This window comes from Buttiauxella sp. A111 (assembly GCF_014189855.1).
Lineage (GTDB): Bacteria > Pseudomonadota > Gammaproteobacteria > Enterobacterales > Enterobacteriaceae > Buttiauxella > Buttiauxella selenatireducens.
The window spans coordinates 517,334-573,726 of sequence record NZ_BJFN01000004.1; the positions used below are offsets into that span (position 1 = coordinate 517,334).

Annotated in this window: 62 protein-coding genes (2 of these 62 running past the window's edge); 19 read left to right on the top strand and 43 right to left on the bottom strand. The window is 50.4% G+C overall.

The window, feature by feature from the left end:
- Window positions 1-247, top strand: the end of a protein-coding gene (locus BSPA111_RS14705; RefSeq protein WP_183271991.1) for a L,D-transpeptidase family protein. It extends 674 nt beyond the left edge of the window; only the last 247 of its 921 coding nucleotides appear in the window; the start codon falls outside the window, past its left edge; its stop codon occupies window positions 245-247.
- A gap of 90 nt (window positions 248-337) precedes the next feature.
- On the opposite strand, the gene bhsA is transcribed toward BSPA111_RS14705, so the two are convergent.
- Window positions 338-595, bottom strand: a complete 258-nt coding sequence (bhsA, locus tag BSPA111_RS14710; RefSeq protein ID WP_183271885.1) for a multiple stress resistance protein BhsA — start codon at window positions 593-595, stop codon at window positions 338-340.
- A 248-nt stretch (window positions 596-843) separates the two neighbouring features.
- On the opposite strand from bhsA, the gene BSPA111_RS14715 reads away from it, so the two are divergent.
- Window positions 844-1,476, top strand: coding sequence for a TetR/AcrR family transcriptional regulator (locus tag BSPA111_RS14715; RefSeq protein WP_183271886.1), 633 nt, complete (start codon window positions 844-846; stop codon window positions 1,474-1,476).
- Window positions 1,477-1,528: 52 nt separating this feature from the next.
- Here BSPA111_RS14715 and BSPA111_RS14720 read toward each other — a convergent pair whose 3' ends face one another.
- Window positions 1,529-2,422, bottom strand: coding sequence for a siderophore-interacting protein (locus BSPA111_RS14720; protein ID WP_183271887.1), 894 nt, complete (start codon window positions 2,420-2,422; stop codon window positions 1,529-1,531).
- Window positions 2,423-2,616: 194 nt separating this feature from the next.
- Here BSPA111_RS14720 and iutA point away from each other — a divergent pair, with 194 nt between their 5' ends.
- Window positions 2,617-4,806 carry a ferric aerobactin receptor IutA gene (gene iutA, locus BSPA111_RS14725; RefSeq protein ID WP_183271992.1) on the top strand — a complete coding sequence of 730 codons (2,190 nt, stop codon included), beginning with the start codon at window positions 2,617-2,619 and terminating at the stop codon, window positions 4,804-4,806.
- Window positions 4,807-4,934: 128 nt separating this feature from the next.
- Complete coding sequence (locus BSPA111_RS14730) at window positions 4,935-5,963, top strand: Gfo/Idh/MocA family oxidoreductase (protein WP_183271888.1); 1,029 nt, start codon at window positions 4,935-4,937, stop codon at window positions 5,961-5,963.
- 43 nt (window positions 5,964-6,006) lie between these two features.
- Here BSPA111_RS14730 and BSPA111_RS14735 read toward each other — a convergent pair whose 3' ends face one another.
- The 22 genes from BSPA111_RS14735 to yceD all read right to left on the bottom strand — a co-directional run bounded on the left by BSPA111_RS14735 (window position 6,007) and on the right by yceD (window position 24,642).
- Window positions 6,007-6,543 (bottom strand): glycine zipper 2TM domain-containing protein, encoded by a 537-nt coding sequence (locus tag BSPA111_RS14735; protein ID WP_183271889.1) that lies wholly within the window; start codon window positions 6,541-6,543, stop codon window positions 6,007-6,009.
- A 216-nt stretch (window positions 6,544-6,759) separates the two neighbouring features.
- Window positions 6,760-8,064 carry an NAD(P)/FAD-dependent oxidoreductase gene (locus BSPA111_RS14740; protein ID WP_183271890.1) on the bottom strand — a complete coding sequence of 435 codons (1,305 nt, stop codon included), beginning with the start codon at window positions 8,062-8,064 and terminating at the stop codon, window positions 6,760-6,762.
- Window positions 8,065-8,290: 226 nt separating this feature from the next.
- Window positions 8,291-8,833 carry an alpha/beta hydrolase YcfP gene (gene ycfP / locus BSPA111_RS14745; RefSeq protein WP_183271891.1) on the bottom strand — a complete coding sequence of 181 codons (543 nt, stop codon included), beginning with the start codon at window positions 8,831-8,833 and terminating at the stop codon, window positions 8,291-8,293.
- 42 nt (window positions 8,834-8,875) lie between these two features.
- The gene (nagZ, locus tag BSPA111_RS14750) at window positions 8,876-9,901 is read right to left on the bottom strand and encodes a beta-N-acetylhexosaminidase (RefSeq protein WP_183271892.1); all 1,026 of its coding nucleotides are present in this window, start codon (window positions 9,899-9,901) and stop codon (window positions 8,876-8,878) included.
- 15 nt (window positions 9,902-9,916) lie between these two features.
- Window positions 9,917-10,747: a thiamine kinase gene (gene thiK / locus BSPA111_RS14755; protein WP_183271893.1), complete on the bottom strand. Its 831-nt coding sequence runs from the start codon at window positions 10,745-10,747 to the stop codon at window positions 9,917-9,919.
- Entirely contained in the window at window positions 10,725-11,321 is a 597-nt protein-coding gene (gene lpoB / locus BSPA111_RS14760; protein WP_255459290.1) for a penicillin-binding protein activator LpoB, read from the bottom strand. Before lpoB ends, thiK begins: the two co-directional genes overlap by 23 nt.
- A gap of 37 nt (window positions 11,322-11,358) precedes the next feature.
- Window positions 11,359-11,751, bottom strand: coding sequence for a YcfL family protein (locus BSPA111_RS14765; protein ID WP_183271895.1), 393 nt, complete (start codon window positions 11,749-11,751; stop codon window positions 11,359-11,361).
- Window positions 11,752-11,755: 4 nt separating this feature from the next.
- Entirely contained in the window at window positions 11,756-12,112 is a 357-nt protein-coding gene (gene hinT / locus BSPA111_RS14770) for a purine nucleoside phosphoramidase (protein WP_183271896.1), read from the bottom strand.
- 148 nt (window positions 12,113-12,260) lie between these two features.
- Window positions 12,261-13,694, bottom strand: a complete 1,434-nt coding sequence (gene ptsG, locus BSPA111_RS14775) for a PTS glucose transporter subunit IIBC (RefSeq protein WP_183271897.1) — start codon at window positions 13,692-13,694, stop codon at window positions 12,261-12,263.
- A 301-nt stretch (window positions 13,695-13,995) separates the two neighbouring features.
- Window positions 13,996-14,790, bottom strand: coding sequence for a metal-dependent hydrolase (locus BSPA111_RS14780; RefSeq protein WP_183271898.1), 795 nt, complete (start codon window positions 14,788-14,790; stop codon window positions 13,996-13,998).
- 10 nt (window positions 14,791-14,800) lie between these two features.
- Entirely contained in the window at window positions 14,801-15,808 is a 1,008-nt protein-coding gene (holB, locus tag BSPA111_RS14785) for a DNA polymerase III subunit delta' (RefSeq protein ID WP_183271899.1), read from the bottom strand.
- A complete protein-coding gene (gene tmk / locus BSPA111_RS14790) occupies window positions 15,808-16,446 on the bottom strand; it encodes a dTMP kinase (protein WP_183271900.1) in 639 nt (212 codons plus the stop codon). Before tmk ends, holB begins: the two co-directional genes overlap by 1 nt.
- Window positions 16,436-17,458, bottom strand: coding sequence for a cell division protein YceG (yceG, locus tag BSPA111_RS14795; RefSeq protein WP_183271901.1), 1,023 nt, complete (start codon window positions 17,456-17,458; stop codon window positions 16,436-16,438). Before yceG ends, tmk begins: the two co-directional genes overlap by 11 nt.
- A 10-nt stretch (window positions 17,459-17,468) precedes the next feature.
- Entirely contained in the window at window positions 17,469-18,269 is an 801-nt protein-coding gene (gene pabC / locus BSPA111_RS14800) for an aminodeoxychorismate lyase (protein ID WP_183271902.1), read from the bottom strand.
- A 237-nt stretch (window positions 18,270-18,506) separates the two neighbouring features.
- The gene (gene fabF, locus BSPA111_RS14805; RefSeq protein ID WP_183271903.1) at window positions 18,507-19,748 is read right to left on the bottom strand and encodes a beta-ketoacyl-ACP synthase II; all 1,242 of its coding nucleotides are present in this window, start codon (window positions 19,746-19,748) and stop codon (window positions 18,507-18,509) included.
- An 88-nt stretch (window positions 19,749-19,836) separates the two neighbouring features.
- Window positions 19,837-20,073 carry an acyl carrier protein gene (acpP, locus tag BSPA111_RS14810; RefSeq protein ID WP_034456161.1) on the bottom strand — a complete coding sequence of 79 codons (237 nt, stop codon included), beginning with the start codon at window positions 20,071-20,073 and terminating at the stop codon, window positions 19,837-19,839.
- A 155-nt stretch (window positions 20,074-20,228) separates the two neighbouring features.
- Window positions 20,229-20,963, bottom strand: coding sequence for a 3-oxoacyl-ACP reductase FabG (gene fabG, locus BSPA111_RS14815; protein ID WP_183271904.1), 735 nt, complete (start codon window positions 20,961-20,963; stop codon window positions 20,229-20,231).
- 14 nt (window positions 20,964-20,977) lie between these two features.
- Window positions 20,978-21,907, bottom strand: coding sequence for an ACP S-malonyltransferase (fabD, locus tag BSPA111_RS14820; protein ID WP_183271905.1), 930 nt, complete (start codon window positions 21,905-21,907; stop codon window positions 20,978-20,980).
- A gap of 17 nt (window positions 21,908-21,924) precedes the next feature.
- Window positions 21,925-22,878, bottom strand: a complete 954-nt coding sequence (locus BSPA111_RS14825; protein ID WP_183271906.1) for a beta-ketoacyl-ACP synthase III — start codon at window positions 22,876-22,878, stop codon at window positions 21,925-21,927.
- 9 nt (window positions 22,879-22,887) lie between these two features.
- Window positions 22,888-23,922, bottom strand: coding sequence for a phosphate acyltransferase PlsX (plsX, locus tag BSPA111_RS14830; RefSeq protein ID WP_183271907.1), 1,035 nt, complete (start codon window positions 23,920-23,922; stop codon window positions 22,888-22,890).
- Between the two features lie 11 nt (window positions 23,923-23,933).
- Window positions 23,934-24,104 (bottom strand): 50S ribosomal protein L32, encoded by a 171-nt coding sequence (gene rpmF / locus BSPA111_RS14835; RefSeq protein ID WP_038473647.1) that lies wholly within the window; start codon window positions 24,102-24,104, stop codon window positions 23,934-23,936.
- Window positions 24,105-24,120: 16 nt separating this feature from the next.
- On the bottom strand, window positions 24,121-24,642 hold the full coding sequence (gene yceD, locus BSPA111_RS14840) for a 23S rRNA accumulation protein YceD (RefSeq protein ID WP_183271908.1): 522 nt from the start codon (window positions 24,640-24,642) through the stop codon (window positions 24,121-24,123).
- A gap of 141 nt (window positions 24,643-24,783) precedes the next feature.
- Here yceD and BSPA111_RS14845 point away from each other — a divergent pair, with 141 nt between their 5' ends.
- A complete protein-coding gene (locus tag BSPA111_RS14845) occupies window positions 24,784-25,368 on the top strand; it encodes a nucleoside triphosphate pyrophosphatase (RefSeq protein ID WP_183271909.1) in 585 nt (194 codons plus the stop codon).
- Between the two features lie 46 nt (window positions 25,369-25,414).
- Here BSPA111_RS14845 and rluC read toward each other — a convergent pair whose 3' ends face one another.
- A complete protein-coding gene (gene rluC, locus BSPA111_RS14850) occupies window positions 25,415-26,368 on the bottom strand; it encodes a 23S rRNA pseudouridine(955/2504/2580) synthase RluC (RefSeq protein WP_183271993.1) in 954 nt (317 codons plus the stop codon).
- Between the two features lie 571 nt (window positions 26,369-26,939).
- On the opposite strand from rluC, the gene rne reads away from it, so the two are divergent.
- Window positions 26,940-30,230, top strand: a complete 3,291-nt coding sequence (gene rne / locus BSPA111_RS14855) for a ribonuclease E (RefSeq protein ID WP_183271910.1) — start codon at window positions 26,940-26,942, stop codon at window positions 30,228-30,230.
- A gap of 161 nt (window positions 30,231-30,391) precedes the next feature.
- On the opposite strand, the gene flgL is transcribed toward rne, so the two are convergent.
- The 11 genes from flgL to flgB form a co-directional block, all read right to left on the bottom strand.
- The gene (flgL, locus tag BSPA111_RS14860; RefSeq protein WP_183271911.1) at window positions 30,392-31,354 is read right to left on the bottom strand and encodes a flagellar hook-associated protein FlgL; all 963 of its coding nucleotides are present in this window, start codon (window positions 31,352-31,354) and stop codon (window positions 30,392-30,394) included.
- Between the two features lie 17 nt (window positions 31,355-31,371).
- On the bottom strand, window positions 31,372-33,036 hold the full coding sequence (gene flgK, locus BSPA111_RS14865; protein WP_183271912.1) for a flagellar hook-associated protein FlgK: 1,665 nt from the start codon (window positions 33,034-33,036) through the stop codon (window positions 31,372-31,374).
- A gap of 196 nt (window positions 33,037-33,232) precedes the next feature.
- Complete coding sequence (gene flgJ, locus BSPA111_RS14870) at window positions 33,233-34,174, bottom strand: flagellar assembly peptidoglycan hydrolase FlgJ (RefSeq protein WP_183271913.1); 942 nt, start codon at window positions 34,172-34,174, stop codon at window positions 33,233-33,235.
- A complete protein-coding gene (locus BSPA111_RS14875) occupies window positions 34,174-35,268 on the bottom strand; it encodes a flagellar basal body P-ring protein FlgI (RefSeq protein WP_183271914.1) in 1,095 nt (364 codons plus the stop codon). Before BSPA111_RS14875 ends, flgJ begins: the two co-directional genes overlap by 1 nt.
- 12 nt (window positions 35,269-35,280) lie before the next feature.
- Window positions 35,281-35,976, bottom strand: a complete 696-nt coding sequence (flgH, locus tag BSPA111_RS14880) for a flagellar basal body L-ring protein FlgH (RefSeq protein ID WP_183271994.1) — start codon at window positions 35,974-35,976, stop codon at window positions 35,281-35,283.
- A 63-nt stretch (window positions 35,977-36,039) separates the two neighbouring features.
- Complete coding sequence (gene flgG / locus BSPA111_RS14885; protein ID WP_064517889.1) at window positions 36,040-36,822, bottom strand: flagellar basal-body rod protein FlgG; 783 nt, start codon at window positions 36,820-36,822, stop codon at window positions 36,040-36,042.
- A 31-nt stretch (window positions 36,823-36,853) separates the two neighbouring features.
- Window positions 36,854-37,609: a flagellar basal body rod protein FlgF gene (locus BSPA111_RS14890; protein WP_183271915.1), complete on the bottom strand. Its 756-nt coding sequence runs from the start codon at window positions 37,607-37,609 to the stop codon at window positions 36,854-36,856.
- Between the two features lie 19 nt (window positions 37,610-37,628).
- Window positions 37,629-38,837 carry a flagellar hook protein FlgE gene (gene flgE / locus BSPA111_RS14895; protein ID WP_183271916.1) on the bottom strand — a complete coding sequence of 403 codons (1,209 nt, stop codon included), beginning with the start codon at window positions 38,835-38,837 and terminating at the stop codon, window positions 37,629-37,631.
- 27 nt (window positions 38,838-38,864) lie between these two features.
- Window positions 38,865-39,542, bottom strand: a complete 678-nt coding sequence (gene flgD, locus BSPA111_RS14900; RefSeq protein ID WP_183271917.1) for a flagellar hook assembly protein FlgD — start codon at window positions 39,540-39,542, stop codon at window positions 38,865-38,867.
- Window positions 39,543-39,553: 11 nt separating this feature from the next.
- On the bottom strand, window positions 39,554-39,958 hold the full coding sequence (gene flgC / locus BSPA111_RS14905) for a flagellar basal body rod protein FlgC (protein WP_183271918.1): 405 nt from the start codon (window positions 39,956-39,958) through the stop codon (window positions 39,554-39,556).
- Window positions 39,959-39,961: 3 nt separating this feature from the next.
- Window positions 39,962-40,378, bottom strand: a complete 417-nt coding sequence (gene flgB / locus BSPA111_RS14910; RefSeq protein WP_064547847.1) for a flagellar basal body rod protein FlgB — start codon at window positions 40,376-40,378, stop codon at window positions 39,962-39,964.
- Between the two features lie 152 nt (window positions 40,379-40,530).
- On the opposite strand from flgB, the gene flgA reads away from it, so the two are divergent.
- From flgA to flgN, 3 genes are all read left to right on the top strand, one after another.
- Window positions 40,531-41,190 carry a flagellar basal body P-ring formation chaperone FlgA gene (flgA, locus tag BSPA111_RS14915; RefSeq protein ID WP_183271919.1) on the top strand — a complete coding sequence of 220 codons (660 nt, stop codon included), beginning with the start codon at window positions 40,531-40,533 and terminating at the stop codon, window positions 41,188-41,190.
- A 97-nt stretch (window positions 41,191-41,287) separates the two neighbouring features.
- On the top strand, window positions 41,288-41,581 hold the full coding sequence (gene flgM / locus BSPA111_RS14920; protein WP_183271920.1) for a flagellar biosynthesis anti-sigma factor FlgM: 294 nt from the start codon (window positions 41,288-41,290) through the stop codon (window positions 41,579-41,581).
- 4 nt (window positions 41,582-41,585) lie between these two features.
- Entirely contained in the window at window positions 41,586-42,008 is a 423-nt protein-coding gene (gene flgN / locus BSPA111_RS14925; RefSeq protein WP_183271921.1) for a flagella biosynthesis chaperone FlgN, read from the top strand.
- A 215-nt stretch (window positions 42,009-42,223) separates the two neighbouring features.
- Here flgN and BSPA111_RS14930 read toward each other — a convergent pair whose 3' ends face one another.
- From BSPA111_RS14930 to rimJ, 5 genes are all read right to left on the bottom strand, one after another.
- On the bottom strand, window positions 42,224-42,712 hold the full coding sequence (locus tag BSPA111_RS14930; protein WP_183271995.1) for a cold shock domain-containing protein: 489 nt from the start codon (window positions 42,710-42,712) through the stop codon (window positions 42,224-42,226).
- A 111-nt stretch (window positions 42,713-42,823) separates the two neighbouring features.
- The gene (murJ, locus tag BSPA111_RS14935) at window positions 42,824-44,359 is read right to left on the bottom strand and encodes a murein biosynthesis integral membrane protein MurJ (RefSeq protein WP_183271922.1); all 1,536 of its coding nucleotides are present in this window, start codon (window positions 44,357-44,359) and stop codon (window positions 42,824-42,826) included.
- Between the two features lie 116 nt (window positions 44,360-44,475).
- On the bottom strand, window positions 44,476-45,399 hold the full coding sequence (locus tag BSPA111_RS14940) for a Gfo/Idh/MocA family protein (RefSeq protein WP_183271923.1): 924 nt from the start codon (window positions 45,397-45,399) through the stop codon (window positions 44,476-44,478).
- 3 nt (window positions 45,400-45,402) lie between these two features.
- The gene (locus BSPA111_RS14945; RefSeq protein WP_183271924.1) at window positions 45,403-46,053 is read right to left on the bottom strand and encodes a YceH family protein; all 651 of its coding nucleotides are present in this window, start codon (window positions 46,051-46,053) and stop codon (window positions 45,403-45,405) included.
- A 9-nt stretch (window positions 46,054-46,062) separates the two neighbouring features.
- Window positions 46,063-46,647, bottom strand: a complete 585-nt coding sequence (gene rimJ, locus BSPA111_RS14950) for a ribosomal protein S5-alanine N-acetyltransferase (protein WP_183271996.1) — start codon at window positions 46,645-46,647, stop codon at window positions 46,063-46,065.
- 241 nt (window positions 46,648-46,888) lie between these two features.
- On the opposite strand from rimJ, the gene mdtH reads away from it, so the two are divergent.
- Both mdtH and grxB read left to right on the top strand, forming a co-directional pair.
- Window positions 46,889-48,097, top strand: coding sequence for a multidrug efflux MFS transporter MdtH (gene mdtH, locus BSPA111_RS14955; protein ID WP_183271925.1), 1,209 nt, complete (start codon window positions 46,889-46,891; stop codon window positions 48,095-48,097).
- A 75-nt stretch (window positions 48,098-48,172) separates the two neighbouring features.
- Entirely contained in the window at window positions 48,173-48,820 is a 648-nt protein-coding gene (grxB, locus tag BSPA111_RS14960; protein ID WP_183271926.1) for a glutaredoxin 2, read from the top strand.
- Here the strand turns inward: grxB and BSPA111_RS14965 are convergent.
- Window positions 48,792-48,953, bottom strand: coding sequence for a hypothetical protein (locus BSPA111_RS14965; protein ID WP_183271927.1), 162 nt, complete (start codon window positions 48,951-48,953; stop codon window positions 48,792-48,794). The two genes, grxB and BSPA111_RS14965, sit on opposite strands and share 29 nt — an antisense overlap.
- 38 nt (window positions 48,954-48,991) lie before the next feature.
- On the opposite strand from BSPA111_RS14965, the gene BSPA111_RS14970 reads away from it, so the two are divergent.
- The 6 genes from BSPA111_RS14970 (at window position 48,992) to BSPA111_RS14995 (ending at window position 52,987) form a co-directional block, all read left to right on the top strand.
- Complete coding sequence (locus tag BSPA111_RS14970; protein ID WP_183271928.1) at window positions 48,992-49,552, top strand: lipoprotein; 561 nt, start codon at window positions 48,992-48,994, stop codon at window positions 49,550-49,552.
- Window positions 49,553-49,691: 139 nt separating this feature from the next.
- A complete protein-coding gene (pyrC, locus tag BSPA111_RS14975; RefSeq protein WP_183271929.1) occupies window positions 49,692-50,738 on the top strand; it encodes a dihydroorotase in 1,047 nt (348 codons plus the stop codon).
- Between the two features lie 72 nt (window positions 50,739-50,810).
- Window positions 50,811-51,056, top strand: a complete 246-nt coding sequence (gene dinI / locus BSPA111_RS14980) for a DNA damage-inducible protein I (RefSeq protein WP_183271930.1) — start codon at window positions 50,811-50,813, stop codon at window positions 51,054-51,056.
- Between the two features lie 349 nt (window positions 51,057-51,405).
- A complete protein-coding gene (gene bssS / locus BSPA111_RS14985; protein ID WP_064547911.1) occupies window positions 51,406-51,660 on the top strand; it encodes a biofilm formation regulator BssS in 255 nt (84 codons plus the stop codon).
- Window positions 51,661-51,747: 87 nt separating this feature from the next.
- Window positions 51,748-52,866 carry an N-methyl-L-tryptophan oxidase gene (gene solA / locus BSPA111_RS14990; protein ID WP_183271931.1) on the top strand — a complete coding sequence of 373 codons (1,119 nt, stop codon included), beginning with the start codon at window positions 51,748-51,750 and terminating at the stop codon, window positions 52,864-52,866.
- 7 nt (window positions 52,867-52,873) lie between these two features.
- On the top strand, window positions 52,874-52,987 hold the full coding sequence (locus BSPA111_RS14995; protein ID WP_183271932.1) for a YceO family protein: 114 nt from the start codon (window positions 52,874-52,876) through the stop codon (window positions 52,985-52,987).
- Between the two features lie 46 nt (window positions 52,988-53,033).
- Here BSPA111_RS14995 and BSPA111_RS15000 read toward each other — a convergent pair whose 3' ends face one another.
- Window positions 53,034-54,083 carry a rhodanese-related sulfurtransferase gene (locus BSPA111_RS15000; protein WP_183271933.1) on the bottom strand — a complete coding sequence of 350 codons (1,050 nt, stop codon included), beginning with the start codon at window positions 54,081-54,083 and terminating at the stop codon, window positions 53,034-53,036.
- A 229-nt stretch (window positions 54,084-54,312) separates the two neighbouring features.
- On the opposite strand from BSPA111_RS15000, the gene BSPA111_RS15005 reads away from it, so the two are divergent.
- Both BSPA111_RS15005 and mdtG read left to right on the top strand, forming a co-directional pair.
- Window positions 54,313-55,233: a Kdo(2)-lipid IV(A) acyltransferase gene (locus BSPA111_RS15005; protein ID WP_183271934.1), complete on the top strand. Its 921-nt coding sequence runs from the start codon at window positions 54,313-54,315 to the stop codon at window positions 55,231-55,233.
- Window positions 55,234-55,376: 143 nt separating this feature from the next.
- Window positions 55,377-56,393 carry the 5' portion of a multidrug efflux MFS transporter MdtG gene (gene mdtG, locus BSPA111_RS15010; protein WP_183271935.1) on the top strand. The gene runs 210 nt beyond the window's last position, so only the first 1,017 of its 1,227 coding nucleotides appear in the window; the start codon lies at window positions 55,377-55,379; its stop codon lies beyond the right edge, outside the window.

Genomic DNA, 56,393 nt, shown 5'->3' on the forward strand with positions numbered 1-56,393 from the left:
CATTATTAACACCGCGATCAAGACCTCCGTTGAACCGGACGGTACTCGTTTAGTTGAAGTGCATCAGCCGCTGTCAAAAGATATTAATGACGACCCTCAGGTGCTGCCGATTGTGCTTAACGAGCAGATGAAACAGTTCCAGTCCGCACCTGAAACTGACGCAACAGTAATGGAGCAAGCCATGCAGCATCGCTCAGGAATGCCAGTTGAAGTGAATGCTCATCCTGAAGCGAGCAATACTATTTAAGACGAAGTAATAATAGAAAAAAGGCCCTGTTATTTAACAGGGCCTTTTTTATTGAACGAGTTTGTAAAGCAACGCTCAGAGGGTAATAAATTATTTATAAATTACCGCAGTACCATGCAACGTGTTCGGACCGGTTACTGAAGTGATACGGAATGAACTTGCACCCATTTGGTCCGCTTTTTCAGCCAGTTGTGCTTCCAGAGAATCAAGGTTAGTCCCCGCGGTTGCCGTCACAGTACCGATTTTCTGTTGACCTGTTGGAGTGGCTTGAACTTCTACAGCGGCAAAGCTTGCAAAAGAGATTGAGCTTAATACAACGGCAGCGATGAGAGTTTTCACGTTTTTCATGTTATTTACCTTGAGCAGATGATTTGTAAGGTCGTAAAGTTATTTACTTAACGATCGATAACTAAATCATAAACGTGATCTGCGTCACACGTCAAATCAATTTAATAACGTTCATTAATTATTTTATAAAAACCCTATTTTTCATTAAGATAGGATTCATTTATTTTTACCCTAAAAGCCTCTGGCTACCGGGGTTTTTTATTTTTATAATGATCGTTCATTAAACAGACAAAGGTTAAACGGCATACATGTCATCTGATACAAGTTGCATTAAAAAAAGCCGTGGCCGTCCGAAGGTGTTTGACAGGGAAGCAGCACTCGACAAGGCCATGGCTTTGTTCTGGCAACACGGCTACGAAGCCACCTCCATGGCGCATTTGGTCGAAGCAACGGGCGCGAAAGCCCCTACGCTGTACGCCGAGTTCACGAATAAAGAGGGACTCTTCCGGGCGGTGCTGGATCGCTATATCGCGCGCTTTACGCAAATGCGTGAGGCATGTTTATTCTGCGAAGATCGGACGCTTGAAGAAGCGCTGGAAGATTATTTATCACTGATTGCAAAGTTATTTACGGAGAAAGACACACCAACAGGTTGTTTTATCATCTGTACTTCATCAGTGCTGGCGGCATCTTCGGAAGATATTGCCGCCGTGATAAAAACACGCCAGTCGATGCAGGAAGAAACTTTGGTGCGTTTTCTGAGTAAACGCCAGGAGAAAGGTGAAATCCCCTCCAGCAGCTGCGTGCGTAAGCTGGCTAAATACCTGTGCTGTATCATTCAGGGGATGTCGGTCAGCGCGCGTGAAAACGCCAGTTACGATGAGCTTTTACAGATAGTTAGCACCACGATGCGGCTGATGCCTGAACTGAAGAAAATCTAAACGGCACTGAGGCGGATAATTCAAACTCATCCGCCTTTTCAGAGGTCTGCTTTTACTTTTGCCGCCCTTTACTCCAGTAAGCCATAAAGTTGATAGCGTCGTGGTTAACGCCACATTCACCTATCAAATAGCGCCGCAGCATTTTCACGACCGTCGATTCCCCTGCAACCCAACCGTAAAACGCAGTGCTGCCAGTAGTGGCTTTGTCCCACAGCAATTCACCTTCCGCTTCTTCGTTGATCGCTTCAACAACTCCAGCCGTTTTAGGTACTTGCGCCTCAGCTCGGACCGCTTTTAGCAAACACTCTCCGTGGCTGGCTTTAGAGGGATTACGAGGCAACCAGTGAATACTGGCGAAGCTAAATTCGCTTAAATCAACACAATCACCCTGTTCTGGCACTTCAAAAAACGCCTGGATTTGCGGCGGATTTTGCTGCGTTGCCAGCAGTTCAAGAATACCTCGCGCCGCTGGCAGTGCGGTTTCATCGGCAATAATTAACGCCTGACGCAAGCCCGCAGGCGGCGTCCATTCGTAACCGCCGCTGTCTTGCGGGTAATCCGCATTTGGGGCAACGATTTGGATTTTATCCCCAGGCGTCGACGCAATAGCCCACGCGGATGCCGGGCCTTCCGTACCGTGACTGACAAATTCAACCGTCACTTCCTGACGCTCGCGGTCAACATGGCGCAAAGTATAGGTGCGCACAATTGGCCGCTTCTCTTTGGGCAATTCTTGCAGTAACTGATACCACTGCGCCTGTTCTGGTAAGGCCGGGAGTGAACCATCTTCTGACGGAAATAACATTTTGATCCGCTGGTCCGGCGAATCACATTTCATTTTGGCGACGTCTGGTCCGCCAAAAACCAGGCTCAGCAGTGAAGGTGAAACTTGCGATTTATTCACTAGCTGCACATCAAACAATCGATAGCCTTGCACCCCAGACATTTCGACTCCTTTGCCGTTCACGGCTTACACTCAAAAAAGTAAACCACAGAAATAATGTGATTATTCATAAGATTAATTTGAGAAATACTATCAATTGATATTGATAATGAGAACCGTTATCGGCAAAATTCTGCTCGTTCATATTTCAAAACATTTTTAAATGTTAATTATTTCCCATCCAAGGAATGATGATGATGCATAAAAACGCGCGCTGGGTGCTTAACCCGTTGCTCCTGGCGATGATGGCTCCGGCTTTCGCGCAGCAAACATCCGAAGAAGATATTTTGGTTTCTGCAAACCGTATGCACCGCACGGTGGCAGAAATGGCACAGACCACCTGGGTTATCGAAGGCGCTGATCTTGAACAGCAAATCCAGGGTGGTAAGGAGCTGAAAGATGCCCTTGCACAGCTTATCCCGGGCCTTGATGTTGGTAGCCAAAGCCGTACCAACTACGGCATGAACATGCGTGGCCGTTCTATCGTCGTATTAGTGGATGGTGTACGCCTGAACTCATCCCGAACCGATAGCCGCCAGCTAGATTCTATTGACCCGTTCAATATCGAGCATATTGAAGTCATCTCCGGCGCGACGTCCCTGTATGGTGGCGGGAGTACGGGTGGTCTGATTAACATCGTGACCAAAAAAGGCCAACCTGAAACCCAGATGGAATTTGAAACGGGTCTTAAATCAGGTTTTAACAGCAACAAAGATCACGATGAGCGCGTTGCCGGTGCCATTTCTGGTGGTAACGACCATGCTTCCGGGCGTCTTTCGGTGGCTTATCAAAAGTTTGGCGGTTGGTATGACGGCAATGGCGACCAGACCCTGCTCGATAATACGCAGACAGGTTTACAGTATTCCGACCGTCTGGATGTTATGGGAACGGGTACGTTAAATATTGATGAAACCCAGCAGCTTCAGTTGGTTACGCAGTATTACAAAAGCCAGGGTGATGATGATTACGGCCTGAATTTGGGGCAGAATTTTTCTGCGGTGACGGGCAACGGCAAAGCGTATGTCAGTGATGAGCTTAATTCAGACCGCATTCCTGGCACCGAGCGCCATCTCATTAGCCTGCAATATTCCAACAGCGATTTCCTCGGCCAGGAGCTGGTTGGGCAGATTTATTATCGTGATGAATCCCTGACGTTCTATCCGTTCCCTACCCTGACGCGTAATAAGGTCACCAGTTTCTCTGCATCTCAGCAGGATACCGATCAGTACGGTGCGAAACTGGCACTGACCAGCCAACCGCTAGACGGCTGGCAGATTACTTATGGTGTGGACGCCGATCACGAGAGCTTTACGTCGAACCAGATGTTCTTTGATTTGGCGAAAGCAAATGCCTCGGGTGGCCTGAATAACCAAAGTATTTATACCACCGGTCGCTACCCGGGCTACACCATCACTAACCTCGCCCCATTCTTGCAAACCAGCTATGACATCAACGACTTGTTTACCGTCAGCGGCGGCGTGCGCTACCAGTGGACTGAGAATAAAGTTGATGACTTTGTTGGGTTTACTCAGCAACAAGGCATTGCAAACGGTATCGCAAATTCTGCCGATGCTATTCCTGGCGGTAGCACCGATTATGACAATGCGTTGTTCAATGCTGGCCTGTTGATGCACATCACCGAGCGCCAACAAACGTGGTTCAACTTCTCGCAAGGTGTTGAACTACCAGACCCAGGCAAATACTACGGCAACGGCACTTACCGTCTGGTTAACGGCCATTACCAACTCCTTAATAGCGTTAACGTTGGGCAGTCTAAACTCCAGGGGATCAAGGTCGATTCTTACGAGTTAGGCTGGCGTTATACCGGTGATAGCCTGCGCAGCCAGATTGCGGCGTACTACTCGTTGTCCGATAAGTCTATCGCCATCAACCGTGCAGATATGACAATCAATGTTCAGGATGATAAGCGTCGTATTTACGGGGTTGAAGGCGCAGTGGATTACTTCATTCCAGATTCAAACTGGAGCACCGGTGTCAACTTCAACGTGCTGAAATCTGAAACCAAAGTTGACGGAAAATGGCAGAAATGGGATGTGATTTACGCAAGCCCGTCGAAAGCCACCGCATACGTTGGCTGGGCACCCGATCCGTGGAGCCTGCGAGTTCAAAGCCAGCAGACGTTTGATTTGACCGATGCTAGCGATAATAAGATCAATGGCTACAACACCATCGACTTTATTGGTAGCTATGCATTGCCAGTGGGCAAACTCAGCTTCAGCATCGAAAATTTGCTGGATAAAGATTACACCACCGTGTGGGGGCAGCGCGCACCGTTGCTGTACAGCCCAACTTACGGCAGCCCATCGCTGTATGAGTATAAAGGCCGTGGACGCACTTACGGTGTGAACTACTCGCTGCTGTTCTAAGAAAATCACGGCAGGCGGATAAAAAACCGCCTGCTTTTTACACTCAGGGACAAATCCGTGCTCGACCAAATCACAATAGTCATTTAAAACATAGGGACTCTAATTATTCACACGGTTAATAATTTACTATGTTGGCAGGCATTATAGGTTTAGGTTCGGTCATCGAAACCGCGTATCTTCCGGCGTTACACCGCATCTCCCCTCCTGCTCTCGAACTGTATGGTTACGACGCCGACGCCACTCGACAACCAGACGGTATCAGCCGCTGTGATTCTCTGGATGCGTTGCTGGCATTGCCACTTGATGTCGTGCTAATCACAACTTCCTCACTCCATCATTTACCGGTACTTGAGCGGGTACTGCAAAGCGAGGTCCCGGCGATTGTGGTTGAAAAGCCCGTTGCTGCCACGCTTGCACAACTCGAGAAGCTCGAAACATTACTTAAAGAGCCGCACATTGCTGCTCGTGTTCTGGCGTTAGATCACTGGATGGTTCGCACTCAAGCCTGCGATTACATTCGCAACATCAATGAAATAAGCCGGATTGAAGGTTTCTTACGTGAACCAAGCGGATTTAACGCAGCAGGGGAGCCTATCGCGCTGAACTTCGCCACCGGGGAAGCGGATACCCGCCTGTTGCGTCATCCTGACGGCGTGATTGTCGACATTGGGACTCACGTTCTCGCCATGATGCGCGAAACCGTTCACCAGGTCGGCGGGAATGACAGGCTAACGATTAAACTCAATTACGCCCATGATCGGCTGGGAAATGCGATAGCATCAGGCGATGTCACGACTGCTGAAGGTGAAGCACTGCTCACCGGCACAATAAGCGATATCCCGTTTACCCTGCATCTCAACAAATATGCCGGGCCCGCAGGCGGGCAAAAGGGGATGCGCATTTATCTTCATGACGGGCGAATCATCAATATCGATCGAGAAGGTGCGAATGAAGTGGTTGAGCTAATGACTGACGTCAGCACTGAGCGCAAACTTATTGCCGGGCCGCTTTATGATCGCTGTTTGAATGATGTGGTATTTGGCGAGAACAGAGTGTTTCTGCGCACGCCTGACGAGGTCCCGGCTTATACGCAACGGCGATTAACAGAAGTGACCGCACTACTGAAGCTGCAACAGCAGCTGCGTGGTAAGCATTAAAACCAAAAGCCCATCTTTCTGGATGGGCTTTTGGTGGTATTCGTTAAATTTTATTCAGAACTAACTGGCCGTTATTATCCAGAGGGATTTGCTCACCAGGGCTTTTATCCATGCGGATTTTACCCTGCTGATCGCCAATACGGTACGTGACATCATAACCGAGCATTTTCTCTGATTTGTCGTAAACCGTTTTGCATTTCTGCTCTGTGGTGGTGTAAGTGTCACGGTCTTGCATGTTGCCCTGAACCTGGTTACCTGCGTAACCACCGCCCAATGCTCCCACTACCGTGGCAACGTCTTTACCGCGTCCACCACCAAACTGATGGCCAATCACCCCACCAGCTACTGCACCCAGCGCTGAACCGATAATTCGATTCTCATCCTGTACCGGGCGACGATGAGTAACCGTGACGTTCTGGCACTCCTTACGCGGCGTTTTTACTGTTTCCTTGATAGGTGTCGCTGACACGACCTGCGCATACTTCGGTCCAGGCTCAAAAACGTTCATGCTGGCAACCGCCGCCACACCCAGTGCTGCGGCCACGCCGATACCTATACCCGCTAACATTGATTTATTCACAGGACATCCTCCTGACGTTGCTATTGCTAACAATTTTGCAACCACAAGCGGGATTAGACAAATCAGACAAAGGATGAAAAGTGCGGAATCGTTCGGTGAAAACAGGTGTTTGAGAGAATTCCTAAGCGTGGTAAACACATTTGTGAAATTTTATGCTGCACTGGCATAACAAAAAACCCGGCCAGAGCCGGGTTTGTCTTTCATGCTGAATGCTAATTAGTGCAGTTTTAAACGTGGACGAATCACACGGTTAATGCTGCCCACCAGCATCATCAGGCCGGTTTTAAAGTAACCGTGGAGTGCAACCTGGTGCATACGGTACAGCGAGATATAAACAAAACGCGCCATACGCCCTTCGACCATCATTGATCCGCGCATCAGGTTACCCATCAGGCTACCAACGGTGGAGAATTTAGACAGCGAGACCAGCGAACCGTGATCTTTATAGATATAGGCTTTAAGCGGCTTATCTTTCATCTGCGCGAGAATATTGTCCAGCACCAGCGATGCCATCTGGTGCGCAGCTTGCGCACGTGGTGGCACAAAACCACCTTCAGGACGCGCACATGAAGCGCAATCACCAATTGCGTAGATATCAGGATCGCGCGTGGTTTGCAGCGTTGGCTCAGTCACCAGTTGATTGATACGGTTAGTTTCAAGTCCACCAATATCTTTCATGAAATCTGGCGCTTTAATCCCTGCCGCCCAAACCATCAGGTCTGCAGCAATGTATTCTCCGTCTTTGGTATTCAGACCACCCGCATCAGCAGAAGTCACCATAGTCTGGGTAAGAACACGCACGCCCAATTTAGTTAACTCGCTGTGTGCCGCAGCAGAAATACGCGGTGGCAATGCAGGTAAAATACGTTCGCCCGCCTCAACCAACGTGACGTTTAACGCTTCGTTAGTCAGACCTTTATAGCCATAGCTGTGTAGCTGTTTCACTGCGTTGTGCAACTCAGCAGACAGCTCAACACCCGTCGCCCCGCCGCCTACGATCGCGATGTTAACTTTGCCGCTGGCCCCCAGGTTTGCAGAATACTTAAGGAACAGATTCAGCATTTCGGAATGGAATCGACGCGCCTGATGCGGGTTATCCAGGAAGATACAATTGTCTTTAACGCCTGGGGTATTGAAGTCGTTGGAGGTACTGCCCAGCGCCATCACCAGCGTGTCATAAGGAATTTTACGTTCAGGGACCAGCAGCTCGCCTTTATCATCACGCAATTCTGCAAGTGTCAGGGTTTTGCTTTCACGGTTAATATCGACCACTGAACCGAGCTGGAACTGGAAGTGATGATTACGTGCGTGCGCCAGGTAGCTCAGTGCATCCACACCTTCATCCAGCGAGCCGGTTGCCACTTCGTGCAACAGCGGTTTCCATAAATGGCTATGGTTACGATCGATAAGCGTAACTTTTGCTTTTTTACCACGGCCCAGTTTTTTACCTAACTGAGTAGCCAGTTCAAGTCCGCCAGCACCACCACCGACAATGACAATTTTTCTTAATGGTGTAGTCAAAGTGACCCCCTTAAAATATTAACCAATTGTTAATTAAAGGTTATGTAAATAGCATTTAATTAACAACAAGTTAGCTAAACAAACTCACTAATATGACCAAAGAATAACATGGATGGTGTATTGGTCATACCAAAATTGATGTGCATCAAATTTTTATGCCGAAAAGATAAACAAAAAGGGCCAGCACATGGCTGACCCTTTGGTTTTTGGTACTTAATACACCGGTTTAACCCAGCGTTTTGAACGCTTTTATCCGCTGCAAGTGCGGTGAGATATTTTTGAATTTATGGGTCTGTTCCTGATCCCACACAATCTCATAGTAATGATGCAGCAATGCGGCGGCACGCACATTATCCAGCGACTCATCATTTCGGGACAAAATCGCCAAGCAACGATCGCGATTTTTCTCGCGGAAATTTTGCACACACTTGGTCGCAATATCGGTGTATTCCTCAGGACGATCGATTTTCCCTTCCATGTTCTCTTGTGGGAACAAATTCGGGTTAAAGATGACCTGGCGAATATCACACAAGAAACCGATACGCTCAGCCCAGAAGCCTCCAAGCCCAACACCGCAAATCAGTGGTCGTTCATCGGCACTCAGTTGCAGCATCTTGTCGACTTCTTTGAGTAGATGCTGCATATCGTGTTTCGGATGCAGCGTGCTGTAACTGATAAGCCGTACGTCCGGATCGATAAACTGGAGTTGCAGCACCTTTTCATGGTTACCAGGACTATTAGAGTCGAAACCGTGTAAATAGATAATCATTGCATCCTCACCACACGAATTCAGGCCGTTTGGCCTGATGAGTTAAAGACCCGCCTTGAGGGCTTGCCACTGTTCATGCAGCGCCTCAAGTTGCTGGTTTGCTGCTTTCCAACGCGCTGTCGACATCAGCTCCTGGCGGGTAAATGAACCTTTATGATACAAACCTGTAACACGCTCTGCTTTGACCGGAGACAGGTTATCTAACACGCTGACCGCGCCATTACGATTATTGCAGACCAGGATCATATCGCAACCTGCATCCAGCGACGCCTGCCCGCGTTCAGCGTAGCTCCCCATAATCGCCGCACCTTCCATCGATAAATCGTCAGAGAAGATAACGCCATTAAAGCCGAGTTCCCCACGCAAAACCGTTTTCAGCCAGTGCGGAGAACCACTGGCTGGAAGCGGATCTACATCGGTATAGATAACATGCGCCGGCATAATTGCATCGAGTTTATTCTCAGTAATTAAACGGCGGAAAATCTGCATGTCGTGTTCACGAATAAGCGCCTGCGCACGGGGATCGCGAGGCGTTTCTTTATGTGAATCCGCAGTTACCGCGCCATGCCCCGGGAAGTGTTTACCCGTCGTTTTCATGCCAGCCGCGTGCATTCCATCAATAAAACAGGAGGCCATCGCCAGCGCTTTATGCGGATCTTCATGGTAGGAACGCTCACCGATGGCGGCACTGATATGGCCAACATCCAGCACGGGTGCAAAGCTGATGTCGATATCCATGGCAATCATTTCACTTGCCATCAACCAACCCGCTTCCCTGGCCAGTTCGCCGCCCAGCTCCAGACCGTGTATCGCGGCAAAAGATTGTGCTGCCGGTAAACGGGTAAACCCTTCACGAAAACGTTGAACGCGCCCACCTTCCTGGTCAACGGCAACCACCAGACGATGGCGAGAAGCCTCACGGATTTGGCGCACCAGTTCACGTAACTGCTCAGGATCGTGATAGTTGCGGGTAAACAGAATCAGCCCACCGACCAGTGGGTGCTTGAGAATTTCACGTTCTTCGGCATCCAGCTCAAAGCCTGCCACATCCAACATTACCGGGCCCACATCTACCTCTCTTAATTAATCATTCCTTTGCAGACGGCACCACGCTTCGTCAGCAAGGGTTAAAAATGTTCTGTCTTGAGTTTGTTGCCAACGACATTCATACCATGATGCCATCAGCAGGATAACCCACGGCCGCCAGCGCCTGACCTGTCGGCTTAATTCATCTACCTGAATATGGCTCATTTGCGCGTAAGTGCGAATCAAAGACTCGCTATCAATATTATTGCCCGTAACGATGGCCGCAAGCTCCAGCGCCACGTCCCCATCGCCGGCATACTCCCAGTCGATGAGTTGGATACTTTGTTCCTGATACACCAGATTACCGGCATGAATGTCCATGTGCAGCGCAGCAAGACGCAGCGGTTTAGGCTCGCCCTGTTTTTTCATCTTTTTAAGCAACCGCAGCCAGGCCAAACTCCTTCGCTCCCGGGCAGCCATTTGCCAATAGCGCTCAAGTAACGGCAACAGATTGATTCGCCAGCCGAAACAGGGTTGATGGTGCAAATCATACAACAAGGAAGTGAGTGAATGCAGTGAGGGCAGCTCCGATTTTACTTCGCCGTTCAACCATTCGACGATTAACCACCCTTCAGCCAGGCAAACAGGGCGTGACCCGATTCCCCGAGAAATCCGAGTTAGCGCGCGATATTGCCGTGCAAGCGAAACACCCGGCATCGACGTTTCAAGCTGTTGTCGCGCAACATACTCCCGCGTTCCAATTGAAAAATAGACACTCCCACCGCTCAATCCCTCCAGCGGTGAAAAGCAACCGGCGGCCTGAGCCGCCGGAAGATACTTTTCAATGACACGTTGCAGTGACGAATTAATGGGTTTGTTGTACTGCACCGCTTCCTGACCAAATAATTTCGCCCGTCTGAACCAGCATCAACTGCATTTTCAGCGTCGGTGCATTCACGTTGCCACTGGCATTGCTGTACAGCACATATTGCGCGCCAACATTACGGGCAATGCCAATCGCTTTACTACGAGAGCCGAGACTATCTTGTGGAGATAATCCCAATTGCTGTTTTGCCAGTGAAAGCTGTTGGGCTGAAACAAGGGTGAATTTGCTGTTGTTCGCCAACGCACCGCGCAACGCTTCTGTCGCTTGACTGGTTTGCAGCGAGCCATTGGTGTGATTGTTCACGCTATCGACCAGCAGAACGCCACCTGCAGTCACGCCATCGGCCTGTAACATTTTGCCGACCATCGGCTGCATCGCACTGCCCCAATCGTAACTACGCACTTTTGGTGTGGCAGGAATTGTTGGTTGTGGCTGTTCAATTGGGCCAGGTTGAGTCGGCACTGTCGGCACCGTTGGAACAGTCGGTGGCGGCTCAACTGGCTGTTGCGGAACAGGTTTCACTTCTTCCACAGGAGCCGGAGCTTCACCACGATTAATACACCCGGACAAAATCATCGCCGCAGCGATAATTACCAGGTAACGATGGATTCCCTTAATCAAAATTCACCCCTTGTAAAGAGAGATAAAGACGAACTTTACGTGCGTCTGGATAACTGGCTATTGATGACACCGAAACACTAGATTTTGCAGGTATCGTAATCGTGCGAGGTTGCTCGAGAGGATGAATCTCCAGCCCTTTTACGTCATACCAATAAAAACGATAGCTGATGATGACCGGTTTAGACTGTTCATTATACAGTTGGCTGCGCGAAACAGTGGCACCGTTATCAGTTGAAATATCTGGTTTTTCGGCACTGATCCCCGCTGCAAGCACCGACGCTTCCATCACCAACGTTTGCCCATCGCTTACGGGAATGGCTGGTTTTGAACTGCATCCCACCATAAAAATGATGGCCAGTAGCATTAACAGCGAGCGAGTTTTCATCAACTTATCCTTTATGCGCCAGCATCGGCCCTAGTACACGGCCACCCAGCAGGTGCATGTGGATATGGTAAACTTCCTGCCCACCGTGGCGATTGCAGTTCATAATCAGACGGTAGCCGTCTTCTGCAATCCCTTCTTCCTCAGCAATTTTTGCAGCTACAGTCACCATGCGACCTAACGCCAGTTCATGCTCGGCGGTAACGTGATTAACCGTCGGGATCAGGATATTAGGAATAATAAGGATATGGGTCGGAGCCTGTGGTGAAATGTCACGGAATGCAGTGACTAACTCATCTTGATAAACGATATCAGCCGGAATCTCGCGGCGAATGATTTTACTGAAAATTGTTTCTTCGGCCATGACGTTACCTTTTTCATGAGTGGCGTGCTTTATGCGGCATAGCGTAAGAGTATGAGCGAGTTACACCTGCTCTTTCAACCTTAACCTGCGAATTATAGACGTAAAAAAGGGAGGCCAATGGCCTCCCTTAGTTCTCCCCAACGACTTCTTAGCTGTTACGGATCCATTCATCCATTTCAGTTTTCAGGTTATCGGATTTAGTACCGAAGATTGCCTGAACACCTGAACCAGCTACTACTACACCTGCCGCACCCAGTTTCTTCAGGCCAGCCTGGTCGACTTTAGAGATGTCGGCCACGCTAACACGCAGACGGGTAATACATGCGTCCAGGTTAGTGATGTTTTCTTTACCGCCGAAAGCTGCAACCAGTGCCGGTGCCATTTCGCTTGTTGAAGTAGTAGAAGCTTCAGCAGTTGCGTCTTCACGACCTGGGGTTTTCAGGTCCAGAGCTTTAATCAGCACGCGGAACACGGTGTAGTAAATCGCCGCGTAGCACAGGCCAACAATTGGGAACAGCCACAGTTTGCTGCTGTTACCGCTCAGCACGATGAAGTCAATCAGACCGTGAGAGAAGGAAGTCCCGTCACGCATACCCAGAAGGATACAGATTGGGAATGCCAGACCTGCCAGAACCGCGTGGATAATGTACAGGATTGGAGCAACGAACATGAACGAGAACTCGATTGGCTCGGTAATACCGGTCAGGAACGAGGTCAGTGCAGCGGAGATCATGATACCGCCGACTTTTGCACGGTTCTCAGGTTTAGCTGAGTGCCAGATTGCGATAGCCGCAGCAGGCAGACCGTACATTTTGAACAGGAAGCCACCAGACAGTTTGCCCGCAGTTGGGTCACCTGCCATGTAACGTGGGATATCACCGTGGAATACCTGACCTGCTGCGTTGGTGTATTCACCAATCTGCATCTGGAATGGAACGTTCCAGATGTGGTGCAGACCAAATGGTACCAGGCAACGTTCTACGAAACCGTAGATACCGAATGCCACAACCGGGTTCTGGTAAGCAGCCCACTGAGAGAAGGTCTGAATAGCCGTACCGATTGGAGGCCAGATGAAGGACAGCACAACGCCCATGAAGATCGCAGCCAGACCAGAAATGATCGGTACGAAACGTTTACCGGCGAAGAAGCCCAGGTACTCTGGCAGCTTGATGCGGTAGAAACGGTTAAACATGTAGGCTGCAATTGCACCAGAGATGATACCGCCCAGAACACCGGTATCCGCCAGGTGTTTTGCTGCGATCTCTTCAGCAGGTAAATGCAGAACCAATGGCGCAACGACCGCCATGGTCTTAACCATGATGCCGTATGCAACTACAGAGGCTAATGCAGAAACGCCATCGTTATTTGTGAAGCCTAATGCAACACCGATAGCAAAAATCAGCGGCATGTTGGCGAATACTGAACCGCCCGCTTCCGCCATAACATGAGAAACCACTGCTGGCAGCCAGCTGAAGTTAGCAGAACCGACGCCCAGCAGGATACCTGCGATAGGCAGTACGGATACTGGCAGCATCAGCGATTTACCCACCTTTTGCAGGTTTGCAAATGCATTCTTAAACATAATTGAGAGTGCTCCTGAGTATTTGTGCTTTTTTTACGCGTTATGCGCATCGGACTGGGGGGAGATCCGGTCCATATACAGGCATCTGAAGTGCCTTTTGATTTATTACGCAGAGTAAAATAAATCAGCGAAAGTTTGTTTGACGGCTATCACGTTTCTCTAATAGCCCTGTGAAAAACTTTCATAAGTTTACAAAACGCGTTTCTAAACGTAACAAAAAAGGCCTGCACCGCCCTTTTTGTGGCGGTGCACTTTACTCGCTTCGTTTATTAATTACGAGCTTTAAAATAACTTAGGTTTATCAGGCGGATTGCAAGCGCGACGCAGGAATATGGAACAGAGTGGCGAAGTTTTTTGTCGTCACAACGGCCAATTCCTCAAGAGAAACACCTTTCAGCACCGCCATATATTCCGCCACATCGCGCGTCATTGCCGGTTGGTTTTCCTTACCACGGTGTGGCACTGGCGCAAGGTAAGGTGAATCTGTCTCCACCAATATGCGGTCCAGTGGCACATAACGCGCCGCTTCCCTGAGTTGTTCAGCATTGCGGAAGGTCACAATGCCGGAGAAAGAGATGTAAAAACCCATATCGAGCAATTTTCCAGCAGTTTCTCTGTCTTCTGTAAAACAGTGTAGTACCCCACCGCAGTCTGTCACTTTCTCTTCATGCAGAATCGACAGCGTATCGGCGCGCGCATCTCGGGTATGAACAATTACCGGCTTATTAAGTTCACGACCAATCTGGATGTGATGACGGAACGACTCCTGCTGGCGAGGTTTGGTTTCAGGGGTATAGAAATAATCCAGACCCGTTTCCCCTAACGCCACAACGCCGGGATCGGCAGCCAGGCGGCGCAGTTCCTCGACATCATATTCTTCGTCCTGATTCAGTGGATGCACACCACACGAATAAGCGACATTCTGGCGCTCGCCAACCAGCTGGCGCATATTGCGATAACCGTCGAGCGTCGTGGCAACCGCAAGACAGAACTTCACATCGCGTGCTGCGGCTTTTTCCAGTACGTCATCAACGCTTTTATGCAGGGATTGATAATCGAGGCCATCAAGATGGCAATGTGAGTCAACCAGGAACATACAGATACTCTTAAAGATGGAAGGAAGGAAGGACTGCACCGGGTTGCATTAAACGCTCCCAGGTGAGTAATTGTTCAGTCAGGAGTAATTCACGATTCACGCCCACAACGCTTAGCAATGCTTCACGGCAGGCAAACCAATTGTGCAAAATGGCCTGGAGTATCGCCGGTGTTGCGCTATTGGCAAGATTTGCGACCAATGCTTGTTGATCATCATTAGTCAGCCAGGGCGTTGCGCCTTGCTGCCATTTTAGTGCATCCACCAACACAGAGCATAACCAGTGGATGCGAACGGTAGCATCATCACTGTTGAGCGCGGGCAACAACCCCAGCATATTCCTGGTCGCGCAAGCTTCATTAAGTTTTTCGCACAACGTCTGGCGATGTTTCCACTGCTCAGGTTGAAGCAACGCCAGGGCGCCTGCAGGGGCACCAGAACTCAAACGCAGCGCAGCACGTATTTGCTCACGGTCCAGAGAGATTTCTCGAGCAAGCCAGGCCTGCGCAAAAGTTTCATCGGGTGGTGTCAGATACCAGTACAAACAACGGCTGCGTAACGTGGCGGGTAAACGCGCCGGTTCGCGACACCCGAGGAAGAACCAGGTATTCGCGGGTGGCTCCTCGAGGGTTTTCAGCAGCGCATTCGCCGCCGCTTCAGTGAGAAGCCCTGCATCTTCCAGCCAAACGACTTTTGCCCCACCCTGTTGGGCGTGACTGTACAGCTTTTCAGTTATCTCACGAATAGCATCGATGCCAAGACTGGATTTACCCTTTTCAGGTGCGACCACGTAGCTGTCAGGGTGTGTTCCAGCCTGCATCAACTGGCAACTGCGGCATTGACCACAGCTTTTGGTGCCTTGTGGTTGCTGGCACATCAACCAGCGCGTGAGTGCGTAGATTAATGCGTCATCACCCATGCCGGATAATGAATGAAGCAGCAATGCATGGTGCCCGCGCCCAGCCTGATACTGGCTGAGAATTTGTTCAAAGGGCGCGCGTAGCCATGGATACCATTTCATTACACCAACCCCTTAGCCCACTCAAGCACAGCGTTCCTCACATCTCGCGAAACCTCATCCAGCGTTTGTGTCGCATTAATGGTATGAATGCGGCTGTCGCTTGCAGCAAGTTCCAGATAACGGGCACGAGTGCGATTAAAGAAGTCGATAGATTCCTGCTCAATTCGGTCGAGTTCACCACGGGCACGGGCACGGGTGAGGCCAACTTCCGGCGTGACATCAAGATAAATCGTCAGATCAGGATAAAAATCACCCAGCACGGTATCACGCAGCGCCATGAGTAATTTTTGATCAATACAACGACCGCCCCCCTGATAAGCTTGAGTAGAAAGGTCATGCCTGTCGCCAATGACCCACGCGCCACGCGCCAGTGCCGGTTTGATAACCGTTTCAACGAGCTGCACACGCGCCGCGTAAAACATCAGCACTTCAGCTTTATCAGTCACGATTTCATCGCCGATGCCTTTGTTGTTTAGCGTCAACTCACGCAATCTTTCCGCAAGTGGAGTACCGCCGGGTTCACGAGTGAAGACCAACTCGGTAATCCCCAGCTCTTTTAAGGTCGCAACCACCACGTTATGCGCGTTAGTTTTCCCTGCTCCTTCGAGCCCTTCGATGACGATAAATTTACTGACCATTCTTGTCCTTCAGTGCTTTGAGATACACCTGCACAGCCTGATTGTGGCCTGCAAGGTTGGTATTAAATGTATGACCGCCCTTTCCATCTGCGACAAAATAGAGATACGGCGTTTTTGCTGGATGAGCAGCGGCTTGTAATGAGGCGTCACCTGGAATAGCAATGGGACCTGGCGGCATGCCGCTAATGACATAGGTATTATAGGCCGTCGGCGTTTCCAGATCTTTTCGCGACAGCTTACCATTATAGCTCTCACCCATACCGTAAATTACCGTTGGGTCGGTTTGTAAACGCATGCCGATGCGTAAACGGTTAATGAACACAGACGCAACCTGATCACGTTCCTGCGCCACGGCGGTTTCTTTCTCAATAATCGAGGCCATGGTGACTAAATCGTTTTGCGTTTTGTATGGCAGTCCGTCTTTTTTGCCATCCCATGCAGCCTGTACAGCTTTCACCATTCGCTGATGCGCACGTTTTAGCAATGCAACGTCCGTGGTATTCGCGGTGTACAACCAGGTATCGGGGAAGAACCAGCCTTCAACCCATTCAGGGTGCTCAAGCTTTAACGCTTCGGCAATGGTGGCGTAGCTGTCGTCCTTGAGCGTGTGCTGGATAAACGGTGCTTCGCGCAGCTGTTTTAGCCAGTCACTCAGACGAGTCCCTTCAACAAATCGAATTGGAAACTGAGCTTCTTTACCACTGGCTAACAGTTTGAGCATATCCCGAACCGTCATTTGCGGGGTAAAACGGTAAGTCCCCGCTTTAAAATTAGCGAGATCAGGCTCAACTTTAAGCAACCACTGGAATACGCGTGGGCGATTGAGCAATTTTTCTTCATACAACTGTTTACCCAGTGCCAGGCGACCCGTACCAGGCTTGAGCGTAAATATGGTTTCTTGCTGAATAGTCAGATGACTGTTGGCGAGTTGACGGACTTTATATAAGCCAACGCCTGCCGCTACACCCAGCACCACTAACAACAGCAGAAAGAAACGTAGCATCTTTTTCATTGGTAATTGATTACTCACAAAGTGGTGCTAAAAATTGATAAAGCTCTCGAGAATTAAATCGCCAGGATTCAGCCTGGTTCACAGGAATAATGGGCATCAACGCATTGCAAATCAGCACTTCGTCAGCCGCACCCAAACTGTCCAGCCTTTCTCGTACCTCGGTTACCTGCCATGATGAATCAGCCAGACAGGCGATAATATGCTGACGCATGGTGCCATTTACACCAGATTTATCTACATACGGCGTAAAAACCTGCGAACCTTTACGCCAGAATAAATTAGCGGCACAGCATTCCGTAAGCCACCCATCGCTGTCAAGAACCAGGGCTTCCTGCGCAGGCGTCTGTTCAAGATGCGTACGAATCAGCACTTGTTCCAGTCGATTCAGGTGTTTAATTCCGGCAAGATGTGGATTGATGCCAAGTTGGATCGGGCTTAGCGCAAGGCTTATGCCTTGTTCGCGCCATTGAGTATAAAAATCAGGATATGCAGACAGGGTTAACAGGCGTGTCGGTTGCAGGCAATTCGCCGCGCTATAACCGCGCCCACCGCTGCCGCGTGTAATCATCACTTTCAACACGGCTTGCTGTTCAGCCGCCGCCAGTTGTTGCATTTCTGTTTCCAGCAATGACCAGTCGACAAAAGGGATCAGGAGTTTTTCACAGCCTTGTTGTAAACGGCCAATATGCTGTTCCAAAAAACGAACGTTGCCTGCACTCACCCGCGCAGTGGTAAAACAACCATCGCCAAATTGCACGGCACGATCGTTGGCCGGTAAATTGTCTGTTAGCTCGCCATTGATTAAATACATATCAACTCCACAATGCTTTGTGAGTTAAGAGTGCCAGTGCGGAAGAGATGCTGCAAGGGAGGAGAATTGAGATGTATATACCCCAAATAATTCGAGTTGTATCACGGCGGCAAGTGAAAGAGTCCCGATGAGCTTACTAAAGTAAGTGATTCGGGCGAGAGAGCGCAGCCAACAATGAGACAACTTGAAGTATGACGGGTATAAAGGGCCCGCACGCGAGCCCTTTATATAGACGGTTTAGATCTTCTTGAAGATCAGAGAACCGTTTGTACCACCAAATCCGAAGGAGTTACACAACGTGTATTCCATACCTTTCACCTGGCGCGCTTCATGCGGAACAAAGTCCAGATCGCAGCCTTCGTCAGGGTTATCAAGGTTGATAGTTGGTGGAATCGCCTGATCGCGCAAAGCAAGGATGGAGTAAATTGACTCTACTGCCCCAGCAGCGCCTAACAGGTGACCGGTCATAGACTTGGTTGAGCTTACCAGAACGCGGTATGCATCTTCCCCGAAAATAGTCTTAACCGCTTGCGTTTCAGCTTTATCACCAGCAGGAGTGGAAGTGCCATGCGCGTTCACATAACCTACCATCGCTGGTGTAATACCTGCATCACGCAGTGCGTTTTCCATGGCCAGTGCAGCACCAGCACCGTTTTCTGGCGGTGAAGTCATGTGGTAAGCATCGCTGCTCATACCAAAACCAACGACTTCTGCATAGATTTTCGCGCCACGCTTCTTAGCATGTTCGTACTCTTCGAGTACCATCATGCCCGCACCATCACCCAGTACAAAACCATCACGGTCTTTATCCCATGGGCGGCTTGCCGCTTGTGGGTTTTCGTTGCGGGTAGAAAGTGCACGCGCAGCACCAAAGCCACCCACGCCCAGCGGAGTACTGGCTTTCTCTGCACCACCTGCAAGCATCGCGTCTGCATCACCGTAGGCGATCATACGCGCGGCCTGGCCGATGTTATGCACACCAGAAGTACACGCTGTAGCAATGGAAATGCTTGGACCGCGAAGGCCAAACATAATGGTCAGGTGACCTGCCACCATATTCACAATAGTAGACGGAACAAAGAATGGGCTGATCTTACGTGGACCACCGTTAACCAACGAGGAGTGGTTCTCTTCGATAAGACCCAGACCACCGATACCCGAGCCAATTGCAGCACCGATACGGATTGCATTCTCTTCTGTTACTTCCAGACCAGAATCCAGCATGGCCTGGTGGCCAGCAACAATTCCATATTGAATGAAGGCATCCATTTTGCGCTGTTCTTTGCGCGAAATGATGTCGTCACAGTTAAAATCCTTTACTAAGCCAGCAAATTTCGTTGCATAGGCGGTAGTATCGAAATGGTCGATTAGGCTGATGCCACTCTGACCGGCAAGGAGAGCTTTCCAGGTAGACTCTACGGTATTGCCGACAGGAGACAACATGCCCAGTCCGGTCACAACTACACGACGCTTAGACACGTTTGTCCTCCAGGGAGGGAAAAAAATAAAACTTGTGGGACAATTAGATAAAACTCAGGCGGTCGAATGACCGCCTGGAGATGTTCACTTACGCCTGGTGACCGTTGATGTAATCAATGGCAGCCTGAACGGTGGTGATTTTCTCAGCTTCTTCGTCCGGAATCTCAGTATCAAACTCTTCTTCCAGAGCCATTACCAGCTCAACAGTGTCAAGAGAATCAGCACCCAGGTCCTCTACGAAGGAAGCGGAGTTGATAACTTCTTCCTGCTTAACGCCCAGTTGTTCGCCGATAATTTTCTTAACGCGTTCTTCGATAGTGCTCATACTCTTAAATTTCCTATCAAAACTCGCTTTCGCGATGGTTTTCGTAGTGTATAAAATGTTGAAAAAGATGCAACTAAATCCCGGCAGGTCATACCACGATTTTACGCTATTTTGCGGGCATTCGCCCAAATAACGCAAATAGTTTTATATCGTGGTTAAACCATATACATTCCGCCATTGACGTGCAGGGTCTCACCAGAGATGTAACCCGCCTCGTCAGAGGCTAAAAATGCAACAGCACTGGCGATTTCTTTTGCGTCGCCTAAACGACCCGCTGGAACTTCCGCCAGTATACCCGCACGCTGTTCATCAGAAAGCGCACGCGTCATGTCCGTTTCAATAAAGCCCGGAGCAACAACGTTTACAGTAATACCACGTGACGCAACTTCACGCGCCAGTGATTTACTGAAGCCAATCAGACCCGCTTTCGCCGCAGCGTAGTTTGCCTGACCAGCATTTCCCATGGTACCAACCACGGAACCAATAGTGATAATACGACCATGACGCTTTTTCATCATAGCGCGCATTACCGCTTTTGACAGACGGAAAACTGATGACAGATTGGTTTCGATGATATCGTTCCATTCGTCATCTTTCATGCGCATTAACAGATTATCACGAGTGATACCGGCATTATTGACCAGAATGTCAACTTCGCCAAATTCTGCGCGAATATTTCCTAAAACAGCGTCGATAGAAGCTGGATCGGTTACATTCAGCATGTAGCCTTTGCCGTTTTCGCCCAGATAATCACTGATCGCCTGCGCACCGCTTTCGCTGGTTGCAGTGCCGATAACTTTCGCACCACGGGCCACTAAGGTCTCCGCGATCGCGCGGCCAATACCGCGGCTTGCACCGGTTACCAGCGCAATTTTTCCTTCAAAACTCATGGGTTTCCCTCGTCTTATTGCTCTAACGCCGCTGACAGCGCTACCGGCTCGTTAATGGCCGATGCAGTCAGTGTGTCAACAATACGTTTTGTCAGGCCAGTCAATACCTTACCAGGCCCTACTTCCAGCAACTGGGTCACACCCTGTGCTGCCATAAATTCTACTGATTTAGTCCACTGTACCGGGCTGTAAAGCTGGCGTACCAAAGCGCTACGGATAGCTTCTGGTGACGTTTCACACTTCACATCGACATTATTCACAACCGGAACAGAAGGTGCGTTGAAAGTAATATTTTCCAGCGCAACAGCCAGTTTGTCTGCTGCTGGTTTCATCAGAGCACAGTGAGATGGCACGCTAACAGGTAGCGGCAGAGCACGTTTAGCGCCGGCGGCTTTACAAGCAGCACCTGCACGCTCTACGGCATCTTTGTTACCCGCAATAACGACCTGGCCTGGCGAGTTAAAGTTCACCGGAGAAACCACTTCGCCCTGAGCCGCTTCATCACAGGCTTTAGCAATTGATGCATCATCAAGACCGATGATGGCATACATTGCGCCAGTGCCAGCAGGAACCGCTTCCTGCATCAATTTGCCACGTAATTCGACTAGACGCACAGCGTCTGCGAAATCCATCACGCCAGCACAAACCAGAGCAGAATACTCACCGAGGCTATGTCCGGCCATCATTGCAGGAGTTTTGCCACCCTGCTGCTGCCATACACGCCACAATGCGACAGAAGCTGTCAGCAACGCAGGCTGTGTCTGCCAGGTTTTGTTCAATTCTTCGGCCGGACCTTGTTGGGTCAGAGTCCACAAATCATAGCCCAGCGCATCAGAAGCTTCGCGGAAGGTTGCTTCCACAATAGGGTTCGCTGCTGCGATTTCAGCCAGCATACCAACTGCTTGCGAACCTTGCCCAGGGAAAACAAAAGCAAATTGAGTCATGGTTAAATCCCTAATAATCAAAAACGAACCAGTGCTGAACCCCAGGTAAAGCCGCCGCCGAAGGCTTCGAGCAATACCAATTGGCCACGTTGAATTCGACCATCCCGAACCGCTTCGTCAAACGCCGCCGGTACAGAGGCCGCAGAGGTGTTACCGTGCCTGTCAAGGGTCACAACGACATTATCCAATGACATGCCAAGCTTCTTGGCTGTCGCACTGATAATGCGCAAGTTAGCCTGATGCGGTACCAACCAATCAAGATCCGAACGATCCAGATTGTTCGCCTCAAGGGTTTCATCAACAATGTGTGCAAGTTCCGTCACAGCCACTTTGAACACTTCGTTACCCGCCATGGTCAGGTAAGAAGGATTCTCAGGATTAAAACGGTCTTTGTTTGGCAGTGCCAGCAATGAGCCGTAGCTACCATCAGCATGAAGATGCGTTGAAATAATGCCTGGCTCTTCGCTTTTACCGAGAAGCACCGCACCTGCACCATCACCAAAAATAATTATTGTGCCGCGATCCGTCGGATCGCAAGTACGGGCCAGCACATCCGCACCAATAACCAGTGCGTAATCCACAGCACCGTTTTTCACATATTGATCAGCAATACTTAATGCGTAGGTAAAACCTGCGCAAGCCGCAGCGACATCAAATGCCGGGCAGCCTTTAATTCCCAACATGCTCTGAATCTGACAAGCAGCACTTGGGAAAGCATGAGTCGAAGACGTTGTGGCGACGATAATAAGCCCTATAGCAGATTTATCGACACCCGCCATTTCCAGGGCGCGCGTTGCCGCAGCAAAGCCCATCGTTGCAACGGTTTCATCCGGTGCAGCAACTCGACGCTCACGAATACCTGTACGGGTGACAATCCACTCGTCAGAAGTATCCACCATTTTTTCCAGGTCGGCGTTGGTTCGCACCTGCTCAGGCAGAAAACTGCCCGTACCCATAATCTTCGTGTACATGTACGTCAGTCACTCTTTCTTAGCTAACACAGATTCCAGGCGGGCAGCAATCCTCGTAGGGACTTGCCGCGCCACCGCCTGCACTGCCTGTTCAATAGCGACAACAAACGCTCGCTGATTGGCCGCTCCGTGACTCTTAATCACTGTGCCGCGCAATCCTAACAGACAGGCGCCATTATACTGGTCGGGGTTGAGGTGACTGAATCGCCTGGTCAGGCTTTTTTGTAACCAATGTTTCAATATAATTAGCCACCACGACCTTTTTTTCCCTTCGCCTTGTGATTTCAAAAGCGAAAGGAACATTCTTGCAACCCCTTCCATCGTCTTGAGAGTGACATTACCGACAAAGCCATCACACACCAGCACGTCGGTCTTTCCCGTCAACAACTCATTTGCTTCAAGATAACCAATATAGTTGATAGAAGGCATTGTTTTTAATAAAGCTGAGGCATCGCGAATACTATCAAGACCTTTCGTCTCTTCTTCGCCAATGTTCAGCAAGGCAACTCGTGGGGAGTTGATGCCGAGAACTTCTTCAGCCATCACAGAACCCATTATCGCGAATTGCACTAACATATTGCTGTCGCAATCCACGTTGGCGCCAAGATCCAGCACCACAGTTTTGCCTTTTTGCTGATGAGGTAAAACCGTCATCAACGCGGGGCGCTCAATACCTTCTATAGGCTTGAGCAATAATTTAGCCAGCCCCATCAGCGCACCCGTATTTCCTGCACTGACACATGCTTGTGCTCGCCCTTCTTTCACTAATTCAAGCGCCACTCGCATTGAGGATCCGCGACTATTTCGGATCGCTTGCGAAGGTCTTGCATCACTGGCAATAACCGATTCCGCAGGAACTATCTGCGCACGTGAACGTTTTTCAAAATCAGCTTTGGCAAGTAATGGCGTGATGGCGTCGGGATCGCCGACTAATAGAAGGTTTAGCTGAGAGTTAGAGTCCAGTGCCTGCAAAGCTGCAGGCACTGTCACGGAAGGACCGAAGTCCCCACCCATGGCATCTAACGCAAGGGTTAGACGTGTCAAGGAATCGCCAATTACTTAACGATAACCTTGCGGCCGCGGTAGAAACCGTCGGCTGTGATGTGGTGACGCAGATGAGTTTCGCCAGAAACTTTGTCCACGGACAGGGTAGCTGTGGTCAGCGCGTCATGGGAACGACGCATGCCACGTTTGGAACGGGTTGGTTTATTCTGTTGTACGGCCATGGACCTTACTCCTCAATTACTTACGCTTTAAACTGGCTAATACGGCAAATGGGTTTGGTTTCTCCGCCTCGGAAGGCAGTTTGCCAAATACCATGTCCGCCTCGGACACTTCACAGTGTTCAGAATCATGCACCGGAACAACTGGCAAGGAGAGGATAATTTCATCTTCAACCAACGCCAGAAGATCGATTTCACCAAATTCGTTGACCTGAACTGGTTCATATCCTTCCGGGAGTGCTTCAGCCTGCTCGTCTTTGACGATCGGGCTAAAACAATACTGTGTGTAGACCTGATGGGCAAATGGCTTTCCGCAACGCTGACATGCAAGTGTTACCGAAACCTTCGCATCACCGGTAAGAACCGCGAGGCGTTGGTTGTCGATGGCAAATGACATATCGCATTCCACATCACTGTCTACACTGACTACGAATTCGGCGACGCGCTCAACCTGACCAGGTGTGTATACACCGTGGTAATCAAGGCGTTTTTGAGCCGTACGAACCGGATCGAGAGTCAGGGGTAATTTTACTTTTTGCATAGGGCGCGCATATTAACTTTGTAACGTCATAGAGTCAAAGAAAAAGGCCTGGAAACAGCGCCTTTGCCATTTATTCGCACACATTGCGGTTGCACAGTTTAAAATGCCTTTACCCGAATCGCTATCATTAATGAAAAAAATATGACGCAAATTGTTCTGGCCTCAACTTCAGCCTACCGTCGAGCGCTTCTTGAAAAGCTCGGCATCCCCTTCACCACCGCGGCTCCGCAGGTTGATGAAACGCCAACGTCTGGGGAAAATGCCCGCCACTTAGTGATGCGCCTTGCACAAGCCAAAGCGCAAGCATTGAGCACTGAATATCCGAATCATTTAATTATTGGTTCAGATCAGGTCTGCGTATTAGAGGGGAAAATCGTCGGAAAGCCACATACCGAAGAAAAAGCGGTGGAACAATTGCTGATTGCTCGCAACACTATTGTTACTTTTTATACAGGGTTGGCACTTTATAATTCAGCTTCCGGGAATTTGCAGGTGATTTGCGAGCCTTTTGATGTCCATTTTCGCCATCTGAGTGAGCAAGAAATCCGCAATTATGTGCGTAAAGAGCAACCTTTACAGTGCGCAGGAAGTTTTAAAAGTGAAGGATTGGGGATCGCATTATTCGACAGGCTTTCCGGGAAGGACCCGAATACCCTGGTGGGACTGCCGTTAATTAGCTTATGCGAGATGCTCAACAACGAGGGATGTAATCCGCTGCTCATGTAACTTACGTAGGGTGGAGACACGCAAAGGCGTCATCCACCCTAAACAGTTAGCGAGCGTTACGTAACACCGCCAGACAACGCTTCAATTGTTCATCCAGTGGGGCTTCGACACGCATAATTTCACCGGTATTTGGATGGGTGAAGCGTAAAGCCGCTGCATGCAAGAACAAACGATTCAGGCCAGTACCCGCAAGTTGCTTATCAAATTCGCGGTCGCCGTAGCGATCATCAAAAGCGATAGGATGCCCTGCATGTAGCGTATGGACACGAATCTGGTGAGTTCGACCCGTTATCGGGCTGCAACGCACTAATGTGGCAAATGCGTAACGCTCTTCCACTTTAAAACGCGTTTCAGACGGTTTACCTTCGCTGTTGACTCTCACGATACGCTCACCGCTTTGCAGAATATTTTTAAGCAAAGGTGCCTGTACGGCTTTGACATGCGACTGCCACTGGCCACGCACCAGCGCCAAATAATCTTTTTGCATTCCCTTTTCACGCAACTGCTCATGCAGAGAACGCAGCGCAGAACGCTTCTTCGCGACCAGTAAGATACCGGATGTATCACGGTCCAGACGATGTACCAGTTCGAGGAAACGCGCTTCAGGACGAAGGGCTCGTAAGCCTTCAATCACCCCAAAACTCAAGCCACTGCCACCGTGTACCGCAGTACCTGAAGGCTTATTCAGCACCAGGATATGGTCATCTTCATAGAGAATCGCATCGGTTAGCGCAGCCACTTTTTGCAGATGCGGGGAAACCGCCTCTTCTTCGCGTTCAGCAACACGAACCGGTGGAATACGAATTTCATCGCCATCCTGGATTTTGTATTCAGGCTTAATGCGTTTTTTGTTCACGCGCACTTCGCCTTTTCGCAAAATGCGATAAATCATACTTTTTGGCACACCCTTTAAGCGGGAGAGCAAGAAGTTGTCGATACGCTGCCCAGCCTCATCAGAGGAAATGGCAACGATTTGTACAGAAGGAGTCGGAGTTTTCATGGTCGGCGATTCTAAATAGCGTGCGCGCATAGCGCCACTCATTTTTATGTGCTTAACTGAGAATCTGCCTGGTTTAGAACCGTCTAGCTCCCCTTTTTCTGCTTTCTGCTACACACAGCGAAAAAGTGAGTTAAAAAACTGTAAGAAACGAGGCATCAAAGGCAAAAGTCATCTTGCTATAATAAGGTTAGCAATGGAATAATGTTGCGGTTTTCCGTGTTGATACTTGTTAGAACAAGGAATTTTGCGGAATTACCAGTTTTGCCTGAACGTCCATCCACGCAGCAATGGCGTAAGACGTATTGTGCTTTCAGGCAGTTAGCGGGCTGCGGGTTGCAGCCTGACCGGTAAAATGGAATCAACTCTTAAGAAACATTCTAAGGTTATTCCCACGATAATTGCGCTGTATTTCCGTATGAAATACAGGCTACCGACACTTTGCGCCTCTCAGCAAGCGACAACCGTGAGGTTGGCGACTGTGCGATCAGTCACGAGGCCATCGGTTCACTCCCGGTCAGCGTCACCATGCCCGTAGCTTTGTCACTAATGTAAGAATAATGAGTAAGTTACGATGAAAAGAATGCTAATAAACGCGACTCAGCAAGAAGAGTTGCGTGTCGCCCTTGTAGATGGGCAGCGTCTGTACGACCTGGATATTGAAAGTCCGGGACACGAACAGAAAAAAGCCAACATCTATAAAGGCAAAATCACCCGTATTGAACCAAGTCTGGAAGCGGCATTTGTAGATTACGGCGCGGAACGTCATGGTTTCCTTCCTCTTAAAGAAATTGCCCGCGAATACTTCCCGTCTAATTATTCATCACATGGTCGTCCGAACATCAAAGACGTTCTGCGTGAAGGTCAGGAAGTTATTGTCCAGATCGATAAAGAAGAACGTGGTAATAAAGGCGCAGCCTTGACCACCTTTATTAGTCTGGCGGGAAGTTATTTAGTACTGATGCCGAATAACCCACGTGCAGGTGGTATTTCCCGCCGCATCGAAGGTGACGATCGTACTGAACTGAAAGAAGCCCTTTCTTCTCTGGAACTGCCTGATGGCATGGGTCTGATTGTACGTACCGCTGGCGTGGGTAAATCCGCTGAAGCACTGCAATGGGATTTAAGCTTCCGTCTGAAGCACTGGGAAGCCATTCAAAAAGCGGCAGAAAATCGCCCGGCACCATTCCTTATCCATCAGGAAAGCAACGTTATCGTGCGCGCTTTCCGTGATTACCTGCGTCAGGACATCGGTGAGATTCTTATCGATAATCCGAAAGTACTCGAACTGGCTCGCCAGCATATCGGTGCTCTGGGTCGCCCTGATTTCAGCAGCAAAATTAAGCTCTACACCGGTGAAATCCCGCTGTTTAGCCATTACCAAATTGAGTCGCAGATTGAATCCGCTTTCCAGCGTGAAGTCCGTCTGCCATCCGGTGGTTCGATTGTTATCGACTCCACCGAAGCGTTGACCGCTATCGACATCAACTCCGCGCGCGCAACTCGCGGTGGCGATATCGAAGAAACGGCGTTTAATACCAACCTCGAAGCTGCTGATGAAATCGCACGCCAACTGCGTCTGCGTGACCTCGGTGGTCTGATTGTTATCGACTTCATCGACATGACCCCAGTGCGCCACCAGCGCGCTGTTGAAAACCGTCTGCGTGAAGCCGTGCGTCAGGACAGGGCTCGCATCCAGATAAGCCACATTTCGCGCTTTGGTCTGCTGGAAATGTCTCGTCAGCGTCTCTCCCCTTCCCTGGGTGAGTCCAGCCACCACGTTTGTCCGCGTTGTAGCGGTACAGGTACCGTGCGTGACAACGAATCTCTGTCATTGTCTATTCTGCGTTTGATTGAAGAAGAAGCACTGAAAGAGAACACGCAAGAAGTTCACGCGATTGTTCCGGTGCCAATTGCTTCTTACCTGCTGAACGAAAAACGCGATGCAGTCAGTGCGATTGAAACCCGTCAGGGCGGCGTGAAAGCCATCATCGTTCCTAACGATCAGATGGAAACGCCACACTATTCGGTACTGCGCGTACGTAAAGGCGAAGAAAGCAAAACGCTGAGCTACATGCTGCCGAAGCGGTATGAAGAAGAGATGGCAGTGCCATCTGAAGAAGAGTACGCCGAGCGTAAACGTCCAGAGCAACCTGCGCTGGCAACTTTCGTGATGCCTGACGTACCACCGGCACCACCAGAGTCAGCACCTGCTGCAACGCCAGCTCCAGCGGCTAAACCTGCGGTCGCGAAAGCAGCAACCGCTGCACAACCTGGTCTGCTGAGCCGCTTCTTTGGCGCCCTGAAAAACCTGTTTGCTGGTGAAAGCACGCCAGAAAGCAAAGACGTTCAGGAAGCGAAACCTGCTGAGACTGAAAGCCAACGTCAAGGCCAGGACCGTCGCAATAACCGTCGTCAGAATAATCGCCGTGACCGTAACGACCGTTCTGATCGCAACAACCGCGATCGTGATAATCGTGGCGAGCGCGATAACCGCAGCGAAAATCGTGATAACCGTGAGCCGCGCGAAAACCGCGATCGCGACGAGAACCGCCGTAATCGCCGTCAGGGCCAACAGCAAAATACTGAAGTGCGTGAAACACGTCAGAACGTTGCTGAGGAAATTGAAAAACCAAAAGCACGTGATGAGCAGCAACCACGCCGCGAACGCAACCGTCGTCGTAGCGATGATAAGCGCCAGGCACAGCAAGAAGTTAAAGTTCTGCAGCGCGATGAAACCGTAGCAGTAGAAGTTGAAGCTGAGCAGGAAGAACGCGTCCAGGTCATGCCGCGTCGTAAGCAACGTCAATTGAACCAGAAAATTCGTTTTGAATCTGCGTCAGATTCAAACGTTGAAACTGTAGTCACTCCAGACGTCGCTGAAGTTAGCGCAGCACCTGCTGCACGTACCGATCTGGCAACTATCCCGCTGCCTGCTGTTATCGAGAAACCGGCCGTTGAGCAGGATGACAACAACGATTCCCGTAACGACTCCAACGGTATGCCTCGTCGCTCTCGCCGCTCCCCACGTCACTTGCGTGTGAGTGGTCAACGTCGCCGTCGTTATCGTGATGAGCGTTACCCAACTCAGTCACCAATGCCGATGACCGTTGCGTGTGCTTCTCCTGAGCTTGCTTCAGGCAAAGCCTGGATCAGTTATCCTGTTGCCCGCGCACAGGAAGAATCACAGTACAACAACGTTGAACAAGCACCTGCAGCGACTATTGAGCAACCGTCTGCGCACGTTAACGTTGAGCAGCCAGTAGTTCATGTTGTCGCCGCGCAAGCTGCGGTTGAGACTGTAAATGTCGAAACAGCACACGTTGAAACAACGCACCCAGAAGTGATTGCAACCCCAGTAAACGAGCAGCCACATCTGATTGCCGCGATTGACGACGTTGTTGCTGAACAAGTCATCGACGAAGTTAAACCTGTAGAAGATGACGTTGCCGTTGCGACTCATCAACAACAGGCTGCTGAACCAGAAGCCCCTGCTGTTGTGGATAATGTTGTTGTGGACACTGTGGCTGCGGAAACTGTTCCTGCCGCTCCGGTTGAAGTGGTTGCACAGGAAGCTGTTGTTGAAGAAACCAAGGTAGAAGAAACCCAGGTTGAGACGGCTGTTGTGGAAGAGCCTGTCATTGCAGCAGCGGTTCAGCCAGAAGTTGCGGCTGTTACTCACGTCACTAAACATGCAACAGCTCCAATGACAAAAGCTCCAGCGCCGGAATATACCCCGGAAGCACCACGTCAGAGCGATTGGGTTCGCCCAACGTATGAGTTCAGTGGCCGCGGTTCTGCCGGTGGTAACAGTGCAACTCACCAGGCAACAGCGCCTGCTACGCGCCCGCAAAGCGCTGAGTAATCGCTAAGCGTTACGTAAAAGCCGATCCGGAAACGGGTCGGCTTTTTTATTGCCTGCAATTCAGAGCCTGAACTCAGGATAAAAAAAAGCCCACTTCGGGGTGCAGAAGTGGGCACATAAAGCGTACCCAGTTTCATGGCACGCCCAAAAAAGGTTAACTATTACTTATTCAGTTGGAACAGGGACATCCCTTGCATATCGCTGAAAGCTTTGTAAGACGCCTGAAGTGCCGCCTGCTGCATCACATAGGAAGATATTGCTGAGTTCCAGTCTACATCCACCAAGTCACTCATTTGCTGCGCCTGGCCTAATGCACGGTCACCGCCTAACTCATCAAGCTTATCCAGCTCACTTAATTGGGTACCTAGCTCTGCACGCACAGTTAGCACGTTATTGAGTGAGTTTTTCAGACCACGGCTAGTTTTATCAATGGCGGCGGTTAAATCGGCTTTCTGAGTATCGTCCAGACCTTCAGCCGGTTTTCTCAGGGTTTCAATAGCGGAATCAAGCATGTTGAACAGATTGGTTTCGGAATTAGTGCCATCAGGTTCAGGTACCGCATTACTGGTCAGTGAATTGAAAACCTGAGTTCCCGTATGGCCAATCGTCATGATGCGTGATGAATCAACAGATTGGGTTACCGCGCTATCACCACCCTTATAAGTGATGCTATTTGCCCCACCGCTGAACGGAGCAGACTCGGTTTTATATCCAGCAAAAATGAAACGTCCATTGCCGTCAGTACTGTTGGCAAGGTTCAGAATTTGATTGCGGATACCTTCCAGATCGGTAGCCAGTGAAGCACGGTCATCATCGCTTAACGTGCCGTTTCCGGCGTAAACGATTTTCTCTTGCGCTGACTGAATCGCCGTCGTCACCTGCCCCAACACGTTTTCTTCCAGTGACACTTTTTGCGTTGCAAAGGTACGCGCCAGCGCATATTGGCTATTTTGCGCCTGAGCCTGAGACAACACCACGGCTTGCGATGCGGCGATCGGATCATCGGATGGTTTGATGACACGCTTACCGGTCGACATCTGCTCGCCGTAACGCAGCCACTCACTTTGTGCGTTAGTTACGCCACGCATATTTTGTTGGTACATCATCGCGGTACTGATACGCATACAGCCTGATTCCTTAATTAACGGATGGACAGTAACGCATCAAACAACGTTGATGCCGTCTGAAGTACCTGAGCATTTGCCAGGTAATACTGTTGAAAGCGCTGCAAGTTACCGTACTCTTCGTCGAGGTTGACGCCAGAAATAGACTGCTGCTGGTTACTTAGTTGCGTGACAACATTATTTTGCGTGGTAGTGGTGACTTTCAGCGTGTTGGTTTTATTCCCGACGTCACTGACCAGGCTTGCATAAGCGTCATTAAACGATTTGTTGCCGCCGACTGCTTTGCTGTTTTGCAAATCCAGCAGTGCCTGAGCATTACGGTTATCGCTTTCACCATTGTCCGCAGCACCCGCTAATGCCAGCTTGCTTTCATCGCTGATAGCCACGTTCATATTCACCACGGCGTTAGAAACCGGTTTAATCGTGAAGGAATCATTTTTCTCAGGTTGAGGAGCCCCTTTCACGGAGACACTCAAACCATCAAACTCCAGCCCGGTAACGTTGCCGTTGCCATCATCCGTGGTTTTCGCCGTGATTTTCGCGTTATCCGATAAGCGCGTCACCTGCCAGTTGGTTCCATCAAAGACGACGTTGTAGTCGCTTGCCTGGACCTTAGTACTATCGGAAACCACCGCGGTCAGTTCGGTTTTGGTCGGGTTTTTGGCGTTACTTAACACCGACGGGCTGCCTATGTTAAAGAACTTGTCACCTTTGTCGCCATTGGCATCAAAACCGAGGCCATGCTGTTTGTTAATCGCATCAGAAAATGTCAGGGCCAATTGCCCCAGACGATTTCGAGCGCTATCCAAATCCTGTGAGCGGAAAGTCAACATTCCACCCAGCGTACCGTTGTTCAGTTGGCTTTCTGGAATTTCAGTGGTGCCAGAAACGGGATCGACATACGCAACAGTTATGCGAGAAGGATCAGCGCTCGACGAAACAGCAGCCAGTTTGTTGGCTTTGTCGCCTTGCACCAGCGTTAAGCCATTGGCAATAGAGACGTTATATGTGCCACCGTCCTGAACGCTCACTTCGACGCCAACAATCTGGTTTAATTGACTCACCAACTGGTCGCGCTGATCAAGCAGGTCGTTTGGTGCAGCGCCCGCCCCCACACCGGTCAGGCGTGAAATTTGGTTATTCAGATTTGCGATCTGGCTTGCGTAGTTATTGATTTGCTCCACGCTGCTTTGGATTGCGGTATTCACCTGCTTATCCTGATCGCGTAGATACTGATCGGTCACCTTAAACTGGTTTACCAGACCATTGGCATTACCCAGTAATGCCTGGCGTGCCGCAGGATCTTCCGCGTTACTCACCAGCGTTTGTAGGCCGGTGAAGAAACTTTGCAGCGTAGTGGCCAGGGTATTGGTGCTACCAGAGAGCATATTGTCTATCTTAGACATCTGCTGATATTGGGTATTCAGGCCACTGCTTTGCGTTTGCGCCGCACGCAGCTGGTTAGTGATGAACGCATCATATTCACGTTGCACACCGCTGACTTGCACGCCGTTCCCAATCCAGCCCCCTGCGCCCATCGTACTTAGCGACTGAGATAACACGGTAGTCTGGCGGGTATAGCCTGTGACGTTGTAGTTAGAAATGTTGTTACTGACAGTATTCAGTGCCGCCTGGGCAGCACCCAGGCCACTCATGGCACTGTTAATCAGGCTACTGGACATGAATTTTCCTTAGCGCGTTGGTCACGGGTCCTGTCGATTATTATCGGCAGCGCCTGGAATAACTTAAGTTATTAACTCTAAATAATTCGAGTTGCAGGTCGGCGGCCAGGAAGTAAATCCCCAGGAGCTTACTAAAGTAAGTGACTGGGGTGAGCTTCCGCAGCCAACCCCCCTGCGTCTCGAAGTATGAAGAGTTTCAGAACAAATTTGATAAGTCGTTGCTATACGCTTTTGCCACTTTCTCACCCATCGCTTTCATCTGTTGAATCATGCCGGTAAGTTTGCGGGCATAGTTTGGATCGGTGGCATAACCTGCATTCTGTAGCGCTTGAGCGCCTTGCTCTGCGGTATTGGCATTGGTGACTGCGGCGTAACGCGGGTTTCGCGTCAGCAAGCCGACATAATCAGAAAGTGCTTCAAGATAGGAGCTGTAAACACGGAATTTGGCTTTCACCTTTTTCGCTTCTCCGTTCTCGTATTCCGTGGTGGTGATTTCAGTGACCGGCCCTTTCCAACTGCTGCTGGCTTTCACACCAAACAGGTTAAAGCTAGGTTCACCTTTTTCTGTCAGGATCTGCCGTTGCCCCCAGCCTGATTCCAGCGCGGCTTGCGCCAGAATCAAGTGATGCGGAATGCCACTTTGTTCGCTGGCGAGTCGGGCCGGCAGTGAAAGTTGCGCCAGGAAGTCTTTGCTATCGCCCGTGAGCGGCTCTTCGTTAGAGGGAGCTTTAGGGATAGCCTGGCGCACCATTTGCGTTAAGGTCTGGTTCTGGAAACTGGTCACGCTTTGCAGATCAAACTTCATCGGCACTTTACCGGCCTCTTCAGATGGGTCGGCATTACCGCCCATTTGCTCGACCATCATATCGGCCAGCCCAAGCCCTTTGGAACTGAGCTGTTGCGCGATTTGCTGGTCATAGATACTGGTGTACATGCGAGTCTGTTCACTGCTAAACAACCCGTCCTTTGGCAACGCTTCACGCATGCTTTTGAGCATCATTTGCACGAACATCCCTTCCACCTGGCGGGCAACCGATTTCATGTTGCCCTTAGGATCTTGCCCGGTTTTCGCTTTTAGCTCGTTAAGAGAATTAGCATCCCACGCAGCATTAGCCAGTGATTGGGTATCGTTAAGCATTAGATGATTTCCACTTTGGCACGCAAGCATCCTGCCGTTTGCATAGATTGCAAAATCGACATCAATTCAATTGGCGATGCACCCAGTGTATTCAGCGCACGAACCACATTATTTAGATTGGCGCTGGCATTAACGCGTTGCAACGCACCACCATTTTGACGCAGATCGATTTGCGTTTGCGGTGTTACCACGGTTTGACCGCCGCCAAATGGCGTATCTGGCTGGCTCACCTGCGCTTGACGATTGACCGTGACGGATAAGTTACCCTGCGCCACAGCACAAGTATTCAGCGTCACTTCCTGATTCATCACCACCGAACCCGTACGCGAGTTGATAATCACTTTCGCGTCTTGCGCTGGCAAATTCACTTCCAGGTTCTGAATATCAGCCAGTAAACGGACTTGCGAACTGTTGCCGGTCGGAACACGAATTTGGATGGTACGCGCATCTATCGCCGAGGCACTGCCAAAGCCGCGCGAACGGTTAATGGTATCGGTAATTTGTTGAGCCAGCGTAAAATCATCCTCGTTCAGTTGCAGGCTGAGAATGTTGCCGGAGCCAAACGTACCCGGTAGTTCGCGCTCAATCACCGCACCGTTGGTGATACGACCGCCATTCAGTTGGTTGACCTGAACGCTGCTTCCTCCCGCCGAGGCACCCGCCCCACCGACCAGAATATTGCCTTGCGCCAGCGCGTAAACCTGGTTGTCGACCCCTTTCATCGGGGTCATCAGCAATGTCCCGCCGCGTAAACTTTTGGCGTTACCCATAGAAGAAACCACAACATCAATATTCTGCCCTGAACGCGCAAATGCCGGGTATTTCGCCGTCACCATGACCGCAGCCACGTTTTTGAGCTGCATGTTGGTGCCCGCAGGAACCGTTATCCCCAACTGCGAAAGCATGTTGTTCAGCGTTTGAGTGGTAAAGGGTGTTTGTGTCGTCTGGTCACCCGTACCATCAAGGCCGACCACCAGACCATATCCAATCAGGGAGTTTTCACGCACGCCCTGAACCGTTGTCAGGTCGCGGATACGGTCGGCCTGCGCAAGTGTCGCCACCAGCATCAGTAATCCGAATAAATATTTGGTCATGAGGTTCCTCGCTTACATCGGCGATAAATTAAGGAAGAAGCGTTGCAACCAACCCATGTTTTGCGCTTCGTTGATATAGCCGTTACCGACATATTCGATGCGCGCATCCGCCACTTGTGTGGACGGTACGGTGTTGGAGCCACTGATCGTGCGAGGATTCACCACACCGGAGAAACGAATAAATTCGGTGCCCTGATTGATGGCTATCTGTTTTTCACCCACGACGTGCAAGTTGCCGTTTGCCAGCACCTGATCGACCGTCACGGTTAAGGTTCCGCTAAAGGTGTTACTGGCATTTGCCCCACCTTTACCGTTGAAACTGTTCCCGCCTTCAACATCGACATCCGCACGGTTATTACCGAACAGCCCTTCGAGATAGCGCGGAGTCACGTTAAAGCCAAAGTTTGTTTTGCCATCACGGCTGGCATTAGCCGACGAACTCTTACTGGCACTGACATTTTCCTGGAGCACAATGGTCAAGGTGTCGCCGACGTTACGTGGGCGGCGGTCTTCGAACAGTGGTTGATACCCATAGTTCACCGGTTGCGCCGTCTGGAAAATAGAACCATTCACTACCGGTGCAGGGCCAGGGACTGGCTGAGCCGTGGTCGCCCCTTCCACCAGCGGTTTTGTTGGTATCAGTGCGCAGCCACTTGTGGTCAGCACCAGAAACATCACGATAGGACGAAGAACCATTGGGTTTTGCATTGCTTTCATCTTCAGGTCATTCAGATAACGACAGCCGGCGCGAAGCTCGCACCGGCAAACGCCTTACAACTGCGTCAGCTTTTGCAGCATCTGGTCAGTAGTAGAAACGGCTTTACTGTTGATTTCGTAAGCGCGCTGAACCTGGATCATATTCACCAGCTCTTCAGCAACATTCACGTTAGAGGTTTCAACATACCCCTGATACAGCAGACCCGCGCCGTTAAGCCCTGGAGTGCTTTCATTTGGCGTACCGGACGACTGGGTTTCCGCATAGAGGTTTTCACCCAGGCTTTCCAGACCCGTGTCATTCATAAAGGTGGTCAAATTAAGCTGTCCCACCTGAACGGGTTGCGCCTGACCCTGTTGCGTCACGCTCACAATGCCATCACGTCCAACAGTAATGGTCAGGGCGTTTGCAGGAATCGTAATCGCAGGCTGTACCTGGAAACCGCCTGCAGTGACTAACTGGCCGTTTTGATCCACCTGGAATGAACCATCGCGGGTATACGCGCTGGTGCCATCCGGCAGTTGCACCTGGAAGAACCCCTGGCCTTTAATTGCCACATCTTTGCTGTTGTTGGTCTGGGACAGGTTACCCTGACTGTGCAGGCGCTCGGTTGCCACCGGACGCACGCCCGTACCAATCTGCAAGCCTGACGGCAGTGTGGTCTGTTCAGAAGATTGCGCACCAGGCTGACGAATTGTCTGGTACAGCAAGTCTTCAAACACCGCGCGTTGACGCTTAAAACCATTGGTGGAGACGTTTGCCAGGTTGTTGGCAATCACATCCATGTTGGTTTGCTGGGCATCAAGACCGGTTTTAGCGATCCATAAAGAACTGATCATTTTGAATTCCTGTTAGTGTCACGGCTTAGCATCAGGTCATTGACAACAGCTGATTGGCCCGCTGTTCGTTTTCATCAACACTTGAAATAATTTTCATCTGCATTTCAAAACGACGGGCGTTAGCAATCATGTCGGTCATTGCTTCCACGGGTTTAACGTTACTGCCTTCCAGAACGCCCGGCATCAATGAGATGCTGGCATCAGCCTGTAACGTTGCGCCTCGCGTCGCCATAGCCATTTGGCTCGGACGGAAAAAGCCATCATCGCCGCGCACCACTTCCTGGCCGGTGGCTTTCACCAGTTTTAAACGGCCAATCGGTGCCACGGTATTTGGCTGGTCGCCTGCGTTTAATGCAGAAATAGTGCCGTCTGCCGCGATAGTCAGCTGCGCGCCCTGAGGCACGGCAATCGGGCCACCCTCGCCCATCACCGGTTGCCCGCCGATGGTCAATTGCCCGGCAGGACTGACCTGCATATTGCCGTTGCGGGTATAAGCCTCTGTACCATCAGCACTTTGTACCGCCAGCCAGCCATTTTGTTGCAGTGCAACATCCAGCGGGCGCTGGGTGTAATCCAGCTGCCCTTGCGACATATCCACGCCCGGCGTTGACGCTGTGACCAGGGTACGAGTCGGCAAAGAAAGCCCTTCCACCGGTACGGCACGCAATGCAGTCAACTGCGCACGAAAGCCAGGTGTTGAAGCGTTTGCCAGGTTGCTGGCCGTCACCGCTTGTTGATTCAGCGTCTGACTAGCCGCACCCATGGCGGTATAAATTGCGTGATCCATTAAGCTATCCCGTCAGTGCTTAGCGCAGGTTAACCAGAGTGTTGAGGATCTGATCCTGGGTTTTGATGGTCTGCGCATTCGACTGGTAGTTACGCTGCGCGACAATCATGTTGACCAGTTCTTTACTCAGATCGACGTTCGAAGACTCCAGTGCGCCGTTGGTCAGGCTACCGAAGTTACCTGTACCTGCGGTGCCCAACAGTGCAACGCCGGACGAGTTGGTTGCCGACCAAACGTTATTCCCTTCAGAGGAGAGCCCTTCCGGGTTAGCAAAGTTAGACAGAACAATCTGGCCTAACAGCTGGGTTTGCTCGTTGGAGTAGTTGCCGACAAGCGTGCCGTCATCGTTGATCTGATAGCTGACCAGGTCACCTGGCTTATAACCATTCTGATTAGCAGCCACGATGTTGTTTGAGCCGGTGTTCTGCTGCATGGAGTTCAAGAAGCTGAGGCTGAATGTTGCCGGAGTTGCACCATTAATCGCCCCGGTTGTCAGGGTATTTGTGGTACCACCAGTCAAGATGCCATTGCTGTTGAACACCATAGAATCGCCTTTAACCACAGGGCTGTTCGCGACACTGCTGTCCTGGGTGTAGACATCCCAGGTATTTTCCGTCGTCGATTTAACAAAGAAGACGTTCATATCATGGGCGTTACCCTGGCTGTCATAGACAGTGATAGAACCTTTTTTGTTATAGGTATCTGAATCAGCGGCGTTAAAGGGGGTTTTGGCCGGTGTTTTATCGGTGGAGTTCAGGTTGATCTGCATCGATGCGGTGGTCGTGGTTTTTGCAGCCATCAGGGTGTTAGGTACCGCAAGACCCGTTGGGTTTGCCCCTTCCTGAATGGTTGGCGGTGTACCGGTTGCCGGATAGCCCGTTAACTGCATACCCTGCATGTTCACCAGATTACGGTTTTCATCTAATTTGAACTGGCCGTTACGGCTGTAGTACACCGAACCGTTGGTATCCACCAGGCGGAAGAAACCATTCTGGCTAATTGCCACATCCAGACCACGTCCAGTGTTAGTCGTTGTGCCGTCGTTAAAATCCTGAGTAATACCCGCCACTTTAACGCCCAGGCCCACTTTAGAACCGGCGAACATATCAGCGAAAGAAACGCTACCTGCTTTGAAGCCGTAGGTGGCGGAGTTGGCGATGTTGTTACCAATTACGTCCAGGTTGGTGGCCGCAGCATTCAGGCCGCTGACCGCTTGTGAAAAGCCCATGTTTTACTCCTGCAAAGGGTTGGAGGCTTAAATAATCTGCCTGATGTCATCGAGAGTGGAGGTGCCGTAAGTACCGAGATCGAGCAAGGTCTTGCCATTACTGAGTGTTACGCCGTTGACCATGGCAAAATTAAGCGGCTGAGCCACCAACTGCGTACTGCCATTACTGGCACTGATAGCGACGTTGTAGGCCCCATCCGGTGCCGTTGTGCCGTCAGTCATGCTGCCATCCCAGGTAAAGGTATGAACACCGGCGGTGACCGCACCAATATCGAGAGTACGAACCACTTTGCCCGTGTTATCCGTGATCGTTGCGGTGACTTTATCGGCCGCCTGCTGTAGCTCAACACCAAAAGGCGTCGTCGCTTCACTCCCTGCCAGAATTTTCGTACCGGGAATCATCACGCCATGACCAATCAAGGCGCTGGCCTGCACAGACTGGTTATTGGTCAACTGACCTGATACTGAGCCGAGCGTGGTATTGAGTTTTTCAATACCGCTGACGGTGCTGATTTGTGCCAGCTGTGTCGTCAGTTCGTTGTTTTGCAGAGGATTGGTTGGGTCCTGGTTTTTCAGCTGCGCGACAAGCAGCGTCAAAAAACTACTTTGCAGGTCAGCCGCGTTGCTGCCTGTCAGATTACTGTTACCCGATAATGCATTAACACCACTGGTTGTGGTGTCATTCATATTAACGGCGATGCCCATCAGTCACTCCTTTACTGACCCAGAGTCAGGGTTTTCAACATCATGCTTTTCACGGTGTTGAGTACTTCCACGTTGGCCTGGTAGCTACGGGATGCCGACATGCTGTTAACCATCTCGCCCACCACATCCACATTCGGCATGCGTACATAACCTTTGGCGTCTGCCAGCGGGTTTCCCGGCTGGAACACCAGTTTGTCCGGTGCCTGGCTCTCTTCAACACCCATCACTTTTACGCCACCCGTTTCAGCGCCTGGGGCTGCATCAACCTGGAAAACAACCTGCTTAGCGCGATAAGGCTGGCCGTCCGGGCCCGTTGCACTATCGGCGTTAGCCAGGTTACTCGCCGCCACGTTCATACGCTTGGATTGCGCAGTCATCGCGGAGCCGGCAATATCAAAAATATTCAGCAAAGCCATCTGTTAGCCACCCTGTTGTAGCACCGACATCATGCCCTTGATTTGGCCGCCGAGAACCGTAAGGTCGGACTGGTATTTCAGGCTGTTATCGGCAAATTGTGTACGTTCACGGTCCATATCGACGGTATTACCATCCATCGACGGTTGGTCAGGAACGCGGTAGAGAAGATCAAGCGAAGGTGCTGAGTGTGTTGCCGCAGGGATATGGCGCGCGGACGTGAGCGCAAGCGCAACACCGCTGCCTTCGGCACGACCCCGTTCCATCACTTTTTTCATTTCACTGGCAAAATCAATATCGCGAGCCTGATAGCCCGGTGTATCCGCATTAGCGATATTTGCAGCCAGTATTTCCTGACGCTGGGCGCGCAAATTTATCGCTTCTTGCTGAAATCGCAGCGCGGCATCCAGTTTGTCGAGCATGTCCCCTCCGCATAATTAGGATTTGTCCGACAGCTTAAAGCGCCTTACGCGTGCGTTATCGTTGGAATAGGCACAAAATGCGTCGCTATTTATCGCCTTGATCATTTCGGTGTGCGGTTAAAATCACTGCAATCTGAGCAAGGAGAAACGTCATGACTGGTCTGAAAACCTGGAGCGCAGTAGCACTTTTGCTGGCTTGCCCTGCGGCATTAGCCAGCATTCTGGATGCGCCTCTGAGCCAGTTTTTCCAGCAGCGCCTGGCGGGAATTAGCGATGATGTCACCGTGATTGTGAAAACGCCTGATGCACAATTGCCGCCCTGCCCACTTCCTGATTTTTCTATGCCGGGGAACAGTCGCCTGTGGGGAAACGTGAGCGTTATGGCGCAATGTGGTAACGATAAGCGGTACATTCAGGCGGAAGTCCAGGCTATCGGAAACTACGTCGTGGCAGCACAGGCATTACCGCGTGGCAGCGTTATCACCGAAAGTCAGCTTCAGCTTAAACATGGACGACTTGATCAGCTCCCACCGCGTGCGATACTGGATTTACGCCAGGTAAGCAGTGCAGTAACGCTGCGCGACATCGCACCGAATCAACCCATTTTGATGTCGATGGTGCGCCAGTCATGGCGAGTCAAAGCCGGGCAGCAGGTTCAGGTTGTGGCGGCCGGTGAAGGATTTAGTGTTAATAGCGAAGGTAAAGCACTGAACAACGCCGCCGTTTCGCAGAATGCTCGGGTTCGAATGAGTTCGGGACAAATTGTGAGCGGGGTCGTCGATGCTGATGGGAATATTCTGATTAGCTTATAATATTCTACCGGTAGCTAAGAAGGCTATAAAGGTTCTACGGCGGCTGCCGATAGTGTATTAACAGATGATAGAAATTGCCCTCGATGAGGAAAGAATAATGAGCATTGATCGCACGTCTCCTTTGAAACCGGTAAGTACCGTACAACCACGCGAAACGCCAGAAGCTCAGATTCAAAAGAGCCAGCTGGTGAAAAGCGCGACCCTCAAAAGCACCAATGTGACCCTCAGTGACGCACAGGCTAAGTTAATTCAGCCGGGCAGCGGGGATATTAATATGGAACGCGTTGAAGCACTTAAAACTGCTATCCGTAACGGTGAGCTGAAAATGGATACCGGCAAAATCGCCGATGCGCTAATCCAGGAAGCTCAAAGCTATTTATCGAGTAAATAATTGCATGAGTCGTCTGTTAGAAGTGATGGATCAAATGACTGTGGTTCTCAACTCTCTTAAAGAGGTGATGGACGCCGAACAGCAACAATTATCCGCAGGCCATGTGAATGGCAGTGCATTGCAACGTATCACTGAAGATAAAAGCTCCTTGCTTGCGACGCTTGATTATCTTGAGCAGCAGCGTCGTGCCGCACAGAATGTCGAAACTATCGGCAGCACGGATATCAGCCAACGTTGGCAGACGATTACACAAAAAACGCAGCACTTACGCGACATTAACCAGCATAACGGTTGGTTGTTAGAAGATCAGTTAGCGCGTAATGAACAGGCGCTGGCGATACTCAAACCGCATCAGGAACCGAATCTCTACGGTGCCGATGGACAAGCGACGACTGTTAGTCGTGGTGGCAAGAAAATAACGATTTAACTCCCTGCCAAAATTCGAGTGAGGGACTGCCATGCAGGCGAGTCCTCACTGTACTTATATAAATACCGCCCTTTCTTCCTGATGCAATCCCTTCAGCCGTACAGCCTTGTTCGGTGATTTTGAATGTGTTTTTTAACGGATATCATCCAGCGGAAAAATCGCCAGTTCAGGAGGGGGGTGTAGAGCTCATGGCTGGCTGAGCTCTACGAAACAGCTTATTTCAGACCTTTGAGGATCTTCATGGTCGCTTCAACATCAATTTCATCTTCGGAGAAGATTAATGTTGAGCCCTGGAAAGTCGTCACGGCCAGTTTCTTCAGCGTACGCATTTCACCCGGCTTTGGCTCCGCTTTAGGGCGAATGCTGTTCATCAGTGCGCCGACCGACAGCACTGCATTTTCTTTATCGATCTTGGTTTCGGCTGGCACTTCTTCGCTGTAGACCAGGAAAGATTTAATCGCCGTGATTTTGATGCGCTCGCCTGCAATAAAGATGTACTTGCTGTCGGGTTCAACTTTCACCGCGAAAGCAGACAAGCCTTTATTGTTCGTGGTTGGCTCGAAAGTCACTGAGGCATCTTTTTTAATCAGCTCAGGGTTGGCGACCTTAATCACATGAAAATAACGATTGTCACCGTTTTCATCTTTGATAAAACCGAAACCTTTATCTTCAAACCAGGTTGTGATTACTCCGTGCATCGCTATACCGCCTAATTAATATTCTAATATGTCAAATTTTGCAGCGCGCAGTTTAATGCAGAATGCCCGTGCCGACCATGTCTTTGGCCCAAGTCGGCACGATAATTTGCCATCACACTAGATTGTGCGTCGGGCAAAATCCTTCACTCTGAATCCCAGCACCATTAAGGTTGCGAAATAAGCCGCAATCCCGGCGACGACTACCGCCATCAGACGCAGTAAACGATAAGCCATGGAGCCTAAATCCCAGGCTGGCATCACGTGCATCATGCCGACCAGTACCGCTGCCATCACAATCACACCGGCAAACAGACGCCACAGAAACGCGCCCCACCCCGGTTGAGGCTGGAATATTTTGCGTTTACGTAATTGCCAGTATAGCAGGCTGGCATTCAGACACGCCCCCAGACCAATCGACAATGACAGCCCGGCATGCTTAAGCGGGCCGATAAAAGCAAGGTTCATTACCTGAGTCATAATCAGCGTGACGATAGCGATTTTGACCGGTGTTTTGATGTCCTGACGCGAATAGAAGCCCGGTGCCAGCACTTTCACTACAATCAGCCCCATCAAACCGACGGAATACGCCACCAGCGCACGTTGCGTCATCAACGCATCAAAGGCCGTGAATTTACCGTACTGGAACAACGATACCGTCAGCGGTTTGGCCAGAATCCCCAACGCCACTGCACTGGGTAAAGCCAGCAAGAAACATAAACGCAAACCCCAATCCATCAGGCGCGAGTATTCGTCATGGTTGCCACTGGCAAAGCTTTTCGCCAGCGAAGGCAGGAGAATCGTACCCAACGCAACGCCCAACACACCGGATGGGAATTCCATCAAACGGTCAGCGTAATACATCCATGAAACCGAGCCGGAGGCGAGAAACGAGGCAAAAATGGTGTTGATGATTAAGGAAATCTGGCTGACGGAAACCCCGAGTATCGCAGGCCCCATCTGCTTGATGACACGCATCGCGCCTGCATCTTTAAGGTTTACGCGCGGCAGAACCAGCATGCCAATCTTTTTAAGATGGGGTAACTGATATGCCAATTGCAGCACGCCACCCACCGTCACCGCCCAGGCCAGCGCCAGAATCGGCGGGTTAAAGTACGGAGCGGCAAACAGTGCGAAACCGATCATACTGAGGTTCAGAAACGTCGGCGCAAAAGCCGGGACCGAGAAACGGTTCCAGGTGTTAAGAATGGCCCCACACAGCGAGGCCAGTGAGATCAGGAAAATATAGGGGAAGGTTATCCGCAGCAAGCTGGAAGTCAGATTGAATTTGTCTGCGGTATCCGCAAAACCGGGGGCAGTCACCAGGATAACCCACGGAGCGGCAATCATCCCGATGACAGTCACCACCGCCAGTGCGAGCGTCAGTAGCCCTGAGACATAAGAGACAAATACGCGCGTGGCATCTTCTCCCTGCTTACTTTTGTACTCAGCAAGTATTGGCACAAACGCCTGCGAGAAGGCTCCTTCGGCAAAAATACGACGCAATAAGTTAGGCAGTTTGAAGGCCACAAAAAAGGCATCCGTCGCCATCCCTGCCCCAAAAACCCTTGCCACAATGGCGTCACGTGCAAATCCCAGCACGCGAGAAAACATCGTCATCGAGCTGACTGCTGCCAGCGATTTTAATAAATTCATTATTATGTGGTTCCACAAACATCAACGCCTGCTGGGCAGGCGTTGTAATGGGCATTTCGTTCAGGCGCTTATAGTACCGATACACAGCCGAAATACTACTATCAGATGTTACTGTGTTATTCGCTCATCGATTCCCGCCATAGTTTTTCAACCACGCGCTGCGCCATGAGCGCTTGCTCGCCCGAGGTTTCAGGAACCGTCTGATTTGCCACGCAATCGAGGAAATGACGCGCACAGCCTACAAAACCGCGCTGTTCGAGGGTGGTTTGCCAGCCAGGAATGGGGCGATTCACCAGCCCGTTTCCGCACTCCTCGCGCCACTCACGCATATCCGTTACATCGAATAATCCACCGTCGGTGACCGCTTGCACCCACTCACGCTGGCTCCCTGCACGACGATGCATGCTGGTGGTGATTTGCAAATTACCGCGGGCAAAATGATGCTCAGCAAACAGCATTTGCCCCTGGTCGTTAGTTTGTAACGACCCGCTTTGCAGTTGCGCTTCCCCACCGGCCAGCCACAGCGCGGTATCAACAACATGCAGATAATCATCAAGCAACGTAAAGCGCAGATCGTTTGGCCCGACGCTGTCAGCACGGTGTTTGTCCATGCGCAGCGATGCGCCATTAGCCAGTTTGGTTTTCAAATCCTGATACAACGGAGAGAAGCGGCGGTTAAAACCGACCATCAGCGTGCGCTTTTGCTTCTGTGCCATTTCCACTAAACGCTCGGCGTCTGCAAGGTTTTCTGCCAGCGGCTTATCAACACAAACGTTAACGCCCGCCTGCAATAACTCGCTGACTACCGCGTAATGGCTGCTCGTCGCACTGTGTACGAATACCGCATCACATTGCGCTGCCAGTGCAGAAATAGAAGGAACGTAGGGGATACGGTAACTATCACAGACCTTCTGCGCTTTGGTTTGAGTTGGGGAAAAAGCCCCCTGCAGCGTCCAGTCACTGGCCGCGGTTAATACCGGCAGCCACGCTTTTTGGGCGATGCCACCCAAACCAACAACGCCGACGCGAAGTTTAGTCATTCATTAATCCCCAAGATGGGCGAGCAGTGAATCGAGACGTTGTTTGAGATCGGCAACTTCGTTTTCAAGCTGTTCAACACGGGCCGTTAAATCATCACCCGGTGCAGCAACACTCTCGGAACTGATGGTCTGTGATGCATCAACTTCGCCGCTAAAGAGGTGCATATAGCGGCTTTCACGTTTGCCTGGCTCACGCGGTAAACGCACGACGAATGGGCCATCTTCGCGGTTGGCAAGATTTTCGAGCGTCGCTTCAACCTGCGCCATATCGCTGAACTCGAACATTCTTCCAGCACGAGAACGTAATTCACCTGGCGTCTGGGCGCCACGTAATAACAGTATTGTCACCACAGCCACTTCAGCGGCTGAAAGTTTCAGGTCGCCAAACTCGGAATTACAGAATCGTTGTTCATACTTTGTCACGCGATTGCCAAACCCGCTGACGGTGCGCAAAAAGTGGCGTTTGACCAGCGTATCCAGCGTTTCTTGCACATCATGCTCTTTCAGATCCATGACCGGTTCACGGTTGGTTTTCTGATTACACGCCGTCACGACGCCGTTGACCGACATGGGATATTGTTCAGGCGTGGTCACCTGCTTTTCCATCAGGCTACCCACAACTCGCGCTTCAACCGCAGTTAACTGATATTTCATTTCACGTCCTTAACGGCCAGGGGTCCATTCTTTGGTGGTGAGCGCGGTCAGAACATGATCCCGCCACACACCATCAATCAGTAAATACTCTTTGGCATAACCTTCTTTTTCAAAACCGAGGCGTGCCAGTAAATCGCCGCTACGCTGGTTATGCGGCATATAGTTCGCCATGATGCGATGAATATGCTGACTGCGCTGCATATAACGAATCGCGGTGGTCAGCGCTTCAAACATCAAGCCCTGGCCCTGCCATTTTTCACCCAGGGAATACCCCAGATAACAGGCATGGAATGAGCCGCGCACAACATTCGAGAAATTGGCGACACCGCGAATCTCTTTTTCTTCAGGGTCGAGTAGCGCAAAATAATAGGCGCTGCCTTGCTTGTGCATTTCGCTTATCATGCCCAGTCGCGCTTGCCAGCCCGAAGGATAACAATGGCTGTCATCACGAATCGGCTCCCACGGTTTCAGGAACTGACGGTTTTCGGCGTAATAATCTGCCAGACGCCAGGCATCTCGCTCATACACCAGACGCACCACCAGGCGGTCGGTTGATAAGCGTACTTTCGGCACGTTACTGCGGTAGCCAAACATGTTCACCCCTACTCCTCACATCCCATATTTTCTTCGGCAACATAATTACTATACCTGCGGCTGGCTGCGGAAGGAAAACAACAACATGCAGATTTTACATCTGCTCAATCTTTTTCGATTAAAGAGTTCAATCGAAGCCTTAGATTGATTAAAAAATATTGTCATATCCCTGACTGTCAAAAACCCACATAGCAGTAGAGAATAGAAGTTCATCACACTTTTAAAATTCCCAGGAGGGGAGATGTCACGGGTAGCGCAGGCCAGGAGCCTGGGTAAATACTTCTTATTGCTCGATAACATGTTAGTTGTATTAGGCTTCTTCGTGGTTTTCCCTCTAATTTCCATTCGCTTTGTCGACCAAATGGGTTGGGCTGCGCTAATGGTCGGTATTGCGCTCGGCTTGCGACAACTGACGCAGCAGGGGTTGGGGATTTTTGGCGGCGCTATTGCTGACCGGTTCGGCGCAAAACCCATGATTGTCACCGGCATGCTGTTGCGTGCGGTTGGGTTTGCCACGATGGGTATCGCCCACGAACCCTGGCTACTGTGGCTGTCGTGCTTTATCTCCGGTGTTGGTGGCACGTTATTCGACCCGCCTCGCGCCGCACTGGTCGTTAAACTGGTTCGCCCGCATCAACGAGGGCGCTTCTTCTCAATTCTGATGATGCAAGACAGCGCGGGTGCGGTAATTGGTGCGCTGCTCGGCAGTTGGTTGCTGCAATATGATTTCCGTCTGGTTTGTGGTGCCGGTGCGGTAATGTTTGTTATTTGCGCGATCGTCAATGCCTGGTTGCTGCCTGCGTATAAACTTTCCACCATCCGCACACCCATGCTTGAAGGGATGGGACGCGTACTGCGTGACAGAAGATTTGTCACGTACGTGCTGACGCTCGCCGGTTATTACATGCTTGCAGTGCAGGTCATGTTAATGCTGCCGATTATGGTCAACGAAATTGCCGGAACACCTGCCGCCGTGAAGTGGATGTATGCCATTGAAGCCGCGCTGTCGTTGACGCTGCTCTACCCGATTGCCCGCTGGAGTGAAAAACGCTTCCGCCTTGAGCAGCGCCTGATGGCTGGGTTGTTCCTGATGACATTGGCGATGTTGCCGATTGGCCTGACGAATAATCTTCAGCAGTTGTTCACGCTGATTTGCGTGTTTTACATCGGCTCAATCATTGCTGAACCTGCCCGTGAAACACTGGGCGCATCGCTCGCAGATTCCCGTGCTCGCGGGAGTTATATGGGATTCAGCCGTTTGGGTTTGGCCATTGGTGGTGCTTTAGGTTATGCCGGGGGCGGTTGGCTATACGACGCAGGAAAAACGATCAACCAGCCGGAACTCCCGTGGATGATGCTCGGGATTATTGGCGTGATCACCTTGATTGCGCTGTGGTGGCAATTTAGCGCTAAACCGGTCGAACCATCGATGCTTGAGCCAGGTAACTAGTTTGCGGCCCTCATTTTTCTCTACCATACTGAAAAGTTGACGGATTTAGTCCGTAAATCAAAATGGAGGAATAACGTGAAGCTTTATATCTACGATCACTGCCCTTTTTGCCTCAAAGCACGCATGATTTTTGGCTTAAAGAATATCCCCATTGAGCTAAATGTTCTGCTAAATGACGATGAAGCCACCCCGACAAAAATGGTTGGCAAGAAAGTGGTGCCCATCTTGCAAAAAGACGACAGCCGCTACATGCCTGAAAGCATGGATATCGTGCACTACGTCGATAAACTTGATGGCGAACCACTGCTGACGGGGAGTACCCACGCGGCTATTAGTGACTGGTTGCGCCACGTCAATAGCTATGTTCAACAGTTGCTTCTTCCCCGTATTGCTAAAGCTCCCTTTGATGAGTTTGCCACACCGGAAGCGCGGGCTTATTTCGTCCACAAGAAAGAGGCGATGAGCGGTTCTTTCGCTGACCACCTCTCGCATTCGCCGGGCCTTATCAAGAAAATATCAGACGATCTGCGCAAGCTCGATAAACTCATTGTGCAACCTAATGCGGTCAATGGTGAGCTATCTGATGATGATATTCATCTGTTCCCACTGCTGCGTAACCTGACGCTGGTTGCCGGAATTGAGTGGCCAAGCCGTGTGGCGGCGTACCGCGATAATATGGCCAAACAGACGCAAATTAACCTGCTTTCATCCCACGCAATTTAATTGCCGTTAAGGCTTTTCCCCAGAGCGGGTAAGCATAATGCTCACCCGCCGCATTCGGCCCTGCAAGACTTGCAATCTGGTTTTCAGTTTTTTCCGGTAGCACTACCTGCACGATTAGATCATGATGTTGCATGTCAGGATCTGTTTCAAAGCAGCATGTTAAGGAACTCCATGAAAAAGATAGTTTTAGCCGCAGCATTAATACTCTGCGGATTAGTGGTGGGTTGTAACCAGCTAACGCAATACACCGTCAGCGAACAGGAAATCAACCACGCGCTGCAAAAACGCAATAATTTCTCTAAAGATATTGGCCTGCCAGGTGTTGCCGATGCCCATATTGTATTGAACAATTTATCCAGTGCGATTGGCCGTGAAGAAGCGAATAAAGTCACGTTAACAGGTGATGCCAAACTGGAGATGACTTCGATTTTCGGCGATCAAAAAGCCAACATCAAACTGAAGCTAAAAGCGTTACCAACGTTCAATAAAGAGCAAGGCGCGATTTATTTGCAAGAAATGGAAGTAGTAGACGCAACTGTCGAACCTCAAAAAATGCAAACCATTGTCCAGACACTCATTCCGTATCTGAATCAGTCACTGCGCAATTACTTCAATCAACAACCGGCTTACGTGTTGGGTGAAGACCGCAGCACCGGTGAGAATCTGGCTAAAAAATACGCTAAAGGGATTGAAGTTAAGCCCGGCGAAATTGTGATTCCTTTTACTGAGTAATTCTCACTGTATTGGGGAGGGCCGTACCCGCTCCTCCCCAAGAAAATCTCAACGAAAATGGTGCAAAGCGAAACGTTTGCGCTTATTCTTTGTGTCCGGCACAAATCATCGTTAAATCCTTCCTAGCCGGAGCACTTTCATGACCGTATTACCTCAGGTATTAAAAATTCGCCGCCCAGATGACTGGCATGTTCACCTTCGTGATGGTGACATGTTAAAAACGGTGGTGCCTTATACCAGCGAAACTTATGGTCGCGCGATTGTCATGCCAAACCTGGTGCCGCCAGTCACAACGGTCGAAGCCGCTATTGCCTATCGCCAGCGTATTCTGGATGCCGTACCGCAGGGGCATAATTTCGAACCCCTGATGACCTGTTATCTCACCGATTCTTTAGACCCTAACGAAGTTGAACGTGGGTTTAATGAAAACGTGTTTGCCGCAGCAAAACTCTATCCTGCCAATGCGACAACGAACTCAAGCCATGGTGTCACCAGCACCGCCGCGATTTTACCGGTGCTTGAGCGCATGCAAAAAATCGGCATGCCGCTGCTTATTCACGGCGAAGTGACGCACGCTGACATTGATATTTTTGACCGTGAAGCGCGTTTTATCGAAACCGTCCTGGAGCCTTTGCGCCAGCAATTACCGGAACTGAAAGTGGTGTTCGAACACATCACCACCAAAGATGCCGCGCAGTATGTGAAGGAAGGAAACTCCCTGCTGGGCGCGACCATTACTCCGCAGCACCTGATGTTTAACCGTAACCACATGTTGGTTGGCGGCGTGCGCCCTCACCTGTATTGCCTGCCTATTTTAAAACGCAGCATTCATCAGGAAGCGTTGCGCGAACTGGTTGCCAGCGGATGTGACCGTGTGTTCCTCGGTACAGATTCCGCGCCACACGCGCGTCATCGTAAAGAAGCAAGCTGTGGCTGCGCGGGTTGCTTTAACGCGCCGTCAGCCCTGGGTGCTTACGCGACAGTATTTGAAGAGATGAATGCGCTTGGGCACTTTGAAGCGTTTACGTCGCTCAATGGCCCGCGTTTCTATGGCCTGCCTGTTAACGAAGAAACCATAGAGTTGGTTCGTACACCGGTCACAATGCCAGAAACTATTGCCACCAGTGATGACAGCATCGTGCCGTTCCTGGCCGGTGAACAAGTGAACTGGTCAGTTAAAGCTTAATTTTAACGCCCCCTGTTGCATATTGAACAATATAACTGTATACATATACAGTATATTTCACAGGGGGCTGTTATGCGTATTGAAGTCACTATTGCCAAAACTACATCTCTGCCACCAGGCGCTATTGACGCGCTTGCGAACGAACTTTCACGCCGAATAACTCAACACTATCCTGAAAACGAAAACCACGTTCAGGTGCGTTATGCTGCCGCTAATAACCTCTCAGTGTTAGGTGCCAGCAAAGAAGATCGCGATCGCATTAGCGAAATATTGCAAGAGACCTGGGAAAGCGCTGACGACTGGTTTGCTGCGGATTAAAACTCATCATGGAAGGTGGTCGACTTAACATTGAGTCGCCGCTCATTTCAGGTAAAAAATTCCCTCGTTGTTTTTTATGCCGGGTGTCGCCATCCGGTTTTTTTATTTTTTGAAACTCACCCAGCAGGCTCATTCCACCTTTCTCTTCTTACTCAGAATCTTCCCAATACAAAAGAATAAAGCGTCGAAATAACGTACAATCGAACCCTATAATGTAAAAAAAGTGTTGCAGGGTATTTATTTCTTCGTCGAAATAGCTTAATCATTGATATACTTAACTGGCTTCACATTAAACAAGCATTAAACCTCGCGAACCGTTGTCTTAAACACACGTATAAAAGGGGTTATGATGGAAAAAAATAGTGATGTTATCCAGACCCATCCCCTTGTTGGATGGGACATCAGTACCGTAGATAGCTACGACGCACTGATGCTTCGCCTGCACTACCTGACCTCCAATACGCAAAAGCACGACGAAACTGAAATCGGTCAAACGTTATGGCTGACCACGGATGTTGCCCGGCAATTTATATCAATTCTTGAAGCCGGCATTGCTAAGATTGAATCTAGTGATTACCAGGTAAGCGATTATCGTAAGCATTGATTGCCGATGCTGCCCAAATAACACAAGGCACCGTAGAGGTGCCTTTTTTATTATTCTGTTTTGGCACAAAGAGAGGAGAAAAGCGCCATGCATTATGACCTTATCATCGTCGGAAGTGGGTCTGTGGGTGCCGCCGCTGGCTGCTATGCAACACATTCCGGTCTGAATGTCCTGATGATCGATAGCTGCCATCCCCCTCATCAGCAAGGTAGCCACCACGGCGATACACGCCTGATGCGCCACGCCTATGGCGAAGGCGAAAAGTATGTCCCGTTGGTGTTACGCGCTCAGAAACTTTGGGACGCATTGCAGGAAATCAGCGGCGAGAAAGTGTTTCATCGCACCGGCGTGATTAATCTCGGCCCGGCTGATTCAACGTTTATCGCCACGGTGCAGCAAAGTGCGAAAAACTGGTCACTACCGCTTGAAACATTGAGTGCTGAAGCAGTGATGACTCGTTGGCCGCAGATAACCGTTCCCGAAAACTATCTCGGTTTGTTTGAGCCGAACTCTGGCGTACTGCGCAGCGAGTTGGCGATTAAGACCTATATTCGACTGGCAAACCAGGGTGGCTGTGCTCAGCTGTTTAATTGCCCGGTGACCGACATTCGTCATACCGCTGAAGGTGTGGTCGTCAACACGCCGGAAGGTGAATTCACCGCGGACAAACTGCTGATCAGTGCCGGAACGTGGGTCACAAAATTATTACCTGAACTGCCCATCACCCCGGTGCGTAAAATCTTCAGTTGGCATCAGGCGGATGGGCGCTACAGTGAAAAGAATCACTTCCCTGCTTTTACCGCCGAACTGCCTGATGGGGATCAGTATTACGGTTTCCCAGCGGGCGAGGATAACGAGCTGAAGCTCGGCAAACATAATGGCGGCCAGCCGATAAGCGAGCCGCAACAGCGTAAGCCCTTTGGTGCCATCGCGACGGACGGAAGTGAAGTGTTCAGCTTCTTGCGCCAGATAATGCCAGGTGTTGGCGTCTGCATGCATGGCGCCGCCTGCACGTACGATATGTCACCGGATGAAGATTTTATTATTGATACCCTTCCGGGCCATGACAACACACTGGTGATAACCGGTTTGAGCGGACACGGATTTAAGTTCGCCTCAGTGCTTGGAGAGATAGCCTGTCAGTTTGCACTCGGCAAAGAGTGGAGTTTCGACCTTACGCCGTTCTCACTCTCGCGCTTCAGGTGAGCCGACAATGCGCCGCATATTTGACTATTTGATGAATAATGTACGCGAGCACTTGATGCTGTATCTGCTGCTCTCCGCGGTACTCATTTTGATTGATATGATTTATTTGTGGTTGTACTGAACAGAGATAAAACCGGGTGGATACGATTCGATCCACCCGTTAAACGTTATTCGGGATCGGGGATCCCCAACGTAGTATTCAACGCGCCTCGGGATTTGTTAAAAATCTTATTTCCATTTTCCCGTCCTGCACGACGGCGACGCTGTTCTTCCGGAGAAAGCGCCAACTCTTCACGACAAATTTCACTACAGCATCCGGTAAACTTCTCAGCACAACTTGGGCACTGAATAAACAGCAGATGGCAGCCGTCATTTTTGCAGTTGGTATGGTTGTCGCAAGATGCGCCGCACTGATGGCAATGGGCAATCACATCATCGGAAATGCGCTCGCCCATACGTTCGTCGAAAACAAAGTTTTTCCCGACAAAACGCACCGGAATGCCTTGTTCACGCGCACGTCTTGCGTACTCGATAATCCCGCCTTCAATGTGATAAACGTTCTTAAAACCATTGTGTAGCATCCAGGCGCTGGCTTTCTCGCAGCGGATCCCACCGGTACAATACATGACAATTTTCTTGTCTTTGTCTTCCTGAAGCATATCGACCGCTTTCGGCAACTGCTCACGGAAGGTATCCGCAGGGATCTCCATCGCATCCTGGAAATGGCCCACTTCGTATTCGTAATGGTTGCGCATGTCGATGAACACCGCTTCCGGGTCGTCGAGCATGGCATTCACGTCTGCCGCTTTGAGGTATGCGCCGACATTGCTGGCATCAAACGACGGATCATCAATCCCATCCGCGACAATACGGTCGCGAACCTTCATGCGTAATACCCAAAACGATTTGCCGTCGTCTTCGAGCGCAATATTCAGGCGCACGCCATTGAGTGCGGGATGAAAACCGTAAAGTGTTTCGCGGAACGCATCCACTCGGCTTTGAAGAACGCTGATTTGCGCGTTAATCCCTTCATGGGCGAGGTAAACGCGACCAAATACATTGAGCGATGTAAACGCCTGGTAAAGCGCATCACGAGTCGTTTGAGGTTCTTCAATGGTGAAATATTTATAGAATGAGATCGTGGTGCGTGGCTCAGTTTCAGCCAGCATGCGCACACGCAATTCTTCATTCGATATGCGGTTGTGTAACACTGGCATGGTGTTCGCTCTGCAATCGTTAAGAAAAAAGTGGGCTGCATCATATAGCAATTAACGTTAATTTACATCACTGCATTTTGCGTAACATTTCCCTAGTCTATACACACCAAAAACAACAACCGCTGGAATATCAAGCACTCTGCCACGGTTAATTTTGGATGATTCATAATTAATGTCACAATAGTCTGACTCAAGAAGATCCGGCATTTGCCGTCACAATAGGTTTTACATGACGAACTTACCGCAATTCTCGCGCGCACTACTTCATCCCCGCTATTGGGGAACCTGGTTAGGTATTGGCCTACTCTATTTAATTACTTTGCTCCCTTATCCCGTCATTTATCGACTCGGGCGTGGCCTTGGTCAACTTGCAAGACGGTTTATGAAACGCCGCGTCAGAATTACCCGCCGCAATCTTGAGCTCGCCTTCCCCCACAAAACAGCGGAAGAACGCGAATATTATCTCGAGAAAAACTTCGAATCAGTCGGCCTCGGTCTGATGGAAACCGGCATTGCCTGGTTCTGGCCAACCTGGCGCATCCGACGCTGGTGCGATGTTTCCGGTGTTGAACAGATTCATGCGGTTCAGGAAGCAAAACGTGGTGTGTTGCTCATTGGCATTCACTTCCTGACGCTTGAATTAGGGGCGCGAATGTTCGGCATGAACACGCCAGGAATCGGGGTTTACCGCCCGAATGACAACCCCCTTCTTGACTGGCTGCAAACCTGGGGTCGTATGCGTTCGAACAAAAGCATGATCGACAGGAAAGATCTCAAAGGGATGATCCGCGCACTTAAACAGGGCGAAATCATCTGGTACGCACCGGACCACGATTACGGCCCACGCGGCAGCGTATTTGTCCCATTTTTTGGCGTTGACGAAGCCGCCACTACCACCGGAACCTACACGCTGACACGGATGTCCGGTGCTGCGATTGTGCCAATGGTGCCCAGACGCAAACCGGACGGTAAAGGTTACGAGCTGATTATTCTGCCTGCAGAATTTTCACCCCCGCTGGAAACCCCTGAAGGCACCGCAATCTGGATGAATAAAATCATCGAGCAGTGCATTTTGATGGCTCCCGAGCAGTACATGTGGCTGCACCGCCGTTTTAAAACGCGCCCTAAAGGCGTGCCATCACGGTATTAACTTCGGTACCTGGGTGGCTTTTGCCACCCTTAACTCATTCTGAAATTGTATTTCAGAAACATTGCCCCACCTCGGCTTCAGGCGCATAATTAGCAAGGTAATAATTCCCACACACATCTTTCTCTGCCTTGAAATGGAGCGTTATGACTCTCCCTGAGAACACGATCAACTGGAAACGAAACCTCACCGTTGCATGGCTTGGGTGTTTTCTTACTGGTGTCGCATTTAGCCTGGTGATGCCTTTCCTCCCGCTCTATGTCGAACAACTTGGCGTAACCGGGCACAGCGCGCTCAACATGTGGTCTGGGATTGTTTTCAGTATCACCTTTTTGTTCTCAGCTATCGCGTCACCTTTCTGGGGTGGGCTTGCCGACCGCAAAGGCCGCAAGATAATGCTGCTGCGCTCCGCGCTGGGGATGTCCATCGTGATGGTGCTGATGGGCTTTGCGAGTAATATCTGGCAATTTCTGGCGCTTCGTGCGCTACTCGGGCTGTTGGGCGGATTTGTACCCAATGCAAACGCGTTGATTGCCACGCAGGTTCCCCGTCATAAAAGTGGTTGGGCGTTAGGTACACTGTCCACCGGTGGTGTGAGTGGCGCACTTCTTGGGCCAATGATTGGCGGTTTTCTGGCGGATACTTACGGCCTGCGTCCGGTGTTTTTTATCACTGCTGCCGTGCTCTTTACCTGTTTCGTTTTTACCTTGTTCTGTATTCGTGAACAATTCACTCCCGTGCACAAAAAGGACATGCTTCACGCACGCCAGGTCTTCACATCACTCAAAAATCCTCGTCTGGTGCTAAGCCTTTTTGTCACCACCATGATCATTCAGGTCGCCACCGGATCTATCGCCCCGATTCTTACGCTTTACGTGCGTGAACTGGCGGGCAATGTCAGCAATCTGGCTTTTATCAGCGGAATGATTGCCTCTGTTCCCGGCGTTGCAGCACTGATCAGTGCACCGCGACTGGGAAAACTGGGAGATAGAATCGGGCCTGAGAGGATTTTAATCTGCGCCCTGGTTTTCTCCGTCTTGTTGCTGATCCCGATGTCGATGGTACAAAACCCGTGGCAATTAGGCGTGTTACGCTTCCTGTTAGGCGCCGCTGATGGGGCACTGCTACCTGCGGTTCAAACCCTGCTTATCTACAATTCCAGC

Coding starts and splice junctions, on each gene's coding strand:
- bhsA (WP_183271885.1), bottom strand. CDS start 595: ATGAAAAACGTGAAAACTCTCATCGCTGCCGTTGTATTAAGCTCAATC.
- BSPA111_RS14715 (WP_183271886.1), top strand. CDS start 844: ATGTCATCTGATACAAGTTGCATTAAAAAAAGCCGTGGCCGTCCGAAG.
- BSPA111_RS14720 (WP_183271887.1), bottom strand. CDS start 2,422: ATGTCTGGGGTGCAAGGCTATCGATTGTTTGATGTGCAGCTAGTGAAT.
- iutA (WP_183271992.1), top strand. CDS start 2,617: ATGCATAAAAACGCGCGCTGGGTGCTTAACCCGTTGCTCCTGGCGATG.
- BSPA111_RS14730 (WP_183271888.1), top strand. CDS start 4,935: ATGTTGGCAGGCATTATAGGTTTAGGTTCGGTCATCGAAACCGCGTAT.
- ycfP (WP_183271891.1), bottom strand. CDS start 8,833: ATGATTATCTATTTACACGGTTTCGACTCTAATAGTCCTGGTAACCAT.
- lpoB (WP_255459290.1), bottom strand. CDS start 11,321: ATGATTTTGTCCGGGTGTATTAATCGTGGTGAAGCTCCGGCTCCTGTG.
- BSPA111_RS14765 (WP_183271895.1), bottom strand. CDS start 11,751: ATGAAAACTCGCTCGCTGTTAATGCTACTGGCCATCATTTTTATGGTG.
- hinT (WP_183271896.1), bottom strand. CDS start 12,112: ATGGCCGAAGAAACAATTTTCAGTAAAATCATTCGCCGCGAGATTCCG.
- ptsG (WP_183271897.1), bottom strand. CDS start 13,694: ATGTTTAAGAATGCATTTGCAAACCTGCAAAAGGTGGGTAAATCGCTG.
- BSPA111_RS14780 (WP_183271898.1), bottom strand. CDS start 14,790: ATGTTCCTGGTTGACTCACATTGCCATCTTGATGGCCTCGATTATCAA.
- holB (WP_183271899.1), bottom strand. CDS start 15,808: ATGAAATGGTATCCATGGCTACGCGCGCCCTTTGAACAAATTCTCAGC.
- tmk (WP_183271900.1), bottom strand. CDS start 16,446: ATGGTCAGTAAATTTATCGTCATCGAAGGGCTCGAAGGAGCAGGGAAA.
- yceG (WP_183271901.1), bottom strand. CDS start 17,458: ATGAAAAAGATGCTACGTTTCTTTCTGCTGTTGTTAGTGGTGCTGGGT.
- pabC (WP_183271902.1), bottom strand. CDS start 18,269: ATGTATTTAATCAATGGCGAGCTAACAGACAATTTACCGGCCAACGAT.
- acpP (WP_034456161.1), bottom strand. CDS start 20,073: ATGAGCACTATCGAAGAACGCGTTAAGAAAATTATCGGCGAACAACTG.
- fabG (WP_183271904.1), bottom strand. CDS start 20,963: ATGAGTTTTGAAGGAAAAATTGCGCTGGTAACCGGTGCAAGCCGCGGT.
- fabD (WP_183271905.1), bottom strand. CDS start 21,907: ATGACTCAATTTGCTTTTGTTTTCCCTGGGCAAGGTTCGCAAGCAGTT.
- BSPA111_RS14825 (WP_183271906.1), bottom strand. CDS start 22,878: ATGTACACGAAGATTATGGGTACGGGCAGTTTTCTGCCTGAGCAGGTG.
- rpmF (WP_038473647.1), bottom strand. CDS start 24,104: ATGGCCGTACAACAGAATAAACCAACCCGTTCCAAACGTGGCATGCGT.
- yceD (WP_183271908.1), bottom strand. CDS start 24,642: ATGCAAAAAGTAAAATTACCCCTGACTCTCGATCCGGTTCGTACGGCT.
- BSPA111_RS14845 (WP_183271909.1), top strand. CDS start 24,784: ATGACGCAAATTGTTCTGGCCTCAACTTCAGCCTACCGTCGAGCGCTT.
- rluC (WP_183271993.1), bottom strand. CDS start 26,368: ATGAAAACTCCGACTCCTTCTGTACAAATCGTTGCCATTTCCTCTGAT.
- rne (WP_183271910.1), top strand. CDS start 26,940: ATGAAAAGAATGCTAATAAACGCGACTCAGCAAGAAGAGTTGCGTGTC.
- flgL (WP_183271911.1), bottom strand. CDS start 31,354: ATGCGTATCAGTACCGCGATGATGTACCAACAAAATATGCGTGGCGTA.
- flgK (WP_183271912.1), bottom strand. CDS start 33,036: ATGTCCAGTAGCCTGATTAACAGTGCCATGAGTGGCCTGGGTGCTGCC.
- flgJ (WP_183271913.1), bottom strand. CDS start 34,174: ATGCTTAACGATACCCAATCACTGGCTAATGCTGCGTGGGATGCTAAT.
- BSPA111_RS14875 (WP_183271914.1), bottom strand. CDS start 35,268: ATGACCAAATATTTATTCGGATTACTGATGCTGGTGGCGACACTTGCG.
- flgH (WP_183271994.1), bottom strand. CDS start 35,976: ATGCAAAACCCAATGGTTCTTCGTCCTATCGTGATGTTTCTGGTGCTG.
- flgG (WP_064517889.1), bottom strand. CDS start 36,822: ATGATCAGTTCTTTATGGATCGCTAAAACCGGTCTTGATGCCCAGCAA.
- BSPA111_RS14890 (WP_183271915.1), bottom strand. CDS start 37,609: ATGGATCACGCAATTTATACCGCCATGGGTGCGGCTAGTCAGACGCTG.
- flgE (WP_183271916.1), bottom strand. CDS start 38,837: ATGGGCTTTTCACAAGCGGTCAGCGGCCTGAATGCTGCGGCCACCAAC.
- flgD (WP_183271917.1), bottom strand. CDS start 39,542: ATGGGCATCGCCGTTAATATGAATGACACCACAACCAGTGGTGTTAAT.
- flgC (WP_183271918.1), bottom strand. CDS start 39,958: ATGGCTTTGCTGAATATTTTTGATATTGCCGGCTCCGCGATGACTGCG.
- flgB (WP_064547847.1), bottom strand. CDS start 40,378: ATGCTCGACAAACTGGATGCCGCGCTGCGATTTCAGCAAGAAGCGATA.
- flgA (WP_183271919.1), top strand. CDS start 40,531: ATGACTGGTCTGAAAACCTGGAGCGCAGTAGCACTTTTGCTGGCTTGC.
- flgM (WP_183271920.1), top strand. CDS start 41,288: ATGAGCATTGATCGCACGTCTCCTTTGAAACCGGTAAGTACCGTACAA.
- flgN (WP_183271921.1), top strand. CDS start 41,586: ATGAGTCGTCTGTTAGAAGTGATGGATCAAATGACTGTGGTTCTCAAC.
- murJ (WP_183271922.1), bottom strand. CDS start 44,359: ATGAATTTATTAAAATCGCTGGCAGCAGTCAGCTCGATGACGATGTTT.
- BSPA111_RS14940 (WP_183271923.1), bottom strand. CDS start 45,399: ATGACTAAACTTCGCGTCGGCGTTGTTGGTTTGGGTGGCATCGCCCAA.
- BSPA111_RS14945 (WP_183271924.1), bottom strand. CDS start 46,053: ATGAAATATCAGTTAACTGCGGTTGAAGCGCGAGTTGTGGGTAGCCTG.
- rimJ (WP_183271996.1), bottom strand. CDS start 46,647: ATGTTTGGCTACCGCAGTAACGTGCCGAAAGTACGCTTATCAACCGAC.
- mdtH (WP_183271925.1), top strand. CDS start 46,889: ATGTCACGGGTAGCGCAGGCCAGGAGCCTGGGTAAATACTTCTTATTG.
- BSPA111_RS14965 (WP_183271927.1), bottom strand. CDS start 48,953: ATGCAACATCATGATCTAATCGTGCAGGTAGTGCTACCGGAAAAAACT.
- BSPA111_RS14970 (WP_183271928.1), top strand. CDS start 48,992: ATGAAAAAGATAGTTTTAGCCGCAGCATTAATACTCTGCGGATTAGTG.
- pyrC (WP_183271929.1), top strand. CDS start 49,692: ATGACCGTATTACCTCAGGTATTAAAAATTCGCCGCCCAGATGACTGG.
- dinI (WP_183271930.1), top strand. CDS start 50,811: ATGCGTATTGAAGTCACTATTGCCAAAACTACATCTCTGCCACCAGGC.
- bssS (WP_064547911.1), top strand. CDS start 51,406: ATGGAAAAAAATAGTGATGTTATCCAGACCCATCCCCTTGTTGGATGG.
- solA (WP_183271931.1), top strand. CDS start 51,748: ATGCATTATGACCTTATCATCGTCGGAAGTGGGTCTGTGGGTGCCGCC.
- BSPA111_RS14995 (WP_183271932.1), top strand. CDS start 52,874: ATGCGCCGCATATTTGACTATTTGATGAATAATGTACGCGAGCACTTG.
- BSPA111_RS15000 (WP_183271933.1), bottom strand. CDS start 54,083: ATGCCAGTGTTACACAACCGCATATCGAATGAAGAATTGCGTGTGCGC.
- BSPA111_RS15005 (WP_183271934.1), top strand. CDS start 54,313: ATGACGAACTTACCGCAATTCTCGCGCGCACTACTTCATCCCCGCTAT.